Source organism: Polaromonas sp. YR568 (assembly GCF_943369415.1).
In the GTDB taxonomy this organism is placed as follows: domain Bacteria; phylum Pseudomonadota; class Gammaproteobacteria; order Burkholderiales; family Burkholderiaceae_C; genus Polaromonas.
This window is the reverse complement of record NZ_CALRNF020000031.1, coordinates 1-53,839: the sequence shown is the minus strand read 5'-3', so window position 1 is coordinate 53,839 and position 53,839 is coordinate 1. Positions and strand designations below refer to the sequence as shown.

Genomic DNA, 53,839 nt, shown 5'->3' with positions numbered 1-53,839 from the left:
CTCCATCTCCTCAGGCTCCAGCGGCGGCGGCCTGTTCGATGCACAGGCGCGCCTTATGGGCGTCACCATCAATGTCTCGCCCGGCGGCCAGAACCTGGGCTTTGCCTACCCCGCGCAGCTGGTCATGGGCTTGCCCCAACGCATCGACGCCGAACTCGCGCAGTGGCGCGAGGGCCTGCAAAAGCTCGGCCTGCTCATGGGAGCGAACGGGGAGCCCATGCTCTCCGGCCACGCCGAGCTGGGCAACGAAGCCGCGCTGCCGGTGATAGGCGGCGGAAGCGATCCGGCCGCCCTGCAGATGGCCTACAAACAGTTTTTGCTGCAGTCGCTGCCGCGCGCGTTCATGATCACCGGCGACGGCCACTTCGGCACCGTCACCAGCCTGGCGGGGCTCAACGAGCAGCTCGCCGGTTGCGCGCAAAAGAAGATCACCTGCGCGGTCTACGCCGTCAACGGCACGGTGGTCTGGGGCCAGCAGCAGCCGGGGCGTTGAAGCCGCGCTGACCGCGCGCGAAAACCCGTCAGGGCTAGAACTTCGCCCCCGCCGCGAACTCCACCGCGAACACCTCGGCCACCCAGTCGGCAAATGCGCGCACCTTGGCCGTCAGGTGGCGGTTGCGCGGGTAGAGCACCACCACGGGCAACTCGTCCACCGTCCAGTCCGGCAGCACGCGCACCAGCGCGCCGCTTTCCAGCAAAGCGCAGGTGCGCCGCGTCAGCGGCTGCTGCGCCAGGCCCATGCCAGCCAGCACCGCGCTCATGTGGCTGTCGGCGTCGTTGCAGCTGACCCAGTGCGGGCGGTGCACCTGCCGCGCCTCGCCGCCTTTGGCGAAATCAAACGGGAACACGCGGCCCGTCTTGGCCGAATGGAAGTTGGCGAAGCGGTGCTGCTCCAGGTCTTCCAGGGTTTGCGGCGTGCCGTACTGCGCCAGGTAGGAGGGCGCGGCGCAGGTCACCACCTTGAGCCGTCCCAGGGGCCGCGCCACCAGGCTCTCGTCATGCACCAGGCCGCCGCGCAGCACGCAGTCCACGCCCTCGGCCACCAGGTCCACCGGCCTGTCGGTGCTGCCCAGCTCCAGCACCATGTCGGGGTAGCGTTTAAAAAACCCCGGCAACGCCGGCGAGATCACATGGCGGCCCACGGCCGCCGGCACGTCCACCCGCAGCCGCCCGGCCGGCGTGGCGACCGCGCGGCGCAGCGTGCCTTCGAGTTCGCCCATGTCCTGCACCATCGCCAGCGCGCGCTGGTGGTAGAGCGCGCCGTCGTCCGTCAGGCTGAGCCGCCGCGTCGTGCGGTTCAGCAGGCGCACGCCCAGGTGGGCCTCCAGTTCCTGCACTGTCGTGGTCACGCGGGCCTTGGGCATGTGCAAGGCGGTGGCCGCCGCGGTAAAGCTGCCCAGTTCCACCACGCGGTTAAACACTTCCATCGCTTTGTAGCGGTCAACGCTCATGGCTATGCCTTTTGCCTTGTTGTTCTTGAAATTGGTAACAGTTATTTTGAAATATGGCAGTTTATTCTTTTAATCGGAACCAATACAGTCCTCTTACCGACCCATTCATGCACTGACTCCGAATTCACCGAAAGGCTCCCCATGACCGCCATCCTCTCTTCCACCCGCCTGGGCTTTCGCGGCCCGCAATCCGTCTCGGCCATTGGCTTGGGCGCCATGGGCATGTCCGGCATGTACGGCGCCAGCGACGAGGCGCAAAGCATCGCCACCATCCACGCCGCGCTGGACGCCGGCGTCAACCTCATTGACACCGGTGACTTCTACGGCATGGGCCACAACGAAATGTTGATTGGACGGGCTCTCAAAGGCCGGCGCGACCAGGCGCTGGTCTCCGTCAAGTTCGGCGCCTTGCGCGACCCCAGCGCCGGCTGGACAGGCATGGACGGCCGGCCCGCCGCCGTCAAGAACTTCCTGGCCTACAGCCTGCAACGCCTGGGCACCGACCACATCGACATCTACCGCATCGCGCGTCTCGACCCCAACGTGCCGATTGAAGACACGATTGGTGCCATCGCCGACATGGTCAAAGCCGGTTTTGTGCGCCACATCGGCCTCAGCGAAGTCGGCGTCGACACGATCAGGAAAGCCCACGCCGTGCACCCGATTGCGGATCTGCAGATCGAATACTCGCTGCTCAGCCGCGGCCCCGAAGCCGACATCTTTCCCGTGCTCAAGCAGCTGGGCATAGGCATCACGGCTTACGGCGTGCTCTCACGCGGCCTGCTCTCAGGCTCCAAGCCCACGGGCCCCGGTGATTACCGCGCCCACCTGCCGCGCTTTACCGGCGACAACGCCGCCAAAAACCAGCAGCTCGTCGAGGTGCTGCAGCAACTCGCCGCCGGCCTGGGCGCGACCGCCTCGCAGGTGGCGATCGCCTGGGTGCTGGCGCGCGGCAAGGCGCTGGGCGTGGACATGGTGGCGCTGGTCGGCTCACGCACGTTGAAACAGCTCGATGAATCCCTGGGTGCGCTGAAGCTCACGCTGGGCGCCGCAGATCTGCAGCGCATTGAGGCCGCGCTACCGGCCGACGCTGTGGCCGGTACGCGGTATGCGGCTGAGCAGATGGCGCACCTGGACAGCGAAAAATAAAACTGATCAGCCCGGCGCGTCGCCCCGGTTCCAGCCTTCCACATTGACGGCGTAGCGCGTTGCCTTGCCGACGCCTATCACCGTGAGCAAGCCCTGTTGCAGCAACTCCGTAAGGTCGCGGGTGGCCGTCGCTTTGGACGTGCCCGTGATCTTGCTGTACTTGTCGGCCGTCATACCGCCCAGGAAGCCGCCGTCGCCGGCCTCCAGCAGGCGAGCCAGCACCTTGCTCTGCCGTTCGTTCGGTGAAAAACCGGAGGCGCGCAGGCGGAACGCCGTTTTTTGCAGCGCCTGTGTCACCACGGCTTGCGACCTGATGCAGCAGGCCGTGAAGGCGCGCACAAACCATTGAACCCAGGGCGTGACGTCCAGGCCGCCCCGTTGCGCCTGGTTCAGTGCGTCGTAGTACGCCTCCCTTGACTCGAACATCTGCCTCGAGAGCCCGAACAGGCGCGCGGATGAGCCGATGTCCTGCGCGATCGCCATGTCCACGATGGCCCGGCCGACGCGGCCGTTGCCGTCTTCAAAGGGGTGTATCGACTCGAACCACAGGTGCGCGACGGCGGCGCGGGCGATGCCGTTGATGGAAGGGGCGGCGGGCTGGGCCGCCGTGCGTTGCGCGGGGCGCGTCTCTTCAAACCATGACAGGAACAACTGCATTTGCGCCGCGACATTGCCGGACGCCGGCGCGGTGTAGTGCACCACTTCCCGGCCCAGCGGGCCGCTGACGATCTGCATCTCGTCCGCATGGTCGCGGTAGCGCCCCACGGCGATTCTTCGCAGGCCTGACGTGCCTGTGGGGAACAGGGCTGCTTGCCAGCGGCACAAACGGTCTTCGTCCAGCACGGACTGGTAGCCATCCGTTGCGTCCTGCATCAGCTCTATCAAGCCATCCACATGGCGGTCATGCGTGGGCAAGTCCGCCAGGCCCAGCCGGCGACAGACAGAAGACCGCACCGCGTCCAGGTTCAGCTTTTCGCCTTCAATGGCCGCCGTGGCCATGGCCTCCTGGACCCACAGCTCACGGGTGATCTCCTGCGCATCCGCCAGGCCTATGGCTTGCATCTGTCCCAGCAAGCGGCCTTGCTCCAGGCGCGCCTGGTTCAACTCGTGCTCCAGAGCGCTTGCATCAAACACCAGCGCCGGCCAGCCTGGCTGTTGCCACACATAGGACGGTTGGGAGAACGGGGTTTCTGATGCCATGAGCCGTATTTTAGCAAATACGGCTCAAAAAATGAGCCGTATTTCTCAAAATGCGGCTCAAAAGGTACTTTTAGGGCGCGGACTTGCTCCCTCCCCCGCTGGGGGAGGGCTGGGGTGGGGGCCAACCGGCCTTTGAATGTGCGCGGCGGAATATCAGGCGCCCACGGCCCCCATCCCTGCCTTCCCCCAGCAGGGGAAGGAGCAAGACCCTCATTGCGCCGCCTTGTTCACAAACGCTATCACCAAGCCCCTGTCCGTCACCGTCAGCGCGCCTGGCTCCAAACCCATGGTGTCGGCCAGCGCCAGGTCTTGCGGGCGCAGGCGGTGCACCACGACTTCGAGCAGCGCCTGTTGCGCGAGTGAATTGCCGTAGGCCTCGATCAGCGCCGAAGGCCCGGGCGGCAGGCCCGCCAGGCGCAGGCTGTTGAAGTGCAGCTGGTGGGCGCGTATCGATTTGTCGCCGGCCTCATAACGCAGCGCGAAGTCCACGTCGAAGCTGCCCGGGTAGCGCTGCCCCAGGGCAAGGCCGCCGGCGTCCACCGCCATGGTCGCGCCAAGGCGATTCACCTCGGGCATCAGGCGCAGCACGGGCGCCTGCAGGCTCAGATCGACCAGGCCGCCCAGCGGGTAATTCATCGGGAAACGCTGCGCCACCGCCTGCTGCAACTGCGCCAATGAGACGGTGTAGTTGGGTTGCGCGTGCGCGGCGGGTACGGCCAGCCCGGCCGCTGCCAGCAGCCCGCATGCGCCGATATGGAACACAAGCCTGCGCTGCATCAGCGGGCTCGCCAAGTCATGGAGGTCAAGAATCTCATGCCCCCACCTTAAACCCTGCAACAGCCGCCGCCTGTCTGGCGCTTCCGATGCCCGCGTAGGCCATGATGCCGCCTGCCGGACGACTAAGCGCGCTGGCCCGCAAACCGCCGGCGGTAATCCTTGGGGCTCACACCCAGCCGCCGCGCAAAGGCGCGCCGGAAGCCGTCGACGTTGGCATACCCCAGCGAATCGGCCAGCTTCTTGATCGGCACTTCCGAGGCCTCCACCTGCCGCCGCGCTTCGTCGATGCGCGCCGCCTCCACAAAGGCCGCCGGCGTCAGCCCGGTGGCCGCGCGGAACACCCGCGCGAAGTTGCGCTCGCTCATCGCCGCGCGCTGGCACAGCGCCGGCACCGACAGGTCCGCGCCCAGGTGGGCCAGCACATAGTCCTGTATCTCGCGCACCGCCGACTTGTCCGCCGTCTGCGCCGCCAGGTGCGCGCTGAACTGCGACTGCCCGCCCGGGCGTTTCAAAAACATCACCATCTTGCGCGCCACCTTCAGCGCGATGTCGCGCCCGTGGTCTTCCTCCACCAGGTGCAGCGCCAGGTCCATGCCCGCCGTCACGCCGGCCGAGGTGTAGGTGCCGCCGTCCTTCACGTAGATGGCATCGGCCTCCACCCGCAGCGCGGGAAAGCACGCGGCCAGGCGATCCGTCGAGTTCCAGTGCGTCGCCACGCGCTTGCCGTCCAGCAGGCCCGCCTCGGCCAGCAAAAACGCGCCCGTGCAGACCGAGCCCAGCCGCCGCACCGTGCGCGCCTGCCGCAGCAGCCAGGCGCTGGTCTCCGCCCTGCCCACCAGTTCCTCGGGCTCCGGGCTGCCGGCCACCAGCAAGGTGTCTATGCGGCCGCGCTGCGTCGCTATCGTGGCGTCCACCACCATGCGCATGCCGTTGCTGCCCTTGATCTCCCCGGCCTGCGTGCCCACCAGCTGCAGCCGGTAGGCGCGCGGGTTGCCCAGCTGCACCCCGGCTTCGGCAAACACGTCGGCCGGCCCGATCACGTCCAGCAGCTGGACGCGCGGCACGGCGAGGATGGCAACAAGGCGGGTGGCGGACATGGAGGCCTCTTTGGCTGGATCGGCTGCTTTTGCGGGATTGAACCCGGGCCAGCATAGCCGAAAATAGCCTGTACGACAAATTCAGCCAACTCTGCGATTTCCGGAGATTCCCGCAGACCCGACCCAAGGCACCCATGAACACCCTCACGGCCCCCAACGCACCCGCTCCGGCCTCCGCGGCTTTCGCCGCCGGCCCCTATTCCCTACGCCAGCTGCCCATCAACCTCTACGGCGCCGTCATGGGCCTGGCCGGCATGGCCCTCGCCTGGCGCCTGGCCGTGCCGGTCTTTGGCGCGCCCGCCGCCATCGGCGAGGCCATGGGCTTTTTCGCGCTGGCCGTGTTCCTTGCGCACTCGGCCGGTTACCTCGCCAAGCTCGCGCTGCACCCTGAAGCCGTGCGCAAGGAATTCACCGACCCCGTCTCCGGCAACTTCTTCGGCCAGTTCGCCATTTCCCTGCTGCTGCTGTCCTGCGTGCTCATGCCCTACGGCCAGGCCTTTTCCCAGGGCTTGTGGACGGCCGGCGTGGTCGTGACATTGGCGCTCAGCGTACTGGTCGGCAGCCGCCTGCTCAAGGGCAAGCTGGCGCCCGCCCACATGCTGCCTGTGTGGATCATCCCCGGCGTCGGCGTGCTCGACATCGGCGTCACCGGCGGCCACCTGCCCATGGCCTGGGCCGGTGAAATCAACCTGCTGGCCATGGCCGTGGGCGCCATGGTCGCGCTGGTGCTGTGGACACTCATCATCCACCGCCTGGCCCATGGCGAGCCCCTGCCCCAGGGCATGCGCCCCTCGCTGATGATCCTGATGGCGCCCTTTGCCGTCGGCTTTCTCGCCTGGGTCAACGTCTTCGGCGAGGTCGACCGCTTCGCCGGCGCGCTGTTTTACTTCGCGCTGTTTGTCTTCATCGTCGTCTCACCCAAGGTGTTCCGCCGCGATGTGCCCTTCTCGCCGGGCTGGTGGGCCATCAGCTTTCCCATGGCCGCGCTGGCCAATGCCGCCATCGTCTATGCCGGGGCGCGCGGCGGCCTCGTGCTGCACGTGCTGGCCGCCTTGCTGCTCGGGCTGTTGACGGCCGCGCTGGCCGTGCTCACGGTGCGCACGCTGCACTGGGTGTTCAGCGGCAGGCTGTTTGCCACCGCCTAAATCACGTTCTTCTCGACCAGGGCCTCGCCCCGCAACAAGCGCCCAACTGCGAGGGGCGACAAGTCCAGGCTGGCGTAGCGGCCCTCGCAGATCCACTCCGCCAGGCCGCGCCCCACCGCCGGCGACTGTTGCAGGCCGTGGCCGCTGAAGCCATTGGCCAGCAGCAGATTCGGCAACGAGGGGTGCGGCCCCAGCAGCGCATTCTGGTCGTGCGTGTTGTATTCGTAATAGCCGGCCCATGCGCGCTGCAGGCGCAGCGCCTCAAAGCCCGGCACCCGGTGCGCCAGCGCCAGCCAGGCCTGGTCGAAGAGTTCGTGGTCGACATCGAGCGGCGCATCGTTGTCGTCGCTGCCCGCCGGCGGCAGGCCGCAAATCCAGATCTCGCCCTCGGGCCGGAACCACAGGCCGCTGGTGTCTATCACCAGCGGGCAAGCCGGCGTCTTCGCGGGGCTCGCAAACGCATACACGCAACGCCGGCGCCCATACACCGGCAAGTCCAGGCCCGTGCCCGCCAGCAGCGGCCGCGCCCAGGCGCCCGCCGCATTCACCGCCCAGTCGCAAGGCAGCTGCGCGCCGCCTTGCAGCGTCACCGCGTTCACACGGCCCGCACCGTGCGCAAAGCCCGTGGCCTCCGCCTTCACATACTTCACACCGAGGCTGCGCGCTTTCTGCTTGAAGGCCATCAGCAGACCGTAGCCGTCAAACCAGCCTTCGCCCCGCAAGCCCAGGGAGCCCAGCGCGAGGCCATCGACATGGAGCCACGGGAAGCGCTGCCGCAATGCATCGGGCGCCAGCAACGCCACCTCCACGCCCATCGCGCGCTGCGTCGCATGGTTCTCGCGCAAGGTGTCCGCACCGGCTTCGCTGGCGAGGTACAGATAGCCGCGCTCCGTCAAGCCGATGTCGGGCACGTCGCCATTCACTGCCAGGTGCTCTTTGATATCGCGAAGAAACTCAATGCCGAACTGCGACACCGCGATGTTCACCGGCTGCGAGAACTGCTGGCGTATCGAACTCGCCGACAGCGCCGACGAAGCCTGCGCATAGGTCGGGTCGCGCTCCACCACCGTGACCTCGCCCGCAAAGCGCGGGTGGCTTGCAAGAAAGTACGCAATCGCGCTGCCCATCACGCCACCGCCCGCGATGACGACTCGTTGTGAATGTGTTGCGTGGTTCATGGTGATCGGTGTTGTCCTGCAAGCCGCTAGCGCCACATCCTACATAACTCACCCCTTTGTCGCCGCACAGCGACAAAAGAGGTAAACCGCAAGCCCTCAAGTGCAACCATGTGTGTGTTGGGTCAACAGCGCGCGATGCACGCCGTTGAACATGGGCTACTTGATATCACCGATTCAACCTTCCATATCCAAAGGACTCTCTCATGAACAAACTCCTCGCTTCCCTGATCGCCACCCTGTTCGTCGGCATGGCTTCCGCACAAACGCCAGCACCCATGGCACCGGCTACCCCCGCAGTCGTCAAGGCTGAAGCCAAGGCCGACAAAGCCGTCACCGCAGCCGTGAAGAGCGAAGCCAAGGTTGACGCCAAGGCAGACGCCAAGGTCGCCAAGGCTGAAGCCGCAGCTGCCGCAAAAACCGCCAAGGCAGACGCCAAGGCCGCCAAGGCAAAAGCCAAGGCTGAAGCCAAAGCCGCCAAGGCTGACGCCGGCGACCAGGCCAAGGCCAACGCCAAAGCTGAAAAGACCGGCATCAAGGCCGACGCCAAAGCCGCTTCCACCAAGGTTGACGCCAACGCCAAGGTCGACGCCGTGAAGGTTTCCACCGGCGCCGACAAGGCCAACGCCAAGCTCGACACCAACGCCGTCAAGGCCGAAGTCAAGACCGACGTGAAAGCTGCCGGCAGCAAGTAATTGCACGGTGTGATTCGCTGATCCATTGATTGGCGGTCAAAACAAAAAGGGGCAGGGTTGAAAAACCCCGCCCCTTTTTTCTTGCGCGTGCGGGTCAACAGGCTCGGCTAGACTTCCATCGCACGCCAGGACCTTCGAACCCATGTCCCCTCCCGAACACCAATCCCCGGCCCTGCTGCGCCGCCTGCTGCGCGCCAAAGACCGCATGGACGCCGCCTCGCATGAAGCCTGGCCTGTCGCGCGGCTGGCTGAAGTCAGCGGCGTTTCCCACACCCATTTCGCGCACGCGTTCAAAGAGGCCTTCGGCATTCCCCCGCACCGCTACCTGCTCACGCGGCGCATCGAGCAGGCCTCAACGCTGCTGCGCGACACCGGACTGCCCATCACCGAGATCGCTTTCGCCACAGGCTGGGAAAGCCTGGGCAGCTTCGGCCGCATCTTCCGCGACATCACCGGCCAGAGCCCGAGCGCCCTGCGCATAGCCGCCAGGGCAGATGCCGGGCAGCTGGCCCACATGGCCCACACGCCCGCCTGCATCCTCAAGGCCGCGCAGCGCCCCGACCTCACCATCGCAGTTTTGGAGAAGCGCCGCCGCGAGGGAAAGACAACAATCGCGGTTTTCCCAAAGGAGATCTCATGAGCCAAGGTATCAATGTGGTGGGTGTGTATGTCGACAACCAGGACGAGGCGCTCGCCTTCTACGTCGGCAAACTCGGCTTTCGCGTCCACACCGATGCGCGCAACGGCGCCTACCGCTGGCTGACCGTGCAGCACCCCGAGCAGCCGTCCTTCCAGCTCGGCCTCTTCACACCCGGGCCGCCCATGCACGACGAAGCCACGGCACAGGCGCTGCGCGCCATGGTCGCCAAAGGCGCCATGCCGCCTCTGGTCCTGGCCGTGTCAGACTGCCGCGCCACTTATGCGCAATGGATGGCGAAAGGCGTGGAATTCACGCAGGAGCCCGTCGAACGCTACGGCAACTGGGATGCGGGTTTCCGCGACCCGGCGGGCAATGGCTGGAAGATGATCCAGGCCGCCGCTGCTTCAGCGTGAGTGCTGGGGTTTGCACAGGGCTGCGTAGCGTTGGGTTTCCTGCTCCTTCCCCCAGCGGGGGAAGGAGTCAGGCCAAACCTGCGCCGTGTTGTCAACCCTTCTCCAGCTCCTGCTTCGCATGGCCCGCGCCCGGCCCGGTGGGCGCCAGCTCCAGGTAGGCACGAAAGGCCTTCTTCGCCTTCTCGCCGTCGCCCGCCTTCGCATGCGCGTCGCCCAGGTTCAGGTAGGCCACCGCGCGCGACGGGTCCATCTTCACCGTGTTCTCAAACCAGCGCGCCGCTTCCTTGAACTTGTCCTGCTTGAAGTAGACAAAGCCCAGGTTGTTGGCCGCCAGCGCGAAATCCGGGCGCAGCTTCAGCGCCTCGGTGAACTGCGCCTCGGCCTCGGCATACAGCTTTTCCTTGTAGAGCTGCAGGCCGCGGTCGTTGGCGCGCTGCGCCAGCTGGCGCGCCGAACTCGGCACGGCCAGCGGCGTCACGATCTTCTGCTCGCCGCCCTGCAGGTCCTTCACCACCACCGTGGCCGATGTGGGCAATGTGGCGGGGCTGTCCGCAGCGGCGGGCGCGGCAGCGGGCGCAGGCGGCCGTGTCGCGTCCAGCTTGCTGTTCAGCGCGATCGCGTCCAGCGGCAACTGGCTGGTCTGCGCGCTCAAAAACTCCGCCTCCACCGGCAGCGCGAACACAAAGTCCCCGCCTTCCGAGCCCGGCAGGCTGCCGAAGGCCGGCGTCTGCCGCGACACCGCAGCCACCGCCGGCGCCACATAGGCGGCCAGCTCGGTCGCGGTGATCAGGCCGTCGCCGTTCAGGTCGGCCTTGCCGGCCAGCGCCTGCAGCAGCGTCCAGGTGAACACCGAATGCCCGTTGGGCCCGCCGTCGGCCACCAGCTGGTCCGCGCCGCCGGCCGTCAGCATCTGCCGGCCCAGGCGTTTGGCGTTGTCGCGCAGGAAGTTGCCCGAACCCGCGCCGCGCGTCAGCCCCAGGCCGCTGTAGCAGGCGTCCATCACAAACAGCACGTGCTTGGCCGTCAGGCTCTCGGCGATGTTCTGCAGCTCCGTCATGGGCACCGCGTCGGTCGCCAGCTTGTTCGGGTCCGAGTCCGCCGGGATGATGTAGCCCAGGTCGCGGCCCGAACTCAGCTGGCGCGTCGCGCCGTGGCCCGCGAAAAAGACGAACAGCCTGTCGTTCTTCTTCATGCCGCTGCGCGCCAGCTTGTCGTTGAACGCCCCCAGGATGCCGGCGCGCGTCGCCTCGCGGTTTTCCAGCGACAGCACATGGTCGGTGTTGAAGCCGAAGCGCTGCACCAGCGTCTCGCGTATCGCCCGCGCGTCGCGCACCGCGTACTGCAGCTTGGGCCAGTTCGCGTAGTCGTCGATGCCGATCACGATGGCCCATGAATCGCTGTAGCCCGGGTTGGCCGCCACCGGCGCCGGCGCGGCCGCGTTGCCCTTGGCCACGCTGAAGCCGCTGCCGTCCCAGCCCGCGAACTGGTAGCCCTCAGCCGCCAGGCGGTCCAGGATGGCCGGCAAGGCTTTCACCGTGCGCTCGTGGATGTCGTGGAACAGGATGATGCCGCGGCCCTCCTTGTCCACCGCGCGCAGCACGCGCTCCACGATGGAGCTGGGCACCGGGTCGGCCCAGTCCAGCGAGTCGATGTTCCACATCACCGAGCGCAGCTGCGCGCCCGACAGCAGGTCCAGGCCCTCGTCGTTGCGCGCGCCGTACGGAAAGCGGAACAGCGGCGAACGCCGCGCGTCCACCGCCTTCAACAGTTCATCCGTGCCCAGCACTTCCGTCTTCAGGCCGTCACCCTTCAGTTTGGACAGCTGCGCATGCGTCATGCTGTGGTTGGCCAGCGTGTGGCCCGCCTCCAGCAGTTTGCGGCTCACCTCGGCACGCGGGCCCAGTTTGGTCTTGCCGTCCGCCGCCACCGTGCCCAGGTTGCTGCCCACCTGGAAGAAAACGCCAGGCGCGCCGTACTGCTTCAGGATGGCCGCGATCTCCGCCGTGTACACACCGTGCGGGCCGTCGTCGAAGGTCAGCACGATGGTCTTGGGCGGCAGGCTGTAGCCGAACACCTCGCCGTCCTCCTCGCCCTTGCCCTTGCGCGTCAGCGCCTTGGGCGCCGGGTAAGGCATCACCACGCCGAAGTCTTTCAAAATCTGCGCCCGCGTGTACAGCTTCTTGAGGCTCGCCACATAGTCTTCCCAGCGCTCGCGTTTGAGTTCAATCGCGCGCGGCTCAAAACGGCCGAACACCAGGCGGATTTCTTTTTCGTAATTACGCTCTATCTCCAGCAGCGCGTCCAGGTCTTCGCCGATGCGCTTGTGCAGCTTGATCGCCGGCAGCGACGAATCCGCCGCCACCGCCGCCTGCAGGCTGCGCAGCAGCTCGCGAAACGCCAGCCGGTCCGCGTCAAACAGGCTCTTGTCGCTCTCGATGTAATCCAGCAGCGCGCCCACCGCATCAAAACGCTGCGCATTGCCCGAGGCCACCAGCGCCGCCATCTGCGGCTCCAGTTCGGCCACCCGCGCGCGGTTTTCATGGAACAGGCCCTGGCCCACCTGGTTGGCCATGGTTCGTTCGCCCGCGCCCAGGGTTTTCTCATCGGCAAACAGCACGATGATTTTCCGGTAGCCGGCCAATATGTCCTGCATGCCCGCCAGTATCTTGCTGGTGTCCGGCGGGGTTGCGCTCACCGCCGCCACCTCGGCCATCGGCTCCGGCGGCTTCTTGCCGCGCCAGATACGGCTGTCCACGCTGATCAGCGCGGCCGTGGCGACAGCCAGCAGCAGCACGGCCGCCGCGGCCCCCAGGGCCAGTTTTGTTGTTTGCTTCATCGTGGTGTTGTGCAGGCCCGGCCAGCGCCGGGCGTTTGTTCAATCAGCCGCCCTCCGGCGCGCCCCCTAGCGAGCGATCATAGCTTTGCACCCCGCGCCCCGAAGCGCCATCGGTGTCGACTGCGCGATGGGGCTGCATAGACTTGAATTTCCTGCTCCTTCCCCTCTGGGGGAAGGAGTCAAACCCAACTTGCGCCTGTTTCCATTACGCAGCATGAGCCTGCGCGCTATGTTGTCCTTGCGCATTCATCCCATATGATCACGTCGGCCTATGTCACTACCAGACCCTTCTCAAGATCGCGCACCGTTCACCCTTGACCTTCGAACGGTCCTGATGGCCGTTTCGGTTCTGCTTTGTGCCTACGCAGCATGGCGGCTCCTGAATCTGACGACAGACATCCGGGAGCAGGGCATGATTCCCCAACTTTGGCAGCCCTTGCTCTCCATTACGGCAGAAGTGGGTCTGCTTCTCCTTTGCATTGGCTTGCTGGCGGCGCGCATCGCATTCGTGCGGTGGATTGGCCTGGCGCACGTGGCCCTCTGGCTGGTACTGCTCCTCACCAGCCTCCCCGTACACCTGCCGCTTGCTCTGAACAGGAAACCGGTTCCTGTCGGCCATTTCAGCCAGGCAGCTCTTTCGCGGGAGCTGCTGGTGTTTGAGTTCAGCATGCTTGTCGTAGCATCGCTGCTCGCATGGGGTCTCGTGGTCTACGCCGCCAGGCAGTCGCGCCGCGCGGGCTGAGAAGTCCCTCGGTTGCCTTGCTCGTAACTCCAGGCCTCTCAAGCGGTTCCGTACTTTTCAGGACATGTCAACGTTGGGAGGCATAGCAGAACATGAGCAACTTTGGTGATCGCGTACGCATAAAACGGACACCTGAGACGGTCTCAGCCGAAGTGGCGGATATGGTGGGAGATGTGCATGGTTTCACAACTCCTTCCGCTACCGGCGTGTCGGTCATTGGCGACGCGCCGGATGATCATGCGATCAACGTCTACTTTGAAGGGTTATCAAGTGACCGGTGGTTCCGGCCTGATCTTCTGGAGTTTTTGGACCATAACGCCGGGGCCGAAATGGTTGTGGGCAACCTGAAGGCCGTTCGTCAGTCCGATGGCAGCTGGATCGAGACCCCAGTGCCAAGCCCCACGCTACTTGACCGCCTGCGTCGCTGGTTCAAGCAATGAGTCGCCCATGACCATCACAAGCGTTCGCATCTACTTCTATCCGGCGACCCAGGCGCGCGAGCTCAAGCTGACGTCCCGCCACTGGGGTTTTGCGCCATGGTTTTCGCGCCGCCTCAAGCCGATCCGCGAACAGCTTCGCGGCCCCGAAGCCAAAGGCGTGGACATCATGAACCTGATGCTCTACGAGAACCCGGCGCACGCCGGGCCCCGTGACCAGTGGTATCGGCGAGGCAATACTTTTTGGTTTTCGTTCGCCTGCGACCTGCGCCCGCTTGAGGCGCAGCCCGCTATCGAGAACGTCGCGAAGCTGATGCAGTTCTACGCCGCGATCGCGGACCACGCGCCCTGGCCGCAGGCCCGTGCCGTGGCGGGCGCGTTGCGCGAGCCGCTCAGCGACATCGACCGGATCACACTGCTTCCCTACTTGCAGTGGCCCCGCGGAGAAATGATCAGCGAAGCCAAGGCAAGGCGAATCGCAAAAACTGCGGCCTGAGCATGTCATACGTCAGTCGCTACGCCGTCCGGGCCCACTCCCTGTTCGCCGATCACTTCAAGGCCAGCAAGGACATCAGCCCTTCCGGCCCCGGAGTCCTGGAGAGGGGCGACATCCGCGTCCTCAGGAGCAACCGGCTCGACCAGGAGGTGGCCACGAAGTGCGCGCAAGGCTTTGAGATTGCAGGGTGGGCGGAGTTCGCCGCGAAAGGAGATTGCGGAATAGCTGCCGAGGCGGCAGACCAGGCGAGCAGGGTAGGCGCCTCTCTCGTGCTGTTCAGCTTCTGGCCGGCAAAGCTGCGCGCCATCAAGTACCTGCCGGACGGATCGATTGACCTTGCGGCTGTTCTGGCCGACCCGCCCGCGGCGCTGACGCCCAAGGGCTATTTCGTGACGAAGGCCGCGTTCCTTCGGCCCGGTGCCGATTCCAGCGGGTTGCCCCAATCCGTCCCTCAACCCAAACCTTGACCCGCAAATGGCAACCGCATTCTTCGTCCTGATGGGGCTCGTGTTCTGCATTGGCTACGGTGTGTTCATGCACAGCCTGAGAGGACGCGCCGTCACGCGCCAAAGCCAGCTCGGCGAAGACGCGTTTGCGGAACAGCTGCAAAAACATCCTCAGCTGGCCGCGGCAAGACTGGTGCGGCAAAAGGACGAGGTCCTCGACAAGAGTAGCGTCGGCGCCCTCACCGACCGCATTTACCAGGGCGTGGACGGATCCTGGTGGCTGTTTATCTGCCAGTCCGGCGAGCCCGGCTACCTGACCCAGCTCAACCCCGAGCGTGCGAAAAACGCGCTGCGGTCCACTCCGAAGATTCTGGCGCTGGAGTTTCCGGACGCCTGAAACCCGCAGGCGCCGCCTAGCGCCCCACCACCGACCAACCCGCCTTCTGGTTGGTCTTGTCGTTCTCGTATTCCCAGGCCGTGCCGCAGCGGTCGCATTTGTAGCGCGTGATGGTGATCAGGCCGTGGCGGCGCGTTTCGTGGCGCGGGTCGCCTTGCACCAGCTCCGGGTGGCCGGGCGCCTTGCGCCAGTTGCGCTGTATGCCCGCGCAGGAGTCGCACAACTCCATCTTCTTGAGTTCGGCTTTGCGGTCTGGGTCTTGGGTCATGGGTTTCTCTGAAGTCGGGGGTTATGCCCCGATTGTCGCCGCTGCAAGGAAAAGAGAGGCGCTATGCACAAAACCCGGCGAAGCGGTCCTGGCCAGGCGCGTCGCCGCAGACAGTGCATCCGCACGGCAAGGCGCTGCAACACCGCCAGCAGGGTTTTTTGCGTGGCGCGCTTGACTTCGAGTGCGCTCTAAGCCCTAAAGTCCCTCCATGACCACCGCACCCACCGTCTCCCTGAGCATTGCCGAAGCGGCTGAAGCTTCGGGCCTGAGCGCCTACACCCTGCGTTATTACGAGCAGATAGGCCTGATCGCGCCCATCGACAGGCGCAGCGGCGCGCGCCGCTACAGCGACGCCGACATGCGCTGGCTGGACTTCCTGGTGCGGCTGCGCGCCACCGGCATGTCCATGCAGGGCATGCAGCGCTACGCCCACCTGCTGCGCCAGGGCAATGCCGACGCCAGCCTGGACGAAAGGCAGGCCATGCTCGAAGCCCATGCCGCGCGCCTTGAAGCCGACATACGCGCCCAGCGCGAGACCCTGCAATACATCCGCAAAAAGATACGCGGTTACGAAGAGATGCGCGCCGAACCCAAGCGCGCCTGAGCCTCTTCCCGCTTTCACCCACCCCCATCCAAACCCTCCAACCCCAAAGGACCCACACCATGATCAAAACCCGCACCCTCGGCCGCAACGGCCCCGCCGTCTCCGCCATAGGCCTGGGCTGCATGGGCATGAGCGACTTCTACGCCAACCGCGACGACGCCGAATCCATCGCCACCCTGCACCACGCGCTCGACCAGGGCCTCAATTTCCTCGACACCTCCGACATCTACGGCCCCTACACCAACGAAGAACTCATAGGCAAGGCCATCGCCGGCCGCCGCCAGGACGCCTTCATCGCCACCAAGTTCGGCATCACCCGCGACCCCGCCAACGAAGCCGCGCGCGGCTTCAACGGCCGGCCCGAGTACGTCAAGGCCAGCTGCGACGCCAGCCTCAAGCGGCTGGGCATAGACCAGATTGACCTCTACTACCAGCACCGCGTCGACAAGACCGTGCCCATTGAAGACACCGTGGGCGCCATGGCCGAGCTGGTGCGCGCCGGCAAGGTGCGTTACCTCGGGTTGTCCGAAGCCTCCGCCGCCACCGTCGCGCGCGCCTGCAAGGTCCACCCTATCGCCGCGCTGCAAAGCGAATATTCGCTGTGGACGCGCGACCCCGAAGCCACCGGCACCCTGGCCGCCTGCCGCGAGCACGGCGTGGCCCTTGTCGCCTATTCACCGCTGGGCCGCGGCTTCCTCACCGGCGCCTTCAGCAAACCCGAAGACCTGCCCGCCGACGACTACCGCCGCAAGTTCTCGCCGCGCTTTGCCGAAGAGAATTTCAAAAGCAACCTCGCGCTGGTCGATACCGTCAAAAGCATCGCCGCAGCCAAAGGCGTCACCGCCTCGCAAATTGCACTCGGCTGGGTGCTGGCCCAGGGCAATGACGTCATTCCCATCCCGGGCACCAAACGCCGCAGCTACCTGGACCAGAACATCGCCGCGCTGGACGTGGTGCTCAGCCCCGCCGAGCTGGCGCAGCTCGACAAGGCATTTCCGATGGATGTAGCCGCAGGCCTGCGCTACCCCGAGGCTTTTTTGGGGTCGGTCAACGCCTGAACTGCCTTCACCAGCAGGGGCCGCGGAACTGGCTTTGCCAGGCCGCAGGCGCCTGTCCCCTGCAGGGGAGAGGAGGCTACACGGAGTGAGGCTCAACAGGGGTGAGCCAGTTCCCAGGCCGCAGGCGCCTGTCCCCTGCAAGGGGAAAGGGCACTACACGAAGTGAGTGCCAATAGGGGTGTTCCTGCCCGCTAAAAGCGGACGTCCACCACGGAGCCCTTGTTCACCGCCGATGAAATGGCCAGCGACCACTTGAAGCGCTCGCAGATCCGCTTCGTCAGGAACAGCCCCAGCCCGCGCCCGCCGCCGGGCTTCATCGACGTCTGCAAGGCCGCGCCGTAGCTGCGCGCGGCCTCCACCGGGTCGAAGCCTTCGCCGGAATCGGTCACCCGCAGCCTTTGCGGCGTGAGGCTGACGGTGACGTCCCCTGCCTGCGTGTTTTCAGCCGCGTTCCTGAGGAGGTTGGCAATGACGATCCCGACCATCGCTTCCGGCGCATGCACGGAAAAGCTCACGCACTCCAGCAGCACGAAGCGCGCGGGTTTGAACGCAAGAAGGTGCTCGTGGTCCTGCATCAGCTCCTGCAGCAGCAGGTCGACCCGGGTGCTTTCCACCCTCGCGTTGTCGTCCGGCTCGCGCGACAGGTACAGCAGGGCGCCCATGGTTTCTGTGAGGTTGTCGACCGTGCCGCGAATCCGCGCCAGCGGGCCTTGCGCCTGCGCGGGCAGGGCCTGCTTCGCCAGCACGTCCACCGCGCCGCTGATCACCGCGACCGGGGTGCGGAACTCGTGGCTGGCCTGGTCCAGCAGGCTGCGCTCCCGCTCGATGAAGCGCTCCACCCTTTCCAGGTGGCGATTCGCCTGCACCGCGATGTCATGCAGCTCCGCCTGCGGGTAGTCGACCGACAGCCGCAGCGAGGGCTGCTCCGGGTCCAGCGCTTCCATGCGCTGCGCCAGCGCCCTGGCCGGCTTGCGCAGGCTGCCGTGAAGCCACAGCAGCGTGGCGCCCACCAGCGCCAGGTTGACCAGCACAAAGATCAAGCCCCCTATGCCCACCTTGTTCTGCAGTTGCTCGATGTCGGTCATGTCGATGACGGTGACCACGCGGCCGTCCGCGACCGGCGTGACCAGGGCCGCGTAGTCGTGCTCGTCAAACCGGTCCAGGTCCTGTTCGCTGTAGAACCCGGCGGGCAGCGTGGCCAGGTAGTGCGGCATGTCCGCGGGCAAGGCCGTGCCGCTCTTGACGTGCCATCCCCTGTAGGCGCCCTGTGTCGGCAAGGACACGGGCGTGTTGCCCGTGCTGCCGGCGATGTAGTGCTGGGTGGTTGAGCGCAGTATCTGCTCCCACACCGGGTGCGTGATCATCACCTGGCCGAAGCCCACCGAGACGGTGACCCCCACGGCCAGCAAAATCCCGAACGCGACGAACAGGGCGCTGATGCGCCAATGCAGGTCGAACATGCGCGGCTTGTCCGGCGTCTTGCCCGGCGTCTTATTCGCCATCCTGCACCCGTATGCTGTAGCCCTGCCCGAACACGGTGTGCAGGATTTTCCGGGCCCCGTCGCCGTCCACCTCTTTGCGCAGCAGGTGCATGTGCGACCTCAGGATGTCCTTGTCCGGTGAGCGCTCGCCCCAGATGTGCGATTCGAGGTATTCACGGCTCACAAGGTGCGGCGAGCGGCGCATCAAGACCTCCAGTATCTGCCGCCGTATCGGTGACAGCGACAGCTCGCGGTCTCCCCGCGTGACGACCAGCGACTGCAGGTTGAAGCGCAGGTCGCCGGCTTCCAGCACCTGCCCCGGGGCCTGCGCCGCATGGCTGCGCGTCACCAGCACGCGCAGCCGCATTTCCAGCTCCGGCAGCGCGACCGGCTTGACGAGGTAGTCGTCGGCCCCCGCTTCAAAGCCCTGCAGCTTGCTGCCCAGCTGGTCTTTCGCCGTCAGCATGATCACCGGGATCCTGGACCTGAGTTCATCCCTGAGTTGCGTGAGCATCGCCAGCCCGTCCATGCGCGGCATCATCCAGTCCAGCACGATGGCGTCATAGTGGTTCGCCCGCACCATGCCCAGGCCCGATTTGCCGTCGGGCGCGGCGTCCGGCTTGTGGCCGCAGGCTTCCAGGTAGTCGTAGATGTTCGCCGCCAGCGGCGCGTTGTCCTCGACGATCAGGATGCTCAAGGGGCCTTCAATCATCTCCATCTCGGTCCTTCATCTCGGTCCTTTCGCGGGATGCGGCGGCACGGCGGGCTTCAGAATTTCCGGGAAACGCCCACAAAAACAGACGTTACGCCTTTTGCGTCCTTGTCCACCAGCGGGCTGTTGCGGATCTTGCCGGGCAGTGCACTGTAAGACAGGCCGCCCGTCAGCATCCACTTGCCGGCGAAGGGCTGCATCAGGTCGACGCCGATACGCGGAATCACCGCGCTGCCCGGCTTGTAGTTCACCACACCCCGGGCGACTTCCGCGTCCAGTGTTCCGTAGTAGTAGTTCGCAAGCTTGCTGGAGTAATGGCTGACCGCCACGTGCGGCGTGACCATGGCGGTCCCCCACTGCATCGGATAGCCGTACCGGGCCGACGCCTCGTAACCTTTGCTGGCGCCCGACACATCGGCCTTCAGCGCCAGCTCCACCACGCCCATAGTGCCTTTGAAGGCCCCGGAAATCCCCAGGTCCAGGCCCCTGTCCCGGTCTTCCAGGAGGTTGCGGTTGATGCCCCTGGCCGCAAGTTCCGCCGTGCCGTAATCCTCTTTTTTGATGCCGCCGAACCTGACGCCCAGGGTGGCATCCAGCGTGAAACCGTCACGGTCCAGCAAGTGGTAGCCACCGCTGATCCCGCGCCAGAAGAACTTCTCGCCTTGGTAGCTGACCAGCGGCACCGCGCGCAGCTTCGCGCTTTCACCCGCATAAATGTCGGTCCTGGCCGCCACGCCCAGACCCAGGCCCCAGGGTGAGGCCCCCGGCTCGGGCCCGGGCTGCGCATAAGCGCCCGTCAAGGCCGACAGCAACACCACAGCGGCGGGAACAACAACAGATCTGCGCTTCATACGGAAATTCCTCCTGGACGGGTTTTGGAAAAAGGCCCCGGCGATTGCCGGGCTGGGCGCACTGTGCCGCGCCGCTGTCGCGGAGATGTCGCGGCCGGCAAAAGGCATCGCGACATTCCGGCGACAAGCCGCCCTCACCATCCCGGTCTTTCCCGCCTTTCCGTGTGCAGCCGACCGCCGCGCGTGCCGCGCCATCCCCGCCTTTGCCCCCTCTTTCGATACCGGACACATCCATGACGAAACCCCAAGCCCGCCCTTCCCCCGCATCCGCCACGGCCGCAAAGCCGGCCCACGATGCCGGCGCCGAAAGCCCGCGCCCTCTCAACCATGAGCCCGGCGCCATGGTTCTGCGGCCGCTTTTTTCGATGTACTTCCTGGGGGCATGGGCCGGCAAACCCGGCGCGGCGCGCGGGAGCAAGCGGTGAGGCGCCGGCCTGCGATCGGTGAACGCCTGGGCAATTGATTCCGGGGTATGGTCTTCACCAGCAGGGGCCGCGGATCTGGCTCTGCCAGGCCGCAAGCGCCTGTCCCCTGCAAGGGGAAAGGGCACTACACGAAGTGAGTGCCAATAGGGGTGTGCAACTTTTTCAAGCGCTGGTGCGCCGCGTCCTCCAGGTCCAGCGGCTGCTGCTGCTTGGCCTTCAGGTAGTGGTTGGTGAACACGTCCAGGTAAGCCTCCAGCGTGTCCGCCACATGCGCCTCACCGGCCAGCGCAAAACACAAGGCCGCCACTTCCGAGGTGCAGAAATGCTCGTCCCGCTGCGAGCGCCTTAACTTGTAGCGGGATAACTGCTCGCTCTGCAAACTCAGCACCGGCAGCTTGTCGAGGTAAGGGCTTTTGCGGAACATCTTCCGCGCCTCCGGCCAGGTCGCGTCCAGCAGCACAAACAGCGGGCGCTTGGCCGGCGCGCCGGCGGCGGGCGCCGCAGGCGGCAACACCTCCGTCACCACCCGCTCCGCCGCCACAAACTCGCCGGGAAAGACCAGGTAAGGCTGCCACTGCGGGTCCGCCAGCAAGGCAATCAGGGCCGGGTCCACCACCGTGCGCGCCCACTCAAACGCAAAGGTGTCCGCCACCACGTCGGCAATCAGCCAGCCCGTGTTGCTGGGCTTTAGCGCCTCGATGTCCGCCATCACCAGGCACACACCCGCATTCACCCCGGGCACCACCGGCCGCAAGGCGCACATGCAATGGCCGGGGTTGAGCCGGCAACCGGCACAGCGCGCATTGCGCGGGCCGCCGCGGGCTAAAAAGGGTTTGGAGGCGCGCGCCAGGCGCGCGGTGCGCAGGCGGGAGACGGCGTGAGGCATGGGGAGATTTTGGGCGCAGGCAGGTGCTGCTTGCTTATCCCAATGCTAACCTGCCTTGATGATGGCCATATCGATTCGACCAGACACGGATTGAGTTACGTGGCACGGAGCTCAAGGGCAATATTCGATACTCTTTCAACAATATCTCGAAGTACCGGAAATTCAACTCCTTCTGCATGTGCTTGATGCAGAAATAGGCTCATGACTTCTGAGTTTTTTAGCGCCGTGCTGGGCTTTTCGTGACCGCACCTATTGGCGCATTCGTTGCGCAAAATATCGTATCTATCCTTTAGAGTTGCTCGCAAATAGGTTTCGATGTCGTCCTCAAAAAAAGCGCATCCAGCGGAGACGTTAGTAGGAGGAAAGTCAACTACGTCCGCATTACCTAGGCGCAAAAGAGTTCGATTTGTTGCTGCACCTTCCGCTTTGGTTTTATCGCCATCAAATAGAAAGTACGTGGGAATTCCAAAACCCTGAAACGCCACAACGGCTCTATCAATATTGTTCTTCCCCATCACTGGGACCACAACTATGCCCAGCTCATCCCACTTCCTCTCCATAAACATCTGCATTGCCCACAGTGCAGCAACATCCGAATCGCCCTCGACTACTACGGCTACGTCAGCGAAAAGCCCTTCATTAACTAACGAATTCAACACCGGCGAAGCGCGCGCGACAAAAGTTGCGGCCGTAAATCTTTCAGGGGGCAGGCCGGTGACCATTGCAAGGCGCTCCGCTGCTTGTGCTCGTGTGAATGTGGTGAAGGTTGTAATTCTCGGATGACCCGGCTCCGCAGGTGATCCTTTGCGACACATACGAACTTCATCAAAGTTTTCAACGTTTACGAAGTATGGAGAATGGGTGACGCACACTATTTGTGTGCTCGGAACATCAGGCTTGCCCTCTGACATCGAGAGCTCCCGAAGAATTCTTGCGAGATACCGGCTACGTGCGGGATGCAGATAGAGTTCGGGCTCTTCAATGGCTAGGATTAAATCCGGTAGACGCGTCGGCTCGATAGCTACTTCTCCCTGATCGTCTGATTTTTCAGGCGAACGAGGTTGCATCATTGACAACTGTTCGAGCAGCGCGAGAATCAGAGCTCTTTGAAGTCCATGTCCCGTGTACCTGATCGGTACTTTGAAATTGTCTTCCGAGATACTGACTACGGCGTCTGGCAGAGGAATCGTAGGTGGTATCAGTTCCTCAAAATCAATCGACAGTTCAGAACCTGGCGCGTACCTCTCCAGTCGCGCCGTTACCAGTTTTCCCAATTCTGCTAGCTCAGGAAGATTCTCTTTTCCATAGAGCTCGCGTGCCTTTGTTTCGAACTCTTGTTTGAATTCTTGAAAGTCGCGACGACTATTGATGCTTCTGGTGACGATCAACTCTAGTAGCTGTGCGATTGCACCTCGTTTCTCCATTTCCGCTGCTGCGTCGCGAACTGCTGGAACTAATACAAATTTGGTGAATTTATCAAGCTTGCCTCCGCCTACGTTACGAGGGCCCAGAAACTGCGTTTCGCGTTCGATGGGCTGTGTAAGTTCTTGATGCCTAGCTTCATAGGCTTCCATTGCTTGATCAACGTCCTCCGACCTCCTGGGAATATCGCCGAAATCGGGAAACTCGCCGGCATCTACTTTTTGTTTAAGGCCAGATCTTTTATCGTTGGCGCCAAGCTTTCGCAGTTCTGAGAACGCCACTATTTGTGGCACGGTTCCAAAATAACGCGCTCCTCCCTGATTAACTACCTTCGTTACGGTGAGCTTTCCATCTTGTACGTAACTGCCAAAGGCTGCCAGTTCGTCGGGTCTCAACGCGGAGTATGTGACACGGATTCGAATGCTTGTGTCAGCCTGTTGATGGTTGTAGTAGTCGAGATGTGAATATTGAACAGCTATGTTGTAGAAGGATTCCAGAGCATACAAAACGGTGGATTTTCCAACCCCATTTCGTCCAAGAAATGTTGTTATGCCGCCTAGACTAACGTCACCTTTTCTTATGGATCTAAAGTTCTCTACGTATATTTTTTCAATCTGCATGATTCCCTCCTATTAGGTCATCGTTGCTCATAACATTTTCGACAAGCTATTGGCAGGGTTGATATTCCCCCCGACTGTTTCTTATTTAATTTCGTGCGCTCGCGCGTCTTTTTCATACGGTGCCTCGGCATATCCAACTTCGGCTACCTGTTGCAGGTATCTTGGAATGTATGAAGCAATGGAGCCCGCTTGCTCATACTGGTAAACGTGGCGACATTCGTGGGTAAGTAGTTGTCGAGAGTTGTATCCGTTGCGGATGTAAATTCCATACCCCAAGGTCAGGCCGATCATGCCGGGACCGAGCAACCCCGCATTCAAAGCCACTTGTCGAAGTTGCAGATCGTCGGGCAATGGAAGTAGATCCACAAACATGACACGTACTTTTTCTGGATACGCAACGCCAACACTTCGCGCATCCGAGAGTTCGGATTCAGTCAGCGGCGCCCCTAAGGCAATGATTTCGACCTCCTGCCGTTCTACCCATGCGATGGCGGCGGGTAAAAGAGAGGGGAGAACCGAAGCGAGATCAGATGTCATAGATATGAATCACTCCTCGGGCGGTCGCTGTCATTGGGAATACTGGGATCAAGATTTTTGTCTCTCAATTGCTTCGCTGCAAAACCAGTTGCCAGTTTTGAAAGAAACATTACGGCGGCCAAGATAGAAATGAAGAACAAAAAGGTCAAAGACTGGCGCTGCTTTCTCACTAGCTCTCGGGTGTAATTTGCGGTCTCATCATTCTTGAGTAGTCCGCACAACACTCCGGCTTCTTGCTCCGTGAAATTTGAGCGATTTATGGTGTCTGCCGCGTTGATTGAGCAGTTGGTCTTGTGAAGGATTTCTGAGGTGAGAGGCCACGCGGGTTTGGCTTCGTCCCCGCTTAAGAGCGCCCAACGATTGGTAACTCTCACTTTGACAAGTGCACTGTTCATGAATGCAAGGGAAGCGCTAGCGAAAATTACTGCAAGAAGCAGCAAGAACGATGCGAGCCATATTCGTTGTGTAAGTTTTGATGGCAAATCGTCCACTCGCACTTGCCGCTTATCTGGATCGAAATACCGTCCCGCCATGCGTAGCGCGAACATTTCCACCTTGCGAAGCTTTGTCCACCGAATAAGCTGTCTTGCCTGCTCCAGGTTGCTTACCGGCACTCCAGCAATGAACCGGAAAGACATCAGACTGTTTTGTTCATTGATGAATGCTTTGATCTCTGGGTCTGCGACTTCCTGACTGCCGTGAACCAGTTGCCATAAACGGTGAATCAAGGTGTGGCGTGACTCGGTCCGCAAGATGACCCATAAAAAAAGTAAAACAAAGCCGCCTGGAGCAAGGGTTCCAAGGATGCCGGAAATGGCAGAGAGCGTTGTCAAGTCCATCTAAGACTCGCTGGAAAGAGAAAAAATAGCTAGAGAGACACGCAAGGTCATCGAAGTCATCTTTGGGTTAACACTTTGTGACAGGGATCATGGACCTGAAGTCGTGTCACAGCTAGGGTGCTTCCCCGTGCGAGGTCGGCAGAACGCCCACATTGGCCGAATTCCGCATGTAAATATTCACCAAAACGCACCCCGGTGCGACTTCTCCGCTTTCCCCCTTCTCCCTTGTCCTACGCCGCCACCCGCGCGGCGGGCTTACGGTGACTCTTTGACTACAAGGAGAACGCCATGAACCGGCACCAGGACTTCAACACTTTCATGAAGGCGCGCCAGCACGCGGCGAGCGCGTATGTCAGCGGCAACGCGACGCCGTTGGCGCGCGTGGTCGCGCTGGAATCGCAGGCGACCTTTATGGGGCCGGGTGGCGGCGCGGTGCAGGGCACGGACGCCGTGTGGTCCCGTTATGAAAGCGATGCCCGGTTGTTTGAGGCGGGCAGCACGTCCGAGTTTGAAATCCTGGACATGGCGGCGGGCGATACCGTCGCTTACTGGACGGGTTACCAGAAGGCGATGGCGCATATGAAGGGCAAGCCCGACGCGATCCCCATGACCTTGCGGGTGACGGAAGTGTTCCGGCTGGAGGGCGAGGCCTGGAAGCTGGTGCATCGCCATGCCGATCCGCTCGCTGAGGTGAAGCGTTAGCCCCTGCGCTGCTACGCCGCTACGCGTTCGCTGCCGCACAGACGAGGCCGTGGTTCGCCCTGTCTTTGCGTTGATTTCCGTGAGGGCTTGTTTGCCCTGGAGGCTGCGATGGCCGGGATGCTGTGTGCGACCGAGCTGGAAGGCGGCGTGGCGCTTGCCGTCCGCAGGCTAGGGCAAGGCGTCGCGTTTGGCGAAGATGCTGGTCATTTCCGCCATGTGCTCGCTTCCCCAGGTGCACAGCGGGAGGATCGCGTCGGCCAGGCCGCGGCCCAGCGGGGTCAGGGTGTAGTCGACCCGCGGCGGCACTTCCTGGTAGTCGGTGCGCGCCAGCACCTGGTCGGCCTCCAGGTCCTTCAACTGCTGGATCAGCACCTTGTGGCTGACGCCGGGGATCAGGCGCTTGAGTTCGCCGTAGCGCTTGCTACCGTCGCGCAGGAAAAACAGGACCAGCGGTTTCCATTTGCCCGAGATGATGCGCAGTGTGGCGTTGAGCCCGCAGCCCGGATCGCAGGTTTCATCAGAAGGCGTGCTTGTCATTTTTTGGGTACTTACCTGAAAGTGCATACTTGTCCTCAGGTTAGCAGAACTGCATGTGTCCTTCCGGCAAGCGAATCCCGCTTGTTGACAGCTTCAACCAAGGACACATGACATGAACAGACTGAATGGCAAGACCGCCGTGATCACCGGCGGCGCGACCGGCATCGGCCTCGCCGCTGCAAAGCGCTTTATCGAGGAGGGCGCCTTCGTGTTTATCTTCGGCCGCCGGCAGGAGGCACTCGACGCCGCTGTGGCCGGCCTTGGGCCGAATGCGCGCGCGGTGAAGGGCTCGGTCTCGGACCTGGCCGACCTGGACCGGCTCTACGCGGCGGTGAAAGCCGAGCGCGGAAGCCTCGACATCGTCTTCGCCAATGCCGGGGCGGGAGGCCCGCTTCCGCTGGGCAAGCTCACCGCCGCGCACATTGACGAAACCTTCGACACCAATGTGAAGGGCACGATCTTCACGGTCCAGAAGGCGCTGCCGCTGATGGGCCGGGGCGGCTCCATCATCCTGACCGGGTCGAGCGCCGGCACCACGGGCGCGCCGGCCTTCAGCGTCTACAGCGCGAGCAAGGCGGCGGTGCGCAACCTGGCGCGGACCTGGGCGGAGGACCTGAAGGGCACCGGCATCCGGGTCAACGTGCTGTCGCCCGGGCCGACGGCGACCGAGCTCGCGAAGGCGGCGCTGGGCGAGGAGGGCATGAAGGTCTTCGCCGCGATGAACCCGCTGCAGCGCATGGCGGATCCGGCGGAGATCGGCGCGGCGGCGGCTTTCCTGGCGTCGCCGGACAGCAGCTTCATGACCGCCAGCGAGCTGGCCGTCGACGGCGGGCTGGCGCAGATCTGACAGGCCGCAGGAAAATATATGCGCTACGCGAACAGTTCGATGATCACATTCAACGTCAAACGGAGGTTTCCATGTACGAGCAATCCACAGTATCCGAATTGACCCGCTTCGCACGCGCCACTGCGGGCGCCACCGTCATCGACGTCTACCCGGGCGACGGCGACTGGACCCGTGTCTTTTCCGACGTCGTGGGACCCGAGGGACGGGTCTACAGCTTTGTGCCGGCGGAGGTCGCCCACTTCAAGAACGATCCGGTCGGCCTCATGCGCACGCTGGCGAAGGAGCCGGGCCGGGAGAATGTTGAGGCGGTCTCGGCGGACCTGGTGGCGATGCCGGAGGTCACGCAGCCAGCGGACGTCGTGTGGCTGCACCTGTTCTATCACGATCTCCACACCGCGCTGATGCAGGCCGGGGGCGCGACGGCGGCCCAGTTCAATCGGGCTGTCTTTGAACGGCTCAAGCCCGGCGGGTTCTACGTCATCGTGGACCACGCCGCCGCGGCCGGGACGGGCACAAACGACGCGCAGACGCTGCACCGGATCGACCCCGCAGCCGTTCGCACGGAGGTGGAGGCGGCCGGCTTCGTGCTGGACGAGGAAAGCACGATGCTCGCGAACAGGGACGACCCGCACTCGATCAAGCCCTTCGATCCCTCGATCAAGGGCAAGACCGACCGCTTTGCCTACCGGTTTGTCAGGCCCTGACAGCGAGTCGTCCGCCGCAAATACACGGCCCATAAAAAAACCCGGCAAAACGCCGGGTTGAGTGCGGGAGCGTCAAGGCTCCTGCGTTTTTCTGTTCTGGTTTTTGCTTCTTCCTTCTTCTTCCGGCCTTCAACAAAGGGGTCGACTGGATCGAATCGATCGAACGGATAAACAGGCTCAGCGCTTGCCGGTCAGCATGCGGTAGACCAGCAGCAGGACGATGGAGCCGAGCACCGCGGCGATAAAACCGGCCGGCTGGCCGTTCTGGTACCAGCCCATGGCGGCGCCGACGTAGGTGGCGATAAAGGAGCCGGCGATACCAATCAGCACGGTGATGATGAAGCCGCCGGGGTCGCGGCCCGGCGTGAGGAATTTGGCGACGATGCCGACGACGAAGCCGATGAGGATGGTCCAGAGAATGGTCATGGGGTGTTTGCCTTGGGTGGTGGTGAATGGATGTGCTCATGATGGCGAGGCTGGGGCGGGCGCTCTATCGGCGGGCAGTCCGACGGGCTGTAGGAAGAAGCAGATGGCGACGGGTACGCCGGCGCGGGCTGGGGCATGGGGCGCGGCCTGGCGGACGGGTGCACAAACAAGGCCCTGGGCACCGAGAACACGTCGTGCACGCCGGTCTTGCCGTCCAGGAACTCGCCGCCTATGCGCAGCGCCTCGGCGATCAGGGGCTGGATGTCATGCCGCCGCCTCGCCAGGCCGGGGGAGATCGCGACAAAGGAGTAGAGGCAGAAATTCTCTTGCCGGATGATGGCGAACTCGCCGCGCATGACAAAGGCATAACACCAGGCGGCGCTGCGCTGCTCTGCAATGCACACGGGGACCAGCGAGGCCTGCGCGCCGTCGTCGACGGCCCAGGTGGCGTAGCAGCGCTCGCGCAGCCGCTCGTCTTCGGGGTAGATGAAGCGGTGCAGCATGCGCCTGACTTCGGGCGTCCAGTGCGATTCAAAATTTGGTCGGGCAAGGGGTCGGATCACAAATGCCATGGTGTTCTCCTCCTGCGCCGGGCACGTCATCCACGCGCGCCCGGCTGGGTCTGGCCTGTCACCGCGGCAGCCCCCTTTCGCCTGGGGGCGAAAGGGGGCTGCCGCGTGTTGCTGGCAATAGGATGGGCGCATTGGTATGTGCACATTCCTTTTGGCCAAAGCCAGCTTAGGGGCGGTGCGTGCTCATCGACACACAATCGTCAGTTCTTTGTCCGCTAGCGGACAGTCTCATAAGCCCTTTGGCTAGAGCGCCTTTTGGGGAGGAATGAAAAGGTGTGCATTTGGCTTGCGCGCTTGCGCTGAGGGCTGTTGCTCCTTCCCCCGCTGGGGGAAGGCTGGGAAGGGGGCCGGCTGCGCTTGGTGTTGCGCGGCGTGCTTACGCGAAAGCCGCCGGCCCCTCACCCCTGCCCTCTCCCGGAGGGAGAGGGAGGAAGAAAGGGCATCGCGATGAGGCCGATGGGATTTGCTCCTTCTCCCTCCGGGAGAAGGCGGGGATGAGGGTTTGCGGCGCTTGATGTTGCGCGGCGTGCTTACGTGAAGCCGCTGGCCCCTCACCCCTGCCCTCTCCCGGAGGGAGAGGGAGGAAGAAAGGGCGTCGCGATGGGGCCGATGGGATTTATTCCCTCTCCCTCCGGGAGAGGGAATAAAGAACAGCCCCTTCAGGCCGCCTTGACGCTGATGCGGCGCGGCTGCGCGTGCGCGGCCTTGGGAATGCGCAGCTTGAGCACACCCTGGGCGAGCTCGGCGCTCACGTTTTCGGTGTCCAGTTCCTTGCTGAGGCTGAAGACACGGTGAAAGCGTGCTGCGCCGATCTCGGTGTGGCTGGACTGCAGGCCTTCGGGCACGGCCATCGCGGACTCGGCTTCTATGGTCAGGGTGTCGGCCTCGACCTGCAGCTTGAGGTTTTCGCGGGGCACGCCGGGAAGGTCGGCGTAGAGCGTGATGCCGGTGGCGTCCTCGACCACGTCGACGGGCGGCGTGAGCGCGGCCTGGGCGTAGCGCTGGGACGGCTGCGCCTGGCGTGGGGGCTGCTGCGCGACCTGGGTGGACGACGCGCCGTTCTGCATGGCCGGGTTGTTGTTGCTGCCGAACATGATGGGTCTCCTTTCTTTCGGTGTCAGTCAGTGGATGGTGATGCGGCGGGGCTGGGCGGCCGCGCGGCGCTGGATGCTGATGTGGACCACGCCGTCCTTGACGCTGGCGCTGACGGCGTCGGGGTCGGCATCGTCGGGCAGGCTGATCACGCGGCGGAACGCGCCGGCGAAGCGCTCGTTGATGTGCAGCGCGGACTGCCGTCCGGGCTCGGGCAGGGCGGACGGGCGCTCGCCGGCGATGGTGAGCATGCCGCGCTCCAGGTCTATCTCCAGCGTCGCCGGGTCCAGGCCGGGGGCGAAGGCATAGACCTCCACCGTCTGCGGCGTGCCGCCTATGTTGAGGGCGGGAAAGCCGCCGCGGCCGAAGCCGCGGATATTCGGAGACAGATCAAGCGCCTGCTGAATCTCGCGTTGCAGGCGATCCATCTCCACGAACACGTCGTTCGGAAACAGGGATCGAAACATGGTGGTTACCTCCATTCAGGTTGAACATCATGAATGGCGCCGGCCCACAGGCTCCGGCGCCCCGGGTTCAGGAGGTAGGAGTCCGGCTTCAAATTTCAAGGGGGGTGGCGCTTGAGGTTGCGCGGCGGGTGTTTGAGGCCGCTGGCCCCTGCCCCAACCCTCCCCCAGCGGGGGAGGGAGTTGAGTCGGAGAGAAGAAGCCAGAGGCAGGCGCCGTGCTGGCCCTCACCCCTGCCCTCTCCCAGAGGGAGAGGGAGTAAATCCTGGAATGAAAGAACAGCGAGAGGGAAGCGGAGCCCTTACTTCCGGCTCACCACCACGGCACCGCCCGCGCCCTTGGAGTCGGAATTCTCGCCGCGCAGCAGGTTGTTGCTGCCTATGGCCAGGGTGAAGTTGTCGGCGTTGTAGCGGCCGTTGCCCTTGAGGTAGACCGGGTTGCTGGCATTGAGGGTCACGGTGTTGCCCTGCACGGTGATGATGGCGTCCTGCTGCACCTGCTTGGATTCGCCGCCGTTGACGAAGGCCAGCACCAGCACGCCGCGGAAGCCGCCGCCGCCCAGGCTCTGGGTCACGCGCAGCGTGCCGTTGGCGGTGTAGCCGGTGCTGGAGACGTAATCGACCAGCCATTCGCCCATCATCGGGAAACCCGCGGCGGCCGGCGTGCCGTTGTTGTGCGGTGTGGCTTGCGGGCGGGCCTGGTCGTACTGCGGCGTGCCTTGCGGTGCCGATGCGGACGCCTTGACGGCATCGCAACCCCAGGCGCGCACCTTGCAGCTGGAGCCGCCCTTGGCGCGGCATTCCGACATGGCGCGCGCCTGCGTGTTGGAGCTGGTGCTGCCGGTGCCCCAGCCGTAGGCGTTGGAGCCCTTGGCCTGGTCGGCGGCATAGGCGCCGCATTCGCCGGCAAAGCGCAGCACCACGGCGCAGTCGGCGCCGCACTCGCGCATGGAGCGCGCGTCGGCCTGGTCCATGCTGGGGTGGTTGAAGGAAAAGCCGTATTTTTCGCCCTGCAGCGAGTCTATGGCCAGGGAGCCGGCGGCCATGGCATGGCTGCCCGCGAAAACGAGGAGCGCGCCCAGGGCAAGCCTGGCGGCAAGGGATTGGATTGAAGAAAACATGGGTTCCCCTCCAGGGATGTGTTGTTGTTGTTGCCGCGCAGGCCAGACCGGGCCGTTGCGTGCGTTTGTAGTCCTTTAGTAGACACCCGCAAGATTATCAGGAGGGCAGGCCGCAGGCCAGCATTATTCGAGGGGATGGGCCGCCAGGGCCCGGGATCAGGCGCCGGGCAGCAGCGCCCGCATCTTGCGCACGGCGCTGTCCACCGTGGTGAAGACGGGCAGGCCGGTACTGGTTTCACACGCGGCGCGGGCGCGCGCCATGCTGAACTGGGCCAGGGCGACGCGCGTGCAGCCCTCCCACGTGAGCCGGCGCGCGTGGATGGCGATGATGGTGTCGTGGACTTCGGCGTCACCGTCGTTCAGCGCCTCCATCGCGCCCACGGCCAGTGCGGTGCGCAACTCGGTGCCGGGCGGAAACTCCGCCGGCATGGATTGCAGGGTGGGGGCGAAGGTGGCGATCAGGCCCAGGGGCCCTGTCTGTCCGGCCTGGCCGGCGGCTTCCTCGATCATGGCCTCGTTGGGCTTGAGCACCGGGATGCCGGGGTGCTGGCGCGCCACGCGCTCTATGCAGGGGCCGAAGGCCGAGCAGGTGAACAAAATCGCCTGCGCGCCGCCTTCCACCGCGTAGCGGGCCAGCGTTTCAAAACGCTGGTGCATGGTTTCGTCGAGCCCGGCCCGGCCCTCGGCCAGGTCGCGCGAGAGGCTGTCGTCCAGCAGGTTCACCAGCCTGGCTTCGGGCCACAGCCGCTGGAAGGCTTCATTGACGGGCGCCATGGAATGCACCAGTGCGTGGATGAGGGCGATGCGTGCCATGGCGGTCTTGCTTTCCTTTGTCAAATGGTTGTCAAATGCCTTTGGACGAAGGGTTCCTGAAGGCGTCCCTGGTCTCGGCGTTCAGCGGGTAGTTGATGTTGATGCCCCGGGGCGGGATGGGCGACATGAACCACCTTTTGTAGAGGATTTCCATCTCACCGGATTTCATCATGTTGCCCACCACCCGGTCAACCAGGGCCTTGAACTGGGGGTCGTCCTTGCGGAACATCAGCGACTGGTTTTCGGTGCGCAGGCTTTCACCGACGATTTTGTAGTCGCGGGGGTTGGGCGCGTTGGCGATCTGGCCGGCCAGCAGGATGTCGTCCAGCACAAAGGCCTGGGCGCGGTCGGTCACCACCAGCTGGAAGGAGTCGCTGTGGTCGCGGCCCAGGATGTTGGTGACTTCCAGGCGCTGGCCCTTGTCGGCCTCCTTGAGCAGGCGAAAGGAGGTGGTGCCGGCGGTGGTGGCCACGGTCTTGCCCTGCAGGTCGGCGATGCCGTTGATCTTTGAACTTGCCTTGACCAGGGTGCGCACGTTGTAGCGGAAGATGTCGGGCGAAAACGCCACCTGCTTCTGGCGCTCGACCAGGTTGGTGGTGGAGCCGCATTCGATGTCGACCGTGCCGTTCTGCACCAGGGGCATGCGGTTGGCCGAGGTGACGGCCTGGTACTTGACCTCGATGTTGAGCATCTTGAGCTCGGTCTTGACGGCCTCGAGGATGCGGTTGCAGATGTCTATGCTGTAGCCGACGGGGCGCGGGCCGCCGTCGATGTAGGAAAAGCCGAAGGAGGATTCGCGGTAGCCGTAGGTGATGGCGCCGGTGGCCTTGATCCTGGCCAGGGTGCCGGTGTCCTGCGCGCGGGCGGCGGGCGTGACGAGGGCGGTGAGCGCCGCCAGGGCGCTCAGGGCCATGACGGCGCGCATCAGTCTGGAAGGAAGGTGAAGTGGCATGGGAAGGTCCTGGGTAGAGGTGAATGAAGCAAGGTGAAACGGGGAGGGTGCGGTGGGGGATCAGGCGGCCTGGCCGGCCGGCAGCGCGGCCAGCACCTCGTCCAGCGAGGCGCGCAGCCGCCCGGCGATCAGGCCCAGGTCCTGCGCGGTGGCGATGTAGGGCGGCGCCAGCAGCACGTGGTCGCCGCTGCGGCCGTCGACCGTGCCGCCGAAGGGGTAGCACAGCAGGCCATTGGCCATGGCGGTTTTTTTGATCCGCGCGTGCAGCTGCAGCTTCGGGTCGAAGGGCGTCTTGCTGTCGCGGTCTTTCACCAGTTCAATGCCCCAGAAGAAACCGCGGCCGCGTATGTCGCCGGCGTGAGGGTGCGCGCCAAAGGTTTCCCGCAGCAGGCTGCCGAAGGCTTCGCCGCCTGACTTGACCTTGTCCAGCAGGCCGTCCCGCTGGATCACGCGCTGCACCGCCAGCGCCGCCGCGCAGGCCACGGGGTGGCCCAGGTAGGTGTGGCCGTGCTGGAAGAAGCCGCTGCCGCGCGACATGGCGTCGACGATCTTGCGCTGTGCCAGCACCGCGCCCACCGGCTGGTAGCCGCCGCCCAGGCCCTTGGCGATGGCGACGATGTCGGGAACGATGCCTTCCTGCTCGCTCGCGTACAGCGTGCCGGTGCGGCCCATGCCGCACATCACCTCGTCCAGGATCAGCAGCACGCCGTAGCGGTCGCAGACCTCGCGCACCGCGCGGAAGTAGCCGGGCACCGGCACCAGCACGCCGGCGGTGGCGCCGCCCACGGTTTCGGCGACAAAGGCGATCACGCGGTCGGCGCCCTGCGCGAGGATGGCGGCCTCAAGTTCGGCGGCCAGGCGCAGGCCGTACTGCGCGTCGCTCTCGCCGGCGTGTTTTTCGCGGTAGGGGTAGCAGGGCGCCACATGGGTGGCCGGCACCAGCAGCGGCGCGAAGGGCGCGCGGCGCCATGCATTGCCGCCCACGGCCAGCGCGCCCAGGGTGTTGCCGTGGTAGCTCTGGCGGCGCGCGATGAAGTGGCTGCGCTGCGGCTGGCCGATTTCCACGAAGTACTGGCGCGCCATCTTCAGCGCCGCCTCCATGGCCTCGGAGCCGCCGCTGACCAGGTAGACATGGCTCATGCCTTCGGGCGCGCCGGCGATCAGGGTGTCGGCCAGTTCCTCGGCCGCGTCGGTGGTGAAGAAGGCGCTGTGGGCGTAGGCGATTTTGTCGATCTGCGCATGCATGGCGGCGAGCACGTCGGGGTGGCCGTGGCCCAGCGAGGACACGGCGGCGCCGCCCGAAGCGTCCAGGTATTCCTTGCCGGGCTCGTCGCGTATCAGCATGCCTTTGGCGGACACGGCGACGGGAGGGACGGAGCGCAGGTGGCGGTGGAAAACGTGTGTCATGGAATTCTTCCGGCGGGCCGGTGTTGGGGAAAAGCTTGAAGGGGGCTGGAACAAGGCCTGGAACAAAGCCTGGAACTAATGTTTGATCGGATTATTTGTTGGAACAAATGTTCCGTCAAGGGGGTTGAGCGCAGATTTGTGATGTTTTTTTCCAAACCCGGTACATTTGTTCCAGGCCCAACCGCATCCACAGACCAAGGCAAAAAGAGACAAGCATGGGAATCAGAGAAGTCATCCGCGAGCAATTCGCCGGGCTCAGCCCGGCCCTGCAGGAGGTCGCGAAGTTCGTGCTGGACCGGCCCAACGACGTGGTCACCGTGTCCATGCGCACGGTGGCGCAGCGCTCGGCCACCAAGCCGCCCACCCTGGTGCGCTTTGCCCAGAACTTCGGCTTCAAGGGCTGGCCGGAGCTGAAACAGGCGCTGGCCTCCGAAATGGGCCTGGGGCCCGAGCAGTACGGCGAGCGCGCCAGGACCCTGGTGGGCAGGGCCAAAGACCAGACCCTGGTCAGCGAGATGTTCAAGGTGCACCGGCTGAACCTGGAAGCCACCGAACGCCTCAACGAAGGCACGCTGCAGCGTGTGTGCGCCATCCTGGAAAAAGCCCAGGCCGTGCACGCCGCGGGTTTCCGCGCCTGCTTTCCCGTGGCGTTTTCGCTGACCTATGTGTACCGGCTGTTCCGCAACACGGTGCACCTGGTCGACGGCCAGGGCGGCTCGCTGGAGATGCAGCTGCGCGCGCTGGGCAAGGGCGACGCGCTGGTGGTGATCAGCTTCACGCCCTATTCGCGCGAAGCGGTGCAGGCCGCCCAAGCGGCCAAGGCGGCGGGCTGCGCCCTGATCGCCATCACCGACAGCGCGGCCTCGCCGATCTCGCTGCTGGCCGACGAAACCATTCTGTTCGCCATCCACAGCCCGTCGTTCTTCCCGTCAGTGACGGCCGCGATGGCCGTGACCGAAGGCCTGGTCGAAATGCTGGCCAGCCGCGCCGGCAAGACCGTGGTCAAGCGCATTGACGAGTCGGAGGCGAACCTGTTCGAGTCGGGCGCTTACGTGCAGGCGCCGCGCCCGCGCGCCAAGGGCTGAGCGCGCCTGGGGTTGACTCCTTCTCCCCTCGGGAGAAGGTGGGGATGAGGGCCAGCCGGCCTCCAGCTCCCGACACTGCGATACGATGGGTGACTGGACAATTTGTCTGAATTCCGAAACCACCGCTATGCCCAAGACCTTGACCAAGCCAGCCGCCAAGCCGGCGACCAGGCTGTCGAACAGGCACCTGCTCGCCGAACTGAAGAACATCGCCGAAGGCCTGGGCAAGACCTTTGCGCCGTTTTGCGAGGTGGTGGTGCACGACCTGACGCACCCGAAGAACGCCATCCTCTCGATCGAAAACAATTTGAGCGGCCGCCGCGTGGGCCAGCCCGCGACCGAGCTGGGCCTGGCGCGCATCCAGGACCCCGACTACCCGGCGGTGATCGCCAACTACGCCAACCAGTTCGCCGACGGCCGCAAGGTGAAAAGCACCTCGGTGGGCATACGCAACGAGGCCGGCGAATACGTCGCGGCGATTTGCCTGAACGTGGACCTCACGCTGTTCAACGGCTTCCAGGCCGCGATGTCGCAGTTCACCGCGATTGAAAGCAGCGCCGTGACGGAGACGCTGGACGCGGCCAACGCCGGCCGCATCCACCAGTGCATAGACGACTTCGCCGCGGCGCGCGCGACGACTTCGCGTTCGCTGCGGCCGGCTGACCGCAAGCAGCTGGTGCAGGATTTGAAGAAGGCCGGCTACCTGGAGATACGCCGCGGCGCGGAGATCGCGGCGGCGCATATGGGGGTGTCGCGGGCGACGGTTTATAGCGACGCGAAGTAGGGGCTGGTGGGTGATTGACGGCCGCCGGCCCTCACCCTAACCCTCTCCCGGAGGGAGAGGGGACCAAGACCCCTCTTTAACTCCCTCCCCCAGCGGGGGAGGGAGTAAGTCCCCCTCACTCCGGCTCAATCCCCGCCTTCTTCGCCAGCTTGATGTTCAGGTCCACCTCGCGGCGGATGAACTTGTCGAACTCCTCGGGCGTGGCCGACCAGGGTTCTATCGAGAGGTTGGCCAGGCGTTTTTTGACTTCCGCGTCGCCCAGCGCGGCCTGGATGGCGGCGTTGAGTTTTTGCACCAGGGGTTTGGGCATGTTGGCCGGGCCCAGCACGCCCCACCAGCCGCTGGCCTCGATGTTGGGAAAGCCCTGCTCGGCCAGCGTGGGCACCTCGGGCAAAAACGTCGTGCGCTGCGGCGACAGCACCGCGATGTAGTTGACCTTGCCGGAGCCGCGCATGGGCAGGGTGGAGGCAATCGTGGTGACGCTGAAGTTGACGTGGCCGCCGGCGACGTCGGTCATGGCCGGGCCGGTTCCCTTGTAGCTGACGGGCACCATGGGCAGGCCGGTGGCGCCGGCCAGCATCTCGGTGGCCAGCCGCGTCGAGGCCTCGGCCGAGCCGAAGGACATGCTGGTGGGCGTGCGCTTGCCGAGCTCGGTGAGGTCCTTGAAGGTCTTGACGCCCGACTGCGCGCCGCCCACCAGCACCAGCGGCGAGCGGCCCAGGGTGGCAATCGGCGTGAAATCGTTGAAGGTGTCGTAGGGCAGCTTCTTCATGGTGGCCGGATTCACCGTGTGGCCGTTCTGCAGCACCAGCAGGGTGTAGCCGTCGGCCGGCGCGCGCACCAGCATTTCCGAGCCTATGCTGCCGCTGGCGCCCGCGCGGTTCACGACGACAAAGGGCTGCTTGAGCGAGGCAGTCAGCGCGTCGGCCAGCACGCGGCCTATGGCGTCGGTGCCGCCGCCGGGCGCGCTGGCGACCAGCAACTGCACCGGCTTGTTGGGGTAGGGCCCGGTCTGCGCGCCGGCGTGGATGGCCGTCCCCAGGCAGGCCAGCGCGGCGACGGTTGCGAGCAGGGAGCGGCGCTGAAGGGACATCGATGGGGTGTGCATGGCTGTCTCCTTAAACACGCGGGAAGACCAGCACCATGGCTTCGGTCAAGGTGGTGGCCGTCATGGCGACGGCTTCGCCGGGGCTGATGTCGACGGCGGTGTGCTCCATCCACTCGCCGGCCTTGTTGCCGAACTGGCCGGTGCCGCTGCGCACAAACAGCAATTGCTGCTGCGGCTGCGCGGGCAGCGTGTGGCTGGCGCCGGGCTTGAGCTGCACGAAAGACACCTTCACGCCTTTTTCGGTGAAGCTGCCGATGTCCTTGGCGGCCACGCCGGGGTTGCCGGCCAGCGGCAGCCATTCGAAGTGGGGCTCGCGGAAATGAATAGCGTCCATGAAGCGCGGCCGCTGGTATTCAATCGGCCGGCCGCTGTGGTGCTCCCAGATGGCCTCGTAGGCGTCCTGGTTCTTGCGGCCGTCGGCGGCGGGGCTGTGGCGCTTGTAGATGCCGCCCTCGAAGTCGCCCTGGTCGCGCATCTGCCGCGCGTTCTCGTCGTGCTGGCCCATGCTCATGTAGCCGTTGCCGGAAGGCCCGCCGAACTGGATCACCATGGTGAGGCTCTGCTTGCCGACTTCTTCCTGGTCCTGCGGGCCGTAGTAGGTGCCCTCGGGGAAGTAGGCCAGGTCGCCGGCCTCGAGGTTGCGCCTGGGGCCTATGTTGGTCGCGCCCGTGAGCGCGAAGCGCACCTGGTCGAAGTTGTGGCGGTGGCGCGGCGACTTGAAGCTCGGGTCGGTGTCGGCCAGCAGCAGCTGGTAGTTGTCGGGCCGGCCTTCGCGGCCTTCGAGCAGGGTCTTGAAGCGGATGACGCCGCCGCGCGTGGAACGTTCGGGGCCCCAGGGGGTGGTGGTGGAATGGGCGATGCGCATGGTCTTGTCTCCTTGCTGTTGGGGTGGATGCGCGGCATCTGTCTGCACGCGCCTGCATGAGCCGGGGCTGGTGCCCCTTGTCCTTATGGCCCTGTCACGGGCTTGCGTCGAACACCGGGTGCACGAACACGAGGAACTGCGTTGGCTCCTTCGCTGTCAGCGTCACCGCCTCCCCTTGCTTCAGATGCAATGCATCCAGAGATTCAAATGCGGATTCCAGGGCCTGGTTTTTGGCCAGGCCGCCGCCCTGCTCGACAAAGCAGGACAGAGGGCCCTTGAGCGGCAATGCTGCGCCGGCGGCCAGCCGGTATTGCTCCAGCGCGACGGCCTGGCGGCCGAAGTCCCAGACCTGGCGCCGCTCCACGCCGGCGCCGCGCGCGCGCCAGGCGATGGCGTCGGGGTTCATCAGCACCGGCTTCTGGAAGCGCTGCGGCGGGTAGGCCATCTTCTGGCCCAGCGCGTATTCCCAGGCGGCCTGCAGGCTGTCGACGCCGGTGCTGCCGCTGTCGCCCGGCGCGAAGTAACGGCCTTCGCTGAAGCGGCCGACTTTGGCGAGCGCATCGACCGCGGCCACGCGCTGCGCTTCCGACATATACCCGGCGCCGCTGGGCCCGCCTATCTGCATGACGAGCTGCAGGGTTTCATCCTGCGAGGTCTGCGGGCCGTAAGGCGTGCCTTCGGGGAAGTAGGCCACCGCGCCCGGCTTCATCACGCCGTCGCTTGCGAAGTCGAACTCGCCCTTGAGCTGCACGCGCACCTGGTCGAAGTTGTGCAGGTGGCGCGGCGAGAAAAAATCCGTCTGCGACCAGACCAGGCGCAAAAAGAAATTGCCGGCCGTGCCGGCCTGGCCTTCGCCCAGGTCCTTGAAACGGAAGGTGCCCACGCGGTGGTTGACGCCGCGCGTCTGGATCTCGGTGTCGGCGAAGCGGACCAGCTGCATGGAAGTTCTCCGGGGTGCTTGCGGTGGCGGCTAGCCGATCAGCCGGGGCAGCCAGGTGGCGATGGCCGGAATCCAGAACACGGCGGCCAGCAGGATGAGGCTCATCACCACATAAGGAATGACGGCCATGAAGATGTGGGCCATGCTGACGGAAGGCGGCGCCACGCCGCGCATGGTCATCAGCAGCAGGCCGTGCGGCGGCAGCAGCAGGCCCAGCTGCATGCAGATCAGGAACATCACGCCGAACCAGATCGGGTCTATGCCGAGCGCCTGCACCACGGGCATGAAGATGGGCAGCGTGATCATCATCATGCTGACCTGGTCGACAAAAATACCCAGGAAGATCAGCATCAGCATCATGCCGACGACGATCATGTTGGTGGAGAGGCCCTGGCCGGTGATGTACTGCACCAGGCCGCTGCTGGCGCCCGAGAACGAGAGGATTTGCGCGAAGGTGGTGGCGCCCAGGATGATGAACAGAATCATGCCCGAGATGCCGGCCGTGCCCTTGAGCGCTTTGAGCACCGCCTCCACCGTCAGCACGCGGTAGCACAGCGCCAGCAGCATGGTGGCGAAGGCGCCCAGGGCCGCGCATTCGGTGGGCGTGGCCCAGCCGGCGGCCAGCGCGCCCACCACCACGCCGAAGATGGACAGCGTGGGCAGCACGTAGCCGAAGAACAAACTCCAGCGCGCCCAGCCGCGGTGCTGCACCTCGCCTTCCTTGTCGGCCGGGGCCAGTTCCGGGCTGATGCTGACGCGCAAGACAATCCACAGCACGAAGGCGATGGAGAGGATGACGCCGGGCAGCACGCCGCCTATCAGCAGCTTGGAAATCGAGATGCCCGAGAGCGAGCCCAGCAACACCGTGAGCGCCGAGGGCGGGATCAGCATGTCGACCGCGCCTATGGCCATGATGGGGCCGGCGGCAATCGTCGGGTGGTAGCCGCGCGAGAGCATCACGGGCAGCATCAGCGAGCCCAGCATGGCGGTGGTGGCAATCGTCGAGCCCGAGATCGCCGAGAACACCGTGCCGGCGACGACGGCCACCACGGCCAGCCGCCCGGGCACGCGCTTGATCAGGCGCTCCACGCCCTCGATCACCTTGAGCGCCAGGCCGGTGTGGAAGAGGATCTCGCCCATCAGCACAAACAGCGGAATCGGCGTGAGCGAAAACGCCGTGACCGAACTCACGCTGCTGCGCGCGAGCTGAGCCAGGCCGGGCTCGCCGCCCATGTACAGCCAGGCGCCGACGATGTTGATCGCGATAAAAGTCAGCGCCACCGGCATGCCGATGAACAGCAATACCGTGGACCCGCCCAGCATCAGCCACGCGGCTATGCCCCAGGAGCTCATGCCGCGCTCACCGCGTCATGGCGCGGGCCGCGCACACCGCGCTGCAGCCGCATCATGCGAAAAATCATTTCAATGGCCAGCAGCACAAACACGAAAGGCAATGGCGCCAGCGCCCACCATTCGGGTGTGACCAAAGTTTTGATGTTGACCGCGCCCGACACATAGCTGGACCAGGCCGCCTGCGTGCCGTACCAGGCGATCACCACGCAGCAGGCCAGGCCTATGAGGTCGCCTATCCACTCGAAATACCAGGCGAGCTGCGGCGGCAGCGCCTGCAGCACGATGTCGACGCGGATGTGCTGGCCCTGGCGCAGCAGCCAGGGCGCCACGCACATGGTGATCAGGTAGAGCATGAGCTCGGAGATTTCATTGCTCCACGCCAGGCCTTGCGGCAGGCCGGGGATGGCCAGGTTGCGCAGGGCCACGTCGGCCACGATGATGAGCATCATGGCCAGCAGGATGGCGCAGCCCAGCAGGGACAGGCCCGCCAGGAAGCGGCCGTAGGCGTTGGAGAGCCGGTCTGTCACGGCTTACTTCGAGAACAGGGCTTTGAAGCGCGGCGCGATCTCGGGGCTTTGTTTGACGGCGCCGGCCCAGCCGATGTCATAGGCCTTGTCGCGGAAGGCCTTGGAAGTGGCGGCGTCGAACTTGATGGTCTGGATGCCGGCTTTTTCCTGGCGCGCGGTTTCATCCGTCGTGTACTTGGCCCAGAAGGTGTTCTCGGCTTCCAGCGCGAGCAACTGCTTTTGCAAATAGTTGCGCTGTGCGTCGGTGAGCTTTTTGTAGGCCGGCAGGTTCATGATCAGCGAGACCTCGGCATCGTAAAAGCCCGGGTCCACGCGGAATTTGGTTTTTTCCTGCCAGTTCAGGTCGAAGATGCCGCCAATCGGCCAGCCGTAGCCGTCGACCACGCCGCGCTCGAGTGCGGTGTAGACCTCGCCGGGCGGCGTGGTGATGACGTTGGCATTGAGCGCCTGGAAGAAGTCGCGGTAGACCGGCGTGATGCGGATCTTCTGGCCGGTCAGGTCGGGCTTGTCGATCTTCTTGTTGGTGTAGATGTGAAAGGGCTGGTTCTCCACCATGCGGGCCAGGTACTGCATGTTGCCCTTCTCGTTCCAGACCTTGTTGATCGCGTCGAAGGCGCCGTTCTTGCGCTGCTCGGCCACCGGGATCTGCGTGAGCTTGAGGAAGTCGGCCTCGGGCATGACGTTGGTGTAGAAGGCGCCGGTGTTCAGCGCCATGTCGACCACGCCGGTCTTCACCGCGTTGCCGGCCTCGAAGGTCGGGATGGCCTTGGGGCCGCCCAGGAAGTTGATTTGCAGCACGCCCTTGCCTTCGGCGTTGACCTTGGTGATCCACGGTTGCAGGCGCTGCACGTAGATGCCGTTCTCGGCAAAGGCGCTGACCAGGCGCAGCGTGACTTCCTGCGCGAGCGCGCCGGCGGAAAAACCGGCTATCAGCAACAAGGCCAGCGTGGGCTTGAGGGCTTTCGTCGTGGGGCGTTTCATGGGTGTTGTCTCCTTATGGTTGGAATCGATGATCGGTGCGCGGCGGGGTCGCGTCAATGCGGCTTACACCGTGGCCGCCAGTAATTTTTCGAGTGCCTGCCCGCTGTCGTCGGCCAGCGCGGCCTGCACCAGGGCCTTGAGCTGGGCCGGGCCTTGCGGCATGGCGCGCAGCTGCGGCATGGCGGCCATGATCTTCTGGAAGTTGCCCCAGCCGCGCGCATGCGTGTCGCCGTAGCCCTTGACCAGGCGCTGCGCGCGCGCGACTTCCAGGGCCAGCGCGGGCTGGATGGGCGTGAGGCGCGCGATGGTCGCCAGCCAGTCGGCGATGCGCTGGTGTTCGACCTCAAAGCGCAGCGACTTCGGCCGCAGGGGGCGCAGGGATGCAATCGCGTAAAGCAGCAGGTAACCGCGTATCGAACTGGTCTGCACCACGCGGCCTTTGCGCGTGAAGGGTGCTACGCAGGCGCGCGCCCAGCGCGTGGCCAGCAGCCAGCGGCCCAGGTTGGCGGGCAGGGTGTCGGCGATCTCCTCGATGCGCGGGTGCAAAAACTCGTGGATGCCCAGGTGCTGCGCGGCGGCCAGCTTGACTTCGCCGCCCACGCGGCTGAAGCGCGAGCGCCGGGTCTTGAGGTCGGCCACGCGCACCGTGTCTTCATACGACATCCACAGCGCCAGGTGGCGCGCGGTCTCGTCCATCAGTTCGGCGGCCAGCGCGGTGTCGGCGGGCAATGTGTTTTCCAGCGGCTTGAGCAGGTCCAGGTAGCGCGCGGCGTAGTCCACGTCCTGGTAGTCGGCCAGGCGCAGGATGCCGGCCGTCAGCGTCGCATGGGTGGCGGGCGCGAAGTGTTTGTGTATGCGCGCGCTGAGCATGGCGAGCTTGGGGCCTGTGGGCGGCACCGGCACGGCGGGTACGGCGAAGGCCACCGGGGGCGGGGCGGCCAGTGCTTTTGCCGCCGCATCAAAACCGGCGGCAAAGGCCTTGAGGCTGGAACTCACGCCCACGCCGCCGCGCGAGATGGTGGACTCGAACTGCGCGCGGGTAAACGGCAGGCGGCCGGTGGCGGCCAGCGCGCCGTAGAGCGCGGGGCTGATCAGGCTGCCGGTGGCCTCGGCCAGTTGCGCGAAGTCGGCGGTGATGAATTGTCTGGCCGCGGCCCGGCCGCCGGCCAGCAATTTTTCGGCGCTGACGCGGCCGTCGCCCATGGCGGTGCGCTCGGTCATCGAATACACGCGGTGGGTCGATGCAACGAATGTGGTGCGATCGGCCGTGACCAGGCCGCGCTGCAGCGCGCGGCCGGCTTCCATGAGTTCGGAGGCGATCACCACGTCCACGTCGCCGGGAATGGGGCTGAGTGCCATCACCGGCATGCGGCCGGCGGGTGTGGCGGTTTCGGGAAACATCTCGAGGTAGTACACGGTGGCGCCGGTGCGTTGCGCGACGCCGGGCACCGAGGTGGTCTGCGCGTAATAGCCGTTCTGCTCGGCCAGGTCCACCAGCCAGTCGGCCAGCACGCCGCCGCCCTCGCCGCCCATGGCGAGAATCGCAATCGTGATGCCATGTTTGGCGGGGATGGCTGGTGCCGCGACGGGCGTGATCTTCTCAAGAACGGCGCTCATGCGGCGATTCCTTCCAGGCGGCGTTCGATGCGGTTTTGCAGCCAGCCGATCACCCTGGTGCGCAAGCTGAGCTTGAAGCGGTCCCAGCCGGTCGGGTTGTTGATGATTTCGGCGCGGTAGAACGATGGGCACAGCACGGCCGCATGCGCGACCTCGCCGCACAGGCCGCAGCCCACGCAGCTGTCGATCACGGTGGCAATCGGGTCGCGGCGCAGCGGGTCCGGATTCGGCTTGATGGTCAGCGAGGGGCAGCCCGACAGGCGTATGCAGGAATGGTCGCCGGTGCAGGTGTCGGGGTCTATGCCGAAGCGCTCGCGCACCACGCGCTCGCCGCCGGCGATGCGCTTTTTGATCTGCGGCTTGATGCGGCGCTGGCGGTTGAGCTGGCATTCGCTTTGCGCGACGATGACCTTGGGGCCCTTCTCTTTTGTCGTGAGGGCCTCGCGCAGCACGTCGCGCATCTGCGTGAGGCTGTAGGTGTTGGTGACCGTCTTCGCCCACTTCACGCCGACGCCGCGCACGGCTTTTTCAATCGGGTTGTTGGTGCTGCGGATGGCGTTGGCGGCTTTCGACGACAGCACGTCCTGCCCGCCGGTGGCGGCCGAGTAGCCGTTGTCGACGACCAGCAGCAGGTTGTCGGTCTGGTTGAAGACCGCATTGCCCACGCCGCTGGTCAGGCCGTTGTGCCAGAAACCGCCGTCGCCCATCATGGCGATGGTGCGCTTTTGCGTCTCGGGCGTGTTGAAGGCCGAGGCGCCGGCCCAGCCCAGGCCGTAGCCCATGGTGGTCGCGCCTATGTTGAAGGGCGGCAGCACCGAAAACAGGTGGCAGCCGATGTCGCAGCTGATGTGGTGCTTGCCGAGCTCGCGCTCCAGCAGCTTCATCGCGGTGAAGATGGGGCGCTCGGGGCAGCCGGTGCAGAACGAGGGCGGCCGGCCCTGCACCTCGTCGGACGCGGCCTTGATGGCGAAGGCCTTGGGGTTGCCTTCCATCACGGCCAGGCCGGTGGAGGCTTTTTGCGCGGCGGCCGGCAGCTCGCGGCCTTCGAGCAGCTCGGGCGCATAGATCTCGATGAAGCGCGCCACGCCCTTGAGCACCACGCCGCCCGTGTATTCGCCGGCCATGGGCAGCACGTCCTTGCCGTGCACCTTGGTCTGCACGTCGGCCTTGCGCAGCAGGGAGTTGAGGCTTTGCTCGATGAAATCGGGCTGGCCTTCCTCGACCAGCAGGATGCCGCGCTTGCCGAGGCAAAAGCGCTTGAACTCGTCGTCGATCAGCGGGTAGGTGATGTTGAGCACATACAGCGGCACCTGCGACTGGCCGAAGGCGTCGGCCAGGCCCAGCATTTCCAGCGAGCGCAGCACGCTGTTGTAGAGGCCGCCCTGCATGACGATGCCGAAGTCTTTTGCGCCCTCGGCGAAAAATTCGTTGAAGCCGCGCTCCTGGATGAACCTGACGGCGGCGGGCCAGCGGTCGGTGATTTTTTCCTGTTCCTGCGCGTAGCTGGCCGGCGGCAGCACCACGCGGCTGGTGTCGCGCTGCGGGTTTTCGATGGCGTCTTTGAGCGTGAAGGACGGCCGCTTGTTGGCCTTGGTGGTGAAGCGGCCGTGCACGTGGCAGGCGCGTATGCGCAGCTCCAGCATCACCGGCGTGCGGCTGGCTTCGGACAGCTCGAAGCCCATCTCGACCGCGCGAACAATGCTTTCGAGGTTGGGCCGCGGGTCTATCAGCCAGACCTGGGACTTCATCGCGAAGGCGTGCGAGCGCTCCTGCATGATGCTGGAGCCTTCGCCGTAGTCCTCGCCGACGATCAGCATCGCACCGCCTATGACGCCGCCCGAGGCCAGGTTGGCCAGGGCGTCGGATGCGACATTGGTGCCGACGGTGGACTTGAAGGTGACGGCGCCGCGCAGCGGGTAGTTGACGGAGGCGGCCAGCGTGGCGGTGGCCGTGGCCTCGGAGGCGCTGTGCTCGAAGTGCACGCCGAGCTCCAGCAGGATGTCGTTGGCGTCGGTCAGCACGTCCATCAGGTGCGAAATCGGCGCGCCCTGGTAGCCGGCCACGTAAGACACGCCGGCCTGCAGCAGCGCCTTGGTCACTGCCAGGATGCCTTCGCCGCGGAATTCGTCGCCCTCGCCCAGGCGCAGTTTTTCAACTTCCTGTGTAAAGGAACGCTCAGCCATGGCGTGGGGCGCCGGTTTGCAGTCTGGATGTCATCGTGTTGTCTCTCGTGGGCGCCTTGGCATGGGCTTCGGCTCGTTATTCAGGCAATTTACGCAGGCGCATCGCATACGGCAAATGGATTTTTCTGATAGAGCACATCCGTTTGGTGAATAATCAGTAACAACCCTGAGGCTTTTGAAAAGCCCCGTCCCCGGAGACAAACCCATGAACTTCCGCCAGCTGGACCTCAATCTTTTGCGCGTGCTCGCGGCCATCCACCGCACCGGCTCGGTCACGCTGGCCGGCAAGGCGCTGTCGCTGTCGCAGCCGGCCACCAGCAATGCGCTGTCGCGCCTGCGCGACTACTTTGAAGACGAGCTGTTTGTGCGCGCGCCCTCGGGCTTGAAGCCCACGCGCCTGTGCGAGCAGCTGGCGCCTGCCGTGCTGGCCCAGCTGCTGGCGCTGGAGACAGTGGTCACCGGCCATGAGGACTTCGAGCCCGCGCACAGCGACATGCATTGGCAGCTCTCGCTGTCCGACCTGGGCGAGATGCTGTTCCTGCCGGGCCTGGCGGGCGCGCTGCGCAGCCAGGCGCCGGGCGCGCGGCTGTCCAACATCTCGGTGGCGGCCAATGAGGTGGCGGCGGCGCTGGAGGCGCGCGAGATCGACCTCGCCATCGGCATCCTGCAGCCCAAACACCGCGGCATACGCACCGAGCTGCTGTTCCGCGAGAACTATGTGGCGGTGGCCTCGCCGCAATGGCGGCCGGCCTCGGGCCGCAGCGGCCGCACGCTGACCGCGCAGCAGCTGGCCCAGGCGGCCTTTGTGGTGGCCTCGCCCACGGCGACCTTTCACGGCAGCGTCGAGCAGATGCTGGTGCGCATGAAGCTGGACGACCGCATCGTGCTGCGGGCGCGCCATTTCGGCGCCCTGCCCGACCTGGCGCTGACAACGGACCTGCTGTCCATCGTGCCCGAGATGTACGCGCGCAACCTGCGCCAGCGCTACGACTGCCGGGTCTGGGGCATCCCCGGCGCGCCGGCCTATGAGGTGCGCCTGGTCTGGCACAGCAGCACCGACAAGGACCCGGCCCACCAGTGGATGCGCGCGCTGGTGCACAAGCTGTTCAAAAGGCCGGTAAGGGCGGAGGCGGTGTGAGCAAGCCGAAAGTCTTGCCCCTTCTCCCTCTGGGAGAAGGCGGGGATGAGGGCTGCCGGCACTTGATATTTCGCGGCGGATTGCAAGGCCGCCGGCCCTCACCCTAACCCTCTCCCAGAGGGAGAGGGGACTGAATCGGGGAGAGCTGGGTCAACTGGCACGGCTCCCGGGTTTACTCCTTCTCCCTCTGGGAGAAGGCGGGGATGAGGGCCGTCGGCCCTGGCAAAACCCTTACATCTCAAAGCGCGAAAGCGCATAGACGGCCGCCCTTGACCCGACGATGATGGAGCGCGCACCAGCAAGCGCGACACCATTCACGGAGGACGACATGAAACACACCATCACCACAGGCCTGGGCCTGCTCACGGCGGCCGCATTGCTCGCCGGCTGCGGCAGCGGCGCGGGCGAACCCAAAAACATCAAACCGGCTTACCTGGGCCCCATCAGCGTGGGCGCTTACGACGGCGGCAATGACGACCTGCTGACCGCAGGCCTGGGCAAGACCGGCCTGGGCGGCGCCGCGCCGCAGCCTGTCGACCCCCTGAACCCGACGGCGGCCGAGCTGCGGCGCATCGCGATCTACAACAACTACCGCGCCATCCTCGACATCTCGCCCGCCGGCGGCTACGGCACGCTGTACGGGCCGAACGTCGATGCGCGCGGCGTCATCACCGCCGGCGAAGGCAAGATCGCCGGCACCGAGTTCATCGCTTATTCGGACGACGGCAGCGGCCGGCACAACGTCACCCTGATGGTGCAGGTGCCCGCGAGCTTCAACCCGGCCGCCGCCTGCATCGTCACCGGCACCTCCAGCGGCTCGCGCGGCATTTACGGCGCCATAGGCTCCTCGGGCGAATGGGGCCTGAAAAACGGCTGCGCCGTGGCCTATACCGACAAGGGCACCGGCAGCGGCATGCACGACCTGCAGAACAACACGGTGAACCTGCAGAACGGCCTGCGCGCCGATGCCGCGGCAGCCGGCGTGGTTTCCAACTTCACGGCGGCCTTGAGCCCGGCCGACCGCGCGGCCTTCAACGCGGCCACGCCGAACCGCTTTGCCGTGAAGCACGCGCACTCGCAGCAGAATTCAGAAAAGGACTGGGGCCGCTTCACGCTGCAGGCGGTGGAGTTCGCCTACTTTGTGCTGAACGAACGCTACGGCGCGCCCTCACGCGACGGCAGCACGCGCCTGAAGACGCTGAACCCGTCCAACACCATCGTGATCGCCTCCAGCGTCTCCAACGGCGCCGGCGCGGCGCTGGCCGCGGCCGAGCTTGACACGCAGGGCCTGATCAGCGGCGTGGCCGTGGCCGAGCCGCAGATCCAGCTGGTGCCCGACGCGCGGCTCAGCGTGCGGCGCGGCAATACCACGCTGGCCGGCACCGGCAGGCCGCTGTACGACTACATCACGCTGGCCAACCTGCTGCAGCCCTGCGCGGCGCTGGCATCGCCCGCCACCAATGTCTTCAACACCATCAACCCGGCCATCGCCGCGAACCGCTGCGCCGCGCTCAAGGCCCAGGGCCTGGTCGGCGGCAACACCCCGGCCGAGCAGGCCGCCAGCGCCATGGGCGTACTGCAGGCCGCGGGCTGGCAGTCCGAAAGCAACGACCTGCAGGCCTCGCACTACTCCTTCGCCACGCTGCCGGTGGCGCTGACCTATGCCAATGCCTACGGCCGTTTCGGTGTGCAGGACAACCTGTGCGGCTACAGCTTCGCCGCCACGGCCCCGGCCACCGCGCCCGTGCCCAACGTGCCGGTGCCCGCATCCGCCGCGGCGCTGGCGACATCTTTCGGCACCGGCAACGGCGTGCCGCCCACGGCGGGCGTCAACATCGTCAACAACGCGAGTGTGGGCGGCCCGCTGCTGGATGCGGCCTCGCTGTCGGCCGGCAATGTGCAGGACTACAACAGCGCCGGCGCGCTGTGCCTGCGTGCGCTGGTGGCCGGCAACGGCCCGGCCGCGCTGCGCGTGCGCGAGGGCATACTGCCCGCGCTGCGCACCGCCAGGCTGCAGGGCAAGCCGGCGCTCATCGTGCACGGCCGCTCCGACACGCTGGTGCCGGTCGCGCTGACTTCGCGGCCCTACTTCGGCCTCAACAAGATGGTGGAAGGCGGGGCCAGCAAGCTGTCCTACATCGAGGTCACCAATGCCCAGCACTTTGACGCCTTCCTGGGCCTTCCGGGTTACGGCGCGCGGCTGGTTCCGCTGCACCGCTATTTCATCCAGGCCATGGACATGATGTACGCCCACCTGAAGACCGGCGCGCCGCTGCCCGGCAGCCAGGTGGTGCGCACCGTGCCGCGCGGCCAGGCCGGTACCGTGGCCAACCCGATCACACCGGCCAACGTGCCGCCCATCAAGGCAGTACCGGATGCGGCGGACAGCATCACGTTTGCGAACAACGTGGTGACGGTGGCTGATTAAAGAGAGGACGGACGCGGCGGCGCCGGCAGCAGCCGGTAGGCCGTGGCGCCCAGCGCCAGCAGCGCCGCGATGCCGGCCAGCACCGCGGTGAAAGGCTCAAGGCCGCGCTGCGCGGCCAGTGAGGCAATCAGCCCGGTGAACCACTGCATGCCGGCCACGCCCAGGAACATCGCCATGGTGAAGACAGCCATCGCGCGGCCCGTCAGCGCTGTGGGGTAGGCCGCGCGCACGTCGGCGTACTGCAGCACCAGGTAACCCGAGAGCAGGCCTATCACCACGGGCCCGATCACGTCGACCAGCGTGCTGTGCGTGAAGGCAAAGGCGGCGAACAAAACGGCCAGCAGCCAGGTCAGCCCGGTGATCCAGCGGCGGCGGCTGGCGGGGCCGGGATCGAGCCGGCCGAAGAGCGGCGCGCCGAACAGCGAGGCCACCGACATCACCAGCGCGACGTTGCCGCTTTGCACCAGTGAAAAATCGTGGCGCTGCATCAGCAGCGGCCCGAGCCAGAGGCCGCGCAGCGAGATGAAGGACGCATAACCGACGGCCGACATGATCAGGATGCCCCAGGTGTAAGGCAAGGTGAGCAGCGCGCCGAATTTGGCAAAGGCCTCGCGCACCGATTCTTTGGGCTGCGCCGGTATGGCCGGCTCGTGCACAAAGATGAAGATCAGCAGCCAGGCCACAGCCGCCAGCCCGCCCAGCACCCAGAAGCCCATGCGCCACGACGTGGCCTCGATCAGCCAGGCCAGCGGCGTGCCGGTCAGCAGCATGCCCAGGCCGCCCAGGCCCAGCGTCAGGCCCGACACGGCGGCGAAGCGGCCGGTGGGAAAGTGGCGCGCTATGAACACCGTGCACACCAGGAAGGCCGGCGCGCAGCCCATGCCGATCAGCACCTGGCCGGCCACCAGCATGCCGTAGCTGCCCGCCAGCGCCGAGATCGCCGAGCCCGCGACGGCCAGCGGGAACGCCGCCAGCACGGTGCGCCGCACGCCGTGCAGGTCTATGCCTATGCCCATGAAGAGCTGCATCGCGCCGAAGGGAAAGTGGAAGGCGCCGGCGAACAGGCCCAAGGCCTGTGCCGTCAAATGGAAGTCGGACTGCAAGGGCGCGGCCTTGATGGCGGCCACCGTGCGAAAGGCCTGGCTCAACGCAACGGCCGTGGTCAGCGCGAACAGCATGGCCCAGACGGCGCGCGGGGTGTGCGGTGAATGGGGTGTCGATTCGGCCAAGTGCGGTTCCGGTTCCGTGTTGTGTCTGCGAAGAGTTTAGGCGCGGGCGGCAAGCCGTGCAGTCCCGCATTGACAATTTACTTGAACCATGAATAATTAAATTGTGAAATGTGTGTTGCGCTGGCGCGGAAGTTGCGACAGGTTGCAGTCAATGCAGGGGGATGGTTTTATCGCGACGGGCCGGCAATGCATCGGCCCGCGAAGGCGCACAAGCCTTGTTTCTCTGGAGCGACCGCATGACCGTGTTCAAGACTTCCCTGGCAGCATTGCTGCTGGCTTTCAGCGCCGTGGGCGCCGCGCCTGCGCTGGCGCAAGGCTACCCCTCACGGCCGATACGCATCGTCGTGCCCTACCCGGCCGGCGGCGGCATCGACGTGATCTCGCGCGTGATCGGCGAGCGCCTGGGCCGCAGCCTGGGCCAGCCCGTGCTGGTCGACAACAAGCCCGGCGCCGGCACCATCCTGGCGGCCGACTTTGTCGCCAAGGCGCCGGCGGACGGCTACACGCTGATGGTCACCACCGACTCGACCATGACCATCAACCAGCACCTGTACGCCAAGCTGCCTTACGACCCGGTGAAGGACTTCGCGCCCATCACGCAGCTGGTGCTGCTCAACCAGTTGCTGCTGGCCAACCCGGCCGTGCCGGCCAGCAACCTCAAGGAGTTGATCGCCTACGCCAAGGCCAACCCCGGCAAGCTCAATTACGCGTCTTACGGCAGCGGCAGCCAGCCGCACCTGGCGATGGAAACGCTCAAAGCCCAGGCTGGCATCGACATCGTGCACGTGCCCTACAAAGGCATTCCGCAGGCCGTGCCCGCCGCGCTGGCCGGCGAGGTGCAGCTGACGTTTTCGGGCGCGGCCTCGTCGCAGGCTTTCATCAAGGCCGGCAAGCTCAAGGCGCTGGCCGTGGGCGGCAAGACGCGCATGCCGCTGCTGCCCGACGTGCCGACCTTCACCGAATCGGGATTTCCGGACGTGCCTTCCAACGCCTGGTTCGGCCTGTTCGCGCCCGCCGGCACGCCGCGCGACATCGTGATGAAGCTGCATGCCGAAGTCACGCGCATCCTGAAAGACCCGGAGTTCGTGCAAAAGGAAATCGTCGCCAAGTCCTATGACCTGGTGGCCAGCACCCCGGAAGAGTTCGCCGCCTTCCTGGTGGCCGACAGCGTGCGCAACGCGCGCGCCGTGAAGATCTCCGGCGCCAAGGTCGAATAGTTTTGAGCACCACACCCGTCTGGCGTGGCTACAGCCAGGCCGAACTCGACCGCCAGTACAACAGCCGCGGCACCGTACCCGACGTGACGGTCTACCTGCGCGAGTACGCCGAGCGAAGCGCGGCGGCCAAGGCCTCGCTGGCCTGCATGGAAAACATCGCCTACGGCCTGGGCGACGACGACCGGCTGGATATTTTCCCCGTGCCAGGCGCGCGCGGCCCGTCGCCTGTGCTGGTGTTCCTGCACGGCGGCGACTGGCGCGCGCTCTCCAAGGACGACAGCGCCTTTGCCGCGCCCGCTTACGTGGGTGCCGGTGCGATGTTCGTCGCGCTGGATTTCACGCTAGTGCCCGAGGCCACACTGCCTGAAATGGGCGCGCAGGTGCGCCGCGCGCTGTACTGGCTGTGGCACAACGTGGCGCTGCACGGCGGCGACCCGTCGCGCATCCACATCGCCGGGCACTCCTCGGGCGCCAACCTCGTCGGCCAGGTCTTGATGACCGACTGGGCGCGCGAATTCGGCGCGCCGGTGGACCTCGTCAAAAGCGCGTGTTTCATGAGCGGCCTGGGCGACCTCGAGCCCGTGCGCCTGTCCTTTCGCAATGAAAAGCTGAACCTCACGCCCGAACTGGTGGCCGAGGTGTCGCTGCTGCGGCACGGCGCCGTGGCGCGCTGCCCGCTGCTGGTGGCGGTGGGCGGCAACGAGACAGAAGACTATTTGCGCCAAAGCCGCGAGGTGGCGGAGTGGTGGACGGCGCGCGGCGCGCCGGCGCAGTTCATCGCACCGGCCGGGCGGCATCACTTCGACGCGGTGCTCGAATGGGCGGACCCGGCAAGCGCGCTGTTCAAGGCGCAGCTCGCCTTGCTGGGCCTGGCGAAGTGAAAGGTCCCGCCGTCTGGCTGGACATGGACCAGGCCGAACTCGACGCCGCCTACAACCAGGCCGCTTATGCACCGAATGCCGCCGAGGTGCTGCAGCGTTATGGGGTGCGCAGCGAAGCCACGCGCGCCGCGCTGGGCGAGCCGCTGCGCTTTGCCTATGGCGAGAGTGCCGTCGAAGGTCTGGATGTTTACCCCACCCGCGCGCCCGATGCACCGATCGCCGTTTTTATCCACGGCGGCGCCTGGCGCTCGGGCCGTGCGCGCGACTATGCCTTTCCCGCCGATGTGCTGGTGCCCGCCGGCGCCCATCTCGTGGTGCCCGACTTCGCGGCGGTGCAGGACGTGGAAGGCAGCCTGGCGCCCATGGCCGAACAGCTCAGGCGCGCGCTGGCCTGGGTGCATGAGAACGCGCAGCGATTCGGCGGAAATCCCCAGCGCATCCGCGTGCTGGGCCACTCCTCAGGCGCCCACCTGGCCGGCGTGATGCTGACCACCGACTGGGCCGGCCGCTTCGGCCTGCCCGCCGACCTCATCAAGGGCGGCCTGTGCTGCAGCGGTATTTTTGACCTGAAGCCGCCGCGGCTTTCGGCGCGCAGCAGCTATGTGCGGTTTACCGACGAGATCGAGGAGGCGCTGAGTCCGCAGCGCCACTTGGCGTTGCTCAACGCGCCGCTCGTCGTTGCGTACGGCACGCTGGAGACGCCTGAGTTCCAGCGGCAGTCGCGGGATTTTGCGGCGGCTGTGGCTGCCGCCGGGAAGCCTGTGCGTTTGCTTGTGGCTGAGGGGCTTAACCATTTTGAAATGGTTGAAAGTTTGGGGTGCAGTGATGGACTGCTGGGGGCGGCAGTCCTCGCGCAGATGGGGTTGGGAGGTTGAAGGCTCTCTGTTGGTTTAGGCGCTGATGTTGGTTTGGGTTCCGGGGCCGGGGTCGCCCGGCATGCGACTCACTTTTTTTGCTTCGCCAAAAAAAGTAAGCAAAAAAAGGCGACCCTGGTTGCTGCGTCCCCTGCGCTTCGCTCCGGGGCAACCTGCGGTGCTCGGTCCAGCCGGGGTCAAAAACAACTCGCCT

At 65.3% G+C, this 53,839-nt stretch carries 56 protein-coding genes (1 of these 56 cut by a window edge); 24 read left to right on the top strand and 32 right to left on the bottom strand.

Translation table 11 applies throughout. From position 1 onward, the window contains the following. Positions 1–493: the 3' end of a trypsin-like peptidase domain-containing protein gene (locus tag ACLV74_RS18705; RefSeq protein WP_411880915.1), read on the top strand. The gene continues 506 nt to the left of window position 1, outside the view; the window shows 493 of its 999 coding nt (coding positions 507–999); the start codon falls outside the window, past its left edge; the stop codon is at positions 491–493. Between the two features lie 34 nt (positions 494–527). On the opposite strand, the gene ACLV74_RS18700 is transcribed toward ACLV74_RS18705, so the two are convergent. Beyond that, positions 528–1,451, bottom strand: a complete 924-nt coding sequence (locus ACLV74_RS18700; RefSeq protein ID WP_411880914.1) for a LysR family transcriptional regulator — start codon at positions 1,449–1,451, stop codon at positions 528–530. A 141-nt stretch (positions 1,452–1,592) separates the two neighbouring features. Here ACLV74_RS18700 and ACLV74_RS18695 point away from each other — a divergent pair, with 141 nt between their 5' ends. Then, entirely contained in the window at positions 1,593–2,600 is a 1,008-nt protein-coding gene (locus tag ACLV74_RS18695) for an aldo/keto reductase (RefSeq protein ID WP_411880913.1), read from the top strand. 6 nt (positions 2,601–2,606) lie between these two features. Here ACLV74_RS18695 and ACLV74_RS18690 read toward each other — a convergent pair whose 3' ends face one another. The 3 genes from ACLV74_RS18690 to ACLV74_RS18680 all read right to left on the bottom strand — a co-directional run bounded on the left by ACLV74_RS18690 (position 2,607) and on the right by ACLV74_RS18680 (position 5,674). Continuing rightward, complete coding sequence (locus ACLV74_RS18690; RefSeq protein ID WP_411880912.1) at positions 2,607–3,800, bottom strand: Fic family protein; 1,194 nt, start codon at positions 3,798–3,800, stop codon at positions 2,607–2,609. Between the two features lie 210 nt (positions 3,801–4,010). Further along, positions 4,011–4,577 carry a DUF1439 domain-containing protein gene (locus ACLV74_RS18685; protein ID WP_411880911.1) on the bottom strand — a complete coding sequence of 189 codons (567 nt, stop codon included), beginning with the start codon at positions 4,575–4,577 and terminating at the stop codon, positions 4,011–4,013. A gap of 122 nt (positions 4,578–4,699) precedes the next feature. Beyond that, complete coding sequence (locus tag ACLV74_RS18680; RefSeq protein WP_411880910.1) at positions 4,700–5,674, bottom strand: GlxA family transcriptional regulator; 975 nt, start codon at positions 5,672–5,674, stop codon at positions 4,700–4,702. 134 nt (positions 5,675–5,808) lie between these two features. Here ACLV74_RS18680 and ACLV74_RS18675 point away from each other — a divergent pair, with 134 nt between their 5' ends. Next, positions 5,809–6,819 (top strand): SLAC1 anion channel family protein, encoded by a 1,011-nt coding sequence (locus tag ACLV74_RS18675; RefSeq protein ID WP_411880909.1) that lies wholly within the window; start codon positions 5,809–5,811, stop codon positions 6,817–6,819. Here ACLV74_RS18675 and ACLV74_RS18670 read toward each other — a convergent pair. Next, positions 6,816–7,997: an NAD(P)/FAD-dependent oxidoreductase gene (locus ACLV74_RS18670; protein ID WP_411880908.1), complete on the bottom strand. Its 1,182-nt coding sequence runs from the start codon at positions 7,995–7,997 to the stop codon at positions 6,816–6,818. The genes ACLV74_RS18675 and ACLV74_RS18670 overlap by 4 nt on opposite strands. Positions 7,998–8,200: 203 nt before the next feature. On the opposite strand from ACLV74_RS18670, the gene ACLV74_RS18665 reads away from it, so the two are divergent. The 3 genes from ACLV74_RS18665 (at position 8,201) to ACLV74_RS18655 (ending at position 9,742) form a co-directional block, all read left to right on the top strand. Continuing rightward, positions 8,201–8,689, top strand: coding sequence for a hypothetical protein (locus tag ACLV74_RS18665; RefSeq protein WP_411880907.1), 489 nt, complete (start codon positions 8,201–8,203; stop codon positions 8,687–8,689). A 142-nt stretch (positions 8,690–8,831) separates the two neighbouring features. Continuing rightward, positions 8,832–9,329: a helix-turn-helix domain-containing protein gene (locus ACLV74_RS18660; RefSeq protein ID WP_411880906.1), complete on the top strand. Its 498-nt coding sequence runs from the start codon at positions 8,832–8,834 to the stop codon at positions 9,327–9,329. Then, on the top strand, positions 9,326–9,742 hold the full coding sequence (locus ACLV74_RS18655; RefSeq protein WP_411880905.1) for a VOC family protein: 417 nt from the start codon (positions 9,326–9,328) through the stop codon (positions 9,740–9,742). Before ACLV74_RS18660 ends, ACLV74_RS18655 begins: the two co-directional genes overlap by 4 nt. Positions 9,743–9,833: 91 nt before the next feature. On the opposite strand, the gene ACLV74_RS18650 is transcribed toward ACLV74_RS18655, so the two are convergent. Further along, positions 9,834–12,578: a polysaccharide deacetylase family protein gene (locus ACLV74_RS18650; RefSeq protein ID WP_411880904.1), complete on the bottom strand. Its 2,745-nt coding sequence runs from the start codon at positions 12,576–12,578 to the stop codon at positions 9,834–9,836. A gap of 412 nt (positions 12,579–12,990) precedes the next feature. On the opposite strand from ACLV74_RS18650, the gene ACLV74_RS18645 reads away from it, so the two are divergent. The 5 genes from ACLV74_RS18645 (at position 12,991) to ACLV74_RS18625 (ending at position 15,096) form a co-directional block, all read left to right on the top strand. Continuing rightward, positions 12,991–13,320 carry a hypothetical protein gene (locus tag ACLV74_RS18645; RefSeq protein ID WP_411880903.1) on the top strand — a complete coding sequence of 110 codons (330 nt, stop codon included), beginning with the start codon at positions 12,991–12,993 and terminating at the stop codon, positions 13,318–13,320. 92 nt (positions 13,321–13,412) lie between these two features. Next, the gene (locus ACLV74_RS18640; RefSeq protein ID WP_411880902.1) at positions 13,413–13,760 is read left to right on the top strand and encodes a hypothetical protein; all 348 of its coding nucleotides are present in this window, start codon (positions 13,413–13,415) and stop codon (positions 13,758–13,760) included. A gap of 7 nt (positions 13,761–13,767) precedes the next feature. After that, positions 13,768–14,253: a hypothetical protein gene (locus ACLV74_RS18635; protein WP_411880901.1), complete on the top strand. Its 486-nt coding sequence runs from the start codon at positions 13,768–13,770 to the stop codon at positions 14,251–14,253. 2 nt (positions 14,254–14,255) lie between these two features. After that, on the top strand, positions 14,256–14,720 hold the full coding sequence (locus ACLV74_RS18630; RefSeq protein WP_411880900.1) for a hypothetical protein: 465 nt from the start codon (positions 14,256–14,258) through the stop codon (positions 14,718–14,720). 7 nt (positions 14,721–14,727) lie between these two features. Beyond that, complete coding sequence (locus ACLV74_RS18625; protein ID WP_411880899.1) at positions 14,728–15,096, top strand: hypothetical protein; 369 nt, start codon at positions 14,728–14,730, stop codon at positions 15,094–15,096. Positions 15,097–15,112: 16 nt separating this feature from the next. On the opposite strand, the gene ACLV74_RS18620 is transcribed toward ACLV74_RS18625, so the two are convergent. Then, positions 15,113–15,364, bottom strand: coding sequence for a hypothetical protein (locus tag ACLV74_RS18620; RefSeq protein ID WP_411880898.1), 252 nt, complete (start codon positions 15,362–15,364; stop codon positions 15,113–15,115). Positions 15,365–15,572: 208 nt separating this feature from the next. On the opposite strand from ACLV74_RS18620, the gene ACLV74_RS18615 reads away from it, so the two are divergent. Together ACLV74_RS18615 and ACLV74_RS18610 are read left to right on the top strand one after the other, a co-directional pair. Further along, positions 15,573–15,968 (top strand): MerR family transcriptional regulator, encoded by a 396-nt coding sequence (locus ACLV74_RS18615; RefSeq protein ID WP_411880897.1) that lies wholly within the window; start codon positions 15,573–15,575, stop codon positions 15,966–15,968. 59 nt (positions 15,969–16,027) lie between these two features. Further along, on the top strand, positions 16,028–17,026 hold the full coding sequence (locus ACLV74_RS18610) for an aldo/keto reductase (RefSeq protein WP_411880896.1): 999 nt from the start codon (positions 16,028–16,030) through the stop codon (positions 17,024–17,026). A gap of 191 nt (positions 17,027–17,217) precedes the next feature. Here the strand turns inward: ACLV74_RS18610 and ACLV74_RS18605 are convergent, their stop codons facing one another. The 3 genes from ACLV74_RS18605 to ACLV74_RS18595 are packed head-to-tail and all read right to left on the bottom strand — an operon-like array spanning position 17,218 to position 20,070. Continuing rightward, entirely contained in the window at positions 17,218–18,528 is a 1,311-nt protein-coding gene (locus ACLV74_RS18605) for a sensor histidine kinase (protein WP_411880895.1), read from the bottom strand. Continuing rightward, positions 18,518–19,219, bottom strand: coding sequence for a response regulator transcription factor (locus ACLV74_RS18600; RefSeq protein WP_411880894.1), 702 nt, complete (start codon positions 19,217–19,219; stop codon positions 18,518–18,520). The genes ACLV74_RS18605 and ACLV74_RS18600 overlap by 11 nt, the downstream gene beginning before the upstream one ends. A 56-nt stretch (positions 19,220–19,275) precedes the next feature. Further along, on the bottom strand, positions 19,276–20,070 hold the full coding sequence (locus tag ACLV74_RS18595; protein WP_411880893.1) for a MipA/OmpV family protein: 795 nt from the start codon (positions 20,068–20,070) through the stop codon (positions 19,276–19,278). A 233-nt stretch (positions 20,071–20,303) separates the two neighbouring features. Between ACLV74_RS18595 and ACLV74_RS18590 the strand changes: the two genes are divergently transcribed. Further along, complete coding sequence (locus ACLV74_RS18590; RefSeq protein ID WP_411880892.1) at positions 20,304–20,495, top strand: hypothetical protein; 192 nt, start codon at positions 20,304–20,306, stop codon at positions 20,493–20,495. A 124-nt stretch (positions 20,496–20,619) separates the two neighbouring features. On the opposite strand, the gene ACLV74_RS18585 is transcribed toward ACLV74_RS18590, so the two are convergent. The 4 genes from ACLV74_RS18585 to ACLV74_RS18570 form a co-directional block, all read right to left on the bottom strand. After that, positions 20,620–21,381 carry a tRNA-uridine aminocarboxypropyltransferase gene (locus ACLV74_RS18585; protein WP_411880891.1) on the bottom strand — a complete coding sequence of 254 codons (762 nt, stop codon included), beginning with the start codon at positions 21,379–21,381 and terminating at the stop codon, positions 20,620–20,622. Between the two features lie 95 nt (positions 21,382–21,476). Then, entirely contained in the window at positions 21,477–23,423 is a 1,947-nt protein-coding gene (locus ACLV74_RS18580) for an ATP-dependent nuclease (RefSeq protein WP_411880890.1), read from the bottom strand. Between the two features lie 81 nt (positions 23,424–23,504). Further along, complete coding sequence (locus ACLV74_RS18575; protein ID WP_411880889.1) at positions 23,505–23,960, bottom strand: hypothetical protein; 456 nt, start codon at positions 23,958–23,960, stop codon at positions 23,505–23,507. After that, positions 23,957–24,799, bottom strand: coding sequence for a DUF6216 family protein (locus ACLV74_RS18570; protein ID WP_411880888.1), 843 nt, complete (start codon positions 24,797–24,799; stop codon positions 23,957–23,959). The genes ACLV74_RS18575 and ACLV74_RS18570 overlap by 4 nt, the downstream gene beginning before the upstream one ends. Before the next feature lie 288 nt (positions 24,800–25,087). On the opposite strand from ACLV74_RS18570, the gene ACLV74_RS18565 reads away from it, so the two are divergent. Further along, entirely contained in the window at positions 25,088–25,501 is a 414-nt protein-coding gene (locus ACLV74_RS18565) for a nuclear transport factor 2 family protein (protein WP_411880887.1), read from the top strand. Between the two features lie 168 nt (positions 25,502–25,669). Here the strand turns inward: ACLV74_RS18565 and ACLV74_RS18560 are convergent, their stop codons facing one another. Further along, positions 25,670–26,038 carry a winged helix-turn-helix transcriptional regulator gene (locus tag ACLV74_RS18560; RefSeq protein ID WP_411880886.1) on the bottom strand — a complete coding sequence of 123 codons (369 nt, stop codon included), beginning with the start codon at positions 26,036–26,038 and terminating at the stop codon, positions 25,670–25,672. A gap of 112 nt (positions 26,039–26,150) precedes the next feature. Here ACLV74_RS18560 and ACLV74_RS18555 point away from each other — a divergent pair, with 112 nt between their 5' ends. Beyond that, positions 26,151–26,885 (top strand): SDR family NAD(P)-dependent oxidoreductase, encoded by a 735-nt coding sequence (locus tag ACLV74_RS18555; protein ID WP_411880885.1) that lies wholly within the window; start codon positions 26,151–26,153, stop codon positions 26,883–26,885. A gap of 71 nt (positions 26,886–26,956) precedes the next feature. Then, the gene (locus ACLV74_RS18550; RefSeq protein WP_411880884.1) at positions 26,957–27,589 is read left to right on the top strand and encodes a class I SAM-dependent methyltransferase; all 633 of its coding nucleotides are present in this window, start codon (positions 26,957–26,959) and stop codon (positions 27,587–27,589) included. 177 nt (positions 27,590–27,766) lie between these two features. On the opposite strand, the gene ACLV74_RS18545 is transcribed toward ACLV74_RS18550, so the two are convergent. The 8 genes from ACLV74_RS18545 to ACLV74_RS18510 form a co-directional block, all read right to left on the bottom strand. Next, positions 27,767–28,015 carry a GlsB/YeaQ/YmgE family stress response membrane protein gene (locus ACLV74_RS18545; RefSeq protein WP_411880883.1) on the bottom strand — a complete coding sequence of 83 codons (249 nt, stop codon included), beginning with the start codon at positions 28,013–28,015 and terminating at the stop codon, positions 27,767–27,769. After that, positions 28,012–28,587: a hypothetical protein gene (locus ACLV74_RS18540; protein ID WP_411880882.1), complete on the bottom strand. Its 576-nt coding sequence runs from the start codon at positions 28,585–28,587 to the stop codon at positions 28,012–28,014. Before ACLV74_RS18540 ends, ACLV74_RS18545 begins: the two co-directional genes overlap by 4 nt. Positions 28,588–29,246: 659 nt before the next feature. Next, the gene (locus ACLV74_RS18535) at positions 29,247–29,654 is read right to left on the bottom strand and encodes an Hsp20/alpha crystallin family protein (protein ID WP_411880943.1); all 408 of its coding nucleotides are present in this window, start codon (positions 29,652–29,654) and stop codon (positions 29,247–29,249) included. A 54-nt stretch (positions 29,655–29,708) separates the two neighbouring features. Further along, on the bottom strand, positions 29,709–30,146 hold the full coding sequence (locus tag ACLV74_RS18530) for an Hsp20/alpha crystallin family protein (RefSeq protein ID WP_411880881.1): 438 nt from the start codon (positions 30,144–30,146) through the stop codon (positions 29,709–29,711). Positions 30,147–30,444: 298 nt separating this feature from the next. Further along, on the bottom strand, positions 30,445–31,263 hold the full coding sequence (locus ACLV74_RS18525; RefSeq protein ID WP_411880880.1) for a DUF4189 domain-containing protein: 819 nt from the start codon (positions 31,261–31,263) through the stop codon (positions 30,445–30,447). A 156-nt stretch (positions 31,264–31,419) separates the two neighbouring features. Further along, a complete protein-coding gene (locus ACLV74_RS18520) occupies positions 31,420–32,076 on the bottom strand; it encodes an aspartate/glutamate racemase family protein (RefSeq protein ID WP_411880879.1) in 657 nt (218 codons plus the stop codon). A gap of 31 nt (positions 32,077–32,107) precedes the next feature. Further along, entirely contained in the window at positions 32,108–33,028 is a 921-nt protein-coding gene (locus ACLV74_RS18515) for an amino acid ABC transporter substrate-binding protein (protein WP_411880878.1), read from the bottom strand. Positions 33,029–33,088: 60 nt separating this feature from the next. Further along, a complete protein-coding gene (locus ACLV74_RS18510) occupies positions 33,089–34,435 on the bottom strand; it encodes an aspartate aminotransferase family protein (RefSeq protein WP_411880877.1) in 1,347 nt (448 codons plus the stop codon). A 215-nt stretch (positions 34,436–34,650) separates the two neighbouring features. On the opposite strand from ACLV74_RS18510, the gene ACLV74_RS18505 reads away from it, so the two are divergent. Both ACLV74_RS18505 and ACLV74_RS18500 read left to right on the top strand, forming a co-directional pair. Next, a complete protein-coding gene (locus ACLV74_RS18505; protein WP_411880876.1) occupies positions 34,651–35,520 on the top strand; it encodes a MurR/RpiR family transcriptional regulator in 870 nt (289 codons plus the stop codon). 127 nt (positions 35,521–35,647) lie between these two features. Next, positions 35,648–36,304: a transcriptional regulator gene (locus tag ACLV74_RS18500; protein ID WP_411880875.1), complete on the top strand. Its 657-nt coding sequence runs from the start codon at positions 35,648–35,650 to the stop codon at positions 36,302–36,304. A 115-nt stretch (positions 36,305–36,419) separates the two neighbouring features. Here ACLV74_RS18500 and ACLV74_RS18495 read toward each other — a convergent pair whose 3' ends face one another. The 8 genes from ACLV74_RS18495 to ACLV74_RS18460 all read right to left on the bottom strand — a co-directional run bounded on the left by ACLV74_RS18495 (position 36,420) and on the right by ACLV74_RS18460 (position 45,878). Next, positions 36,420–37,412, bottom strand: a complete 993-nt coding sequence (locus tag ACLV74_RS18495) for a Bug family tripartite tricarboxylate transporter substrate binding protein (protein WP_411880874.1) — start codon at positions 37,410–37,412, stop codon at positions 36,420–36,422. A gap of 10 nt (positions 37,413–37,422) precedes the next feature. Next, a complete protein-coding gene (locus ACLV74_RS18490) occupies positions 37,423–38,277 on the bottom strand; it encodes a hypothetical protein (protein ID WP_411880873.1) in 855 nt (284 codons plus the stop codon). Positions 38,278–38,371: 94 nt separating this feature from the next. Continuing rightward, complete coding sequence (locus ACLV74_RS18485) at positions 38,372–39,217, bottom strand: hypothetical protein (RefSeq protein ID WP_411880872.1); 846 nt, start codon at positions 39,215–39,217, stop codon at positions 38,372–38,374. A gap of 30 nt (positions 39,218–39,247) precedes the next feature. Beyond that, a complete protein-coding gene (locus ACLV74_RS18480; protein WP_411880871.1) occupies positions 39,248–40,570 on the bottom strand; it encodes a TRAP transporter large permease in 1,323 nt (440 codons plus the stop codon). Then, the gene (locus ACLV74_RS18475) at positions 40,567–41,097 is read right to left on the bottom strand and encodes a TRAP transporter small permease (protein ID WP_411880870.1); all 531 of its coding nucleotides are present in this window, start codon (positions 41,095–41,097) and stop codon (positions 40,567–40,569) included. The genes ACLV74_RS18480 and ACLV74_RS18475 overlap by 4 nt, the downstream gene beginning before the upstream one ends. 3 nt (positions 41,098–41,100) lie before the next feature. Beyond that, complete coding sequence (gene dctP / locus ACLV74_RS18470) at positions 41,101–42,078, bottom strand: TRAP transporter substrate-binding protein DctP (RefSeq protein WP_411880869.1); 978 nt, start codon at positions 42,076–42,078, stop codon at positions 41,101–41,103. Positions 42,079–42,141: 63 nt separating this feature from the next. After that, entirely contained in the window at positions 42,142–43,695 is a 1,554-nt protein-coding gene (locus tag ACLV74_RS18465) for an indolepyruvate oxidoreductase subunit beta family protein (RefSeq protein WP_411880868.1), read from the bottom strand. Continuing rightward, on the bottom strand, positions 43,692–45,878 hold the full coding sequence (locus tag ACLV74_RS18460; RefSeq protein WP_411880867.1) for a thiamine pyrophosphate-dependent enzyme: 2,187 nt from the start codon (positions 45,876–45,878) through the stop codon (positions 43,692–43,694). Before ACLV74_RS18460 ends, ACLV74_RS18465 begins: the two co-directional genes overlap by 4 nt. A gap of 205 nt (positions 45,879–46,083) precedes the next feature. Between ACLV74_RS18460 and ACLV74_RS18455 the strand changes: the two genes are divergently transcribed. Both ACLV74_RS18455 and ACLV74_RS18450 read left to right on the top strand, forming a co-directional pair. Continuing rightward, a complete protein-coding gene (locus ACLV74_RS18455) occupies positions 46,084–47,016 on the top strand; it encodes a LysR family transcriptional regulator (RefSeq protein WP_411880866.1) in 933 nt (310 codons plus the stop codon). Positions 47,017–47,344: 328 nt separating this feature from the next. Further along, on the top strand, positions 47,345–49,444 hold the full coding sequence (locus ACLV74_RS18450; RefSeq protein ID WP_411880865.1) for a D-(-)-3-hydroxybutyrate oligomer hydrolase: 2,100 nt from the start codon (positions 47,345–47,347) through the stop codon (positions 49,442–49,444). Here ACLV74_RS18450 and ACLV74_RS18445 read toward each other — a convergent pair. Continuing rightward, positions 49,441–50,622, bottom strand: coding sequence for an MFS transporter (locus ACLV74_RS18445; protein WP_411880942.1), 1,182 nt, complete (start codon positions 50,620–50,622; stop codon positions 49,441–49,443). The two genes, ACLV74_RS18450 and ACLV74_RS18445, sit on opposite strands and share 4 nt — an antisense overlap. Before the next feature lie 212 nt (positions 50,623–50,834). Here ACLV74_RS18445 and ACLV74_RS18440 point away from each other — a divergent pair, with 212 nt between their 5' ends. Genes ACLV74_RS18440 through ACLV74_RS18430 form a run of 3 tightly spaced genes read left to right on the top strand, consistent with a single transcriptional unit; the run spans position 50,835 to position 53,646 of the window. Continuing rightward, a complete protein-coding gene (locus tag ACLV74_RS18440) occupies positions 50,835–51,890 on the top strand; it encodes a Bug family tripartite tricarboxylate transporter substrate binding protein (protein ID WP_411880864.1) in 1,056 nt (351 codons plus the stop codon). Between the two features lie 2 nt (positions 51,891–51,892). Continuing rightward, the gene (locus tag ACLV74_RS18435; protein ID WP_411880863.1) at positions 51,893–52,771 is read left to right on the top strand and encodes an alpha/beta hydrolase; all 879 of its coding nucleotides are present in this window, start codon (positions 51,893–51,895) and stop codon (positions 52,769–52,771) included. After that, entirely contained in the window at positions 52,768–53,646 is an 879-nt protein-coding gene (locus tag ACLV74_RS18430) for an alpha/beta hydrolase (RefSeq protein ID WP_411880862.1), read from the top strand. The genes ACLV74_RS18435 and ACLV74_RS18430 overlap by 4 nt, the downstream gene beginning before the upstream one ends. The last annotated feature ends 193 nt before the right edge of the window (positions 53,647–53,839 follow it).

Coding starts and splice junctions, on each gene's coding strand:
- ACLV74_RS18700 (WP_411880914.1), bottom strand. CDS start 1,451: ATGAGCGTTGACCGCTACAAAGCGATGGAAGTGTTTAACCGCGTGGTG.
- ACLV74_RS18695 (WP_411880913.1), top strand. CDS start 1,593: ATGACCGCCATCCTCTCTTCCACCCGCCTGGGCTTTCGCGGCCCGCAA.
- ACLV74_RS18690 (WP_411880912.1), bottom strand. CDS start 3,800: ATGGCATCAGAAACCCCGTTCTCCCAACCGTCCTATGTGTGGCAACAG.
- ACLV74_RS18685 (WP_411880911.1), bottom strand. CDS start 4,577: ATGCAGCGCAGGCTTGTGTTCCATATCGGCGCATGCGGGCTGCTGGCA.
- ACLV74_RS18680 (WP_411880910.1), bottom strand. CDS start 5,674: ATGTCCGCCACCCGCCTTGTTGCCATCCTCGCCGTGCCGCGCGTCCAG.
- ACLV74_RS18675 (WP_411880909.1), top strand. CDS start 5,809: ATGAACACCCTCACGGCCCCCAACGCACCCGCTCCGGCCTCCGCGGCT.
- ACLV74_RS18670 (WP_411880908.1), bottom strand. CDS start 7,997: ATGAACCACGCAACACATTCACAACGAGTCGTCATCGCGGGCGGTGGC.
- ACLV74_RS18665 (WP_411880907.1), top strand. CDS start 8,201: ATGAACAAACTCCTCGCTTCCCTGATCGCCACCCTGTTCGTCGGCATG.
- ACLV74_RS18660 (WP_411880906.1), top strand. CDS start 8,832: ATGTCCCCTCCCGAACACCAATCCCCGGCCCTGCTGCGCCGCCTGCTG.
- ACLV74_RS18655 (WP_411880905.1), top strand. CDS start 9,326: ATGAGCCAAGGTATCAATGTGGTGGGTGTGTATGTCGACAACCAGGAC.
- ACLV74_RS18650 (WP_411880904.1), bottom strand. CDS start 12,578: ATGAAGCAAACAACAAAACTGGCCCTGGGGGCCGCGGCGGCCGTGCTG.
- ACLV74_RS18645 (WP_411880903.1), top strand. CDS start 12,991: ATGATTCCCCAACTTTGGCAGCCCTTGCTCTCCATTACGGCAGAAGTG.
- ACLV74_RS18640 (WP_411880902.1), top strand. CDS start 13,413: ATGAGCAACTTTGGTGATCGCGTACGCATAAAACGGACACCTGAGACG.
- ACLV74_RS18635 (WP_411880901.1), top strand. CDS start 13,768: ATGACCATCACAAGCGTTCGCATCTACTTCTATCCGGCGACCCAGGCG.
- ACLV74_RS18630 (WP_411880900.1), top strand. CDS start 14,256: ATGTCATACGTCAGTCGCTACGCCGTCCGGGCCCACTCCCTGTTCGCC.
- ACLV74_RS18625 (WP_411880899.1), top strand. CDS start 14,728: ATGGCAACCGCATTCTTCGTCCTGATGGGGCTCGTGTTCTGCATTGGC.
- ACLV74_RS18620 (WP_411880898.1), bottom strand. CDS start 15,364: ATGACCCAAGACCCAGACCGCAAAGCCGAACTCAAGAAGATGGAGTTG.
- ACLV74_RS18615 (WP_411880897.1), top strand. CDS start 15,573: ATGACCACCGCACCCACCGTCTCCCTGAGCATTGCCGAAGCGGCTGAA.
- ACLV74_RS18610 (WP_411880896.1), top strand. CDS start 16,028: ATGATCAAAACCCGCACCCTCGGCCGCAACGGCCCCGCCGTCTCCGCC.
- ACLV74_RS18605 (WP_411880895.1), bottom strand. CDS start 18,528: ATGGCGAATAAGACGCCGGGCAAGACGCCGGACAAGCCGCGCATGTTC.
- ACLV74_RS18600 (WP_411880894.1), bottom strand. CDS start 19,219: ATGATTGAAGGCCCCTTGAGCATCCTGATCGTCGAGGACAACGCGCCG.
- ACLV74_RS18595 (WP_411880893.1), bottom strand. CDS start 20,070: ATGAAGCGCAGATCTGTTGTTGTTCCCGCCGCTGTGGTGTTGCTGTCG.
- ACLV74_RS18590 (WP_411880892.1), top strand. CDS start 20,304: ATGACGAAACCCCAAGCCCGCCCTTCCCCCGCATCCGCCACGGCCGCA.
- ACLV74_RS18585 (WP_411880891.1), bottom strand. CDS start 21,381: ATGCCTCACGCCGTCTCCCGCCTGCGCACCGCGCGCCTGGCGCGCGCC.
- ACLV74_RS18580 (WP_411880890.1), bottom strand. CDS start 23,423: ATGCAGATTGAAAAAATATACGTAGAGAACTTTAGATCCATAAGAAAA.
- ACLV74_RS18575 (WP_411880889.1), bottom strand. CDS start 23,960: ATGACATCTGATCTCGCTTCGGTTCTCCCCTCTCTTTTACCCGCCGCC.
- ACLV74_RS18570 (WP_411880888.1), bottom strand. CDS start 24,799: ATGGACTTGACAACGCTCTCTGCCATTTCCGGCATCCTTGGAACCCTT.
- ACLV74_RS18565 (WP_411880887.1), top strand. CDS start 25,088: ATGAACCGGCACCAGGACTTCAACACTTTCATGAAGGCGCGCCAGCAC.
- ACLV74_RS18560 (WP_411880886.1), bottom strand. CDS start 26,038: ATGACAAGCACGCCTTCTGATGAAACCTGCGATCCGGGCTGCGGGCTC.
- ACLV74_RS18555 (WP_411880885.1), top strand. CDS start 26,151: ATGAACAGACTGAATGGCAAGACCGCCGTGATCACCGGCGGCGCGACC.
- ACLV74_RS18550 (WP_411880884.1), top strand. CDS start 26,957: ATGTACGAGCAATCCACAGTATCCGAATTGACCCGCTTCGCACGCGCC.
- ACLV74_RS18545 (WP_411880883.1), bottom strand. CDS start 28,015: ATGACCATTCTCTGGACCATCCTCATCGGCTTCGTCGTCGGCATCGTC.
- ACLV74_RS18540 (WP_411880882.1), bottom strand. CDS start 28,587: ATGGCATTTGTGATCCGACCCCTTGCCCGACCAAATTTTGAATCGCAC.
- ACLV74_RS18535 (WP_411880943.1), bottom strand. CDS start 29,654: ATGCAGAACGGCGCGTCGTCCACCCAGGTCGCGCAGCAGCCCCCACGC.
- ACLV74_RS18530 (WP_411880881.1), bottom strand. CDS start 30,146: ATGTTTCGATCCCTGTTTCCGAACGACGTGTTCGTGGAGATGGATCGC.
- ACLV74_RS18525 (WP_411880880.1), bottom strand. CDS start 31,263: ATGTTTTCTTCAATCCAATCCCTTGCCGCCAGGCTTGCCCTGGGCGCG.
- ACLV74_RS18520 (WP_411880879.1), bottom strand. CDS start 32,076: ATGGCACGCATCGCCCTCATCCACGCACTGGTGCATTCCATGGCGCCC.
- ACLV74_RS18515 (WP_411880878.1), bottom strand. CDS start 33,028: ATGCCACTTCACCTTCCTTCCAGACTGATGCGCGCCGTCATGGCCCTG.
- ACLV74_RS18510 (WP_411880877.1), bottom strand. CDS start 34,435: ATGACACACGTTTTCCACCGCCACCTGCGCTCCGTCCCTCCCGTCGCC.
- ACLV74_RS18505 (WP_411880876.1), top strand. CDS start 34,651: ATGGGAATCAGAGAAGTCATCCGCGAGCAATTCGCCGGGCTCAGCCCG.
- ACLV74_RS18500 (WP_411880875.1), top strand. CDS start 35,648: ATGCCCAAGACCTTGACCAAGCCAGCCGCCAAGCCGGCGACCAGGCTG.
- ACLV74_RS18495 (WP_411880874.1), bottom strand. CDS start 37,412: ATGCACACCCCATCGATGTCCCTTCAGCGCCGCTCCCTGCTCGCAACC.
- ACLV74_RS18490 (WP_411880873.1), bottom strand. CDS start 38,277: ATGCGCATCGCCCATTCCACCACCACCCCCTGGGGCCCCGAACGTTCC.
- ACLV74_RS18485 (WP_411880872.1), bottom strand. CDS start 39,217: ATGCAGCTGGTCCGCTTCGCCGACACCGAGATCCAGACGCGCGGCGTC.
- ACLV74_RS18480 (WP_411880871.1), bottom strand. CDS start 40,570: ATGAGCTCCTGGGGCATAGCCGCGTGGCTGATGCTGGGCGGGTCCACG.
- dctP (WP_411880869.1), bottom strand. CDS start 42,078: ATGAAACGCCCCACGACGAAAGCCCTCAAGCCCACGCTGGCCTTGTTG.
- ACLV74_RS18465 (WP_411880868.1), bottom strand. CDS start 43,695: ATGAGCGCCGTTCTTGAGAAGATCACGCCCGTCGCGGCACCAGCCATC.
- ACLV74_RS18460 (WP_411880867.1), bottom strand. CDS start 45,878: ATGGCTGAGCGTTCCTTTACACAGGAAGTTGAAAAACTGCGCCTGGGC.
- ACLV74_RS18455 (WP_411880866.1), top strand. CDS start 46,084: ATGAACTTCCGCCAGCTGGACCTCAATCTTTTGCGCGTGCTCGCGGCC.
- ACLV74_RS18450 (WP_411880865.1), top strand. CDS start 47,345: ATGAAACACACCATCACCACAGGCCTGGGCCTGCTCACGGCGGCCGCA.
- ACLV74_RS18445 (WP_411880942.1), bottom strand. CDS start 50,622: ATGCTGTTCGCGCTGACCACGGCCGTTGCGTTGAGCCAGGCCTTTCGC.
- ACLV74_RS18440 (WP_411880864.1), top strand. CDS start 50,835: ATGGTTTTATCGCGACGGGCCGGCAATGCATCGGCCCGCGAAGGCGCA.